General features: G+C 50.7%; 46 protein-coding genes and 4 pseudogenes (1 of these 50 running past the window's edge). 26 read left to right on the top strand and 24 right to left on the bottom strand.

Features of this window, described 5'->3' with window-relative positions; translation table 11 throughout:
* The 9 genes and pseudogenes from AC1VYI_RS01170 to AC1VYI_RS01210 form a co-directional block, all read right to left on the bottom strand.
* Positions 1-69: pseudogene (locus tag AC1VYI_RS01170) on the bottom strand (hypothetical protein); the annotation flags it as partial.
* Positions 70-346: 277 nt separating this feature from the next.
* A complete protein-coding gene (locus AC1VYI_RS01175) occupies positions 347-1,351 on the bottom strand; it encodes an IS110-like element IS5075 family transposase (RefSeq protein WP_094309343.1) in 1,005 nt (334 codons plus the stop codon).
* Positions 1,352-1,429: 78 nt separating this feature from the next.
* On the bottom strand, positions 1,430-1,987 hold the full coding sequence (locus AC1VYI_RS01180; RefSeq protein ID WP_003100847.1) for a recombinase family protein: 558 nt from the start codon (positions 1,985-1,987) through the stop codon (positions 1,430-1,432).
* On the bottom strand, positions 1,981-2,352 hold the full coding sequence (locus AC1VYI_RS01185; RefSeq protein WP_003100853.1) for a hypothetical protein: 372 nt from the start codon (positions 2,350-2,352) through the stop codon (positions 1,981-1,983). Before AC1VYI_RS01185 ends, AC1VYI_RS01180 begins: the two co-directional genes overlap by 7 nt.
* A complete protein-coding gene (locus tag AC1VYI_RS01190) occupies positions 2,349-2,849 on the bottom strand; it encodes a hypothetical protein (protein ID WP_003100856.1) in 501 nt (166 codons plus the stop codon). The genes AC1VYI_RS01185 and AC1VYI_RS01190 overlap by 4 nt, the downstream gene beginning before the upstream one ends.
* A complete protein-coding gene (locus tag AC1VYI_RS01195; RefSeq protein ID WP_003100858.1) occupies positions 2,846-3,172 on the bottom strand; it encodes a hypothetical protein in 327 nt (108 codons plus the stop codon). Before AC1VYI_RS01195 ends, AC1VYI_RS01190 begins: the two co-directional genes overlap by 4 nt.
* Before the next feature lie 254 nt (positions 3,173-3,426).
* Positions 3,427-3,783 (bottom strand): cupin domain-containing protein, encoded by a 357-nt coding sequence (locus AC1VYI_RS01200; RefSeq protein WP_003465043.1) that lies wholly within the window; start codon positions 3,781-3,783, stop codon positions 3,427-3,429.
* Positions 3,784-4,019: 236 nt separating this feature from the next.
* Positions 4,020-4,406: a HepT-like ribonuclease domain-containing protein gene (locus tag AC1VYI_RS01205; protein WP_003100872.1), complete on the bottom strand. Its 387-nt coding sequence runs from the start codon at positions 4,404-4,406 to the stop codon at positions 4,020-4,022.
* The gene (locus tag AC1VYI_RS01210) at positions 4,403-4,693 is read right to left on the bottom strand and encodes a nucleotidyltransferase family protein (protein WP_482876205.1); all 291 of its coding nucleotides are present in this window, start codon (positions 4,691-4,693) and stop codon (positions 4,403-4,405) included. The genes AC1VYI_RS01205 and AC1VYI_RS01210 overlap by 4 nt, the downstream gene beginning before the upstream one ends.
* A gap of 158 nt (positions 4,694-4,851) precedes the next feature.
* Here AC1VYI_RS01210 and AC1VYI_RS01215 point away from each other — a divergent pair, with 158 nt between their 5' ends.
* Both AC1VYI_RS01215 and AC1VYI_RS01220 read left to right on the top strand, forming a co-directional pair.
* Positions 4,852-7,818, top strand: a complete 2,967-nt coding sequence (locus AC1VYI_RS01215; RefSeq protein ID WP_003100881.1) for a Tn3-like element ISPa38 family transposase — start codon at positions 4,852-4,854, stop codon at positions 7,816-7,818.
* A 78-nt stretch (positions 7,819-7,896) separates the two neighbouring features.
* Positions 7,897-8,901, top strand: a complete 1,005-nt coding sequence (locus AC1VYI_RS01220; protein ID WP_094309343.1) for an IS110-like element IS5075 family transposase — start codon at positions 7,897-7,899, stop codon at positions 8,899-8,901.
* A gap of 321 nt (positions 8,902-9,222) precedes the next feature.
* Here AC1VYI_RS01220 and AC1VYI_RS01225 read toward each other — a convergent pair whose 3' ends face one another.
* The 4 genes from AC1VYI_RS01225 to AC1VYI_RS01240 all read right to left on the bottom strand — a co-directional run bounded on the left by AC1VYI_RS01225 (position 9,223) and on the right by AC1VYI_RS01240 (position 12,330).
* Positions 9,223-10,080 (bottom strand): IS5 family transposase, encoded by an 858-nt coding sequence (locus tag AC1VYI_RS01225; RefSeq protein WP_218969170.1) that lies wholly within the window; start codon positions 10,078-10,080, stop codon positions 9,223-9,225.
* 167 nt (positions 10,081-10,247) lie between these two features.
* The gene (locus tag AC1VYI_RS01230; RefSeq protein ID WP_022652313.1) at positions 10,248-10,778 is read right to left on the bottom strand and encodes a GNAT family N-acetyltransferase; all 531 of its coding nucleotides are present in this window, start codon (positions 10,776-10,778) and stop codon (positions 10,248-10,250) included.
* Between the two features lie 3 nt (positions 10,779-10,781).
* Positions 10,782-11,051 carry a type II toxin-antitoxin system TacA family antitoxin gene (locus AC1VYI_RS01235; RefSeq protein ID WP_022652312.1) on the bottom strand — a complete coding sequence of 90 codons (270 nt, stop codon included), beginning with the start codon at positions 11,049-11,051 and terminating at the stop codon, positions 10,782-10,784.
* A gap of 158 nt (positions 11,052-11,209) precedes the next feature.
* Positions 11,210-12,330, bottom strand: a protein-coding gene (locus tag AC1VYI_RS01240; RefSeq protein ID WP_087451024.1) for an IS3-like element ISSen4 family transposase whose coding sequence is annotated in 2 segments (ribosomal slippage) — positions 11,210-12,072 and positions 12,072-12,330 — 1,122 coding nt in all. Because the reading frame shifts where the segments join, the coding sequence is not laid out codon by codon here.
* An 801-nt stretch (positions 12,331-13,131) separates the two neighbouring features.
* On the opposite strand from AC1VYI_RS01240, the gene AC1VYI_RS01245 reads away from it, so the two are divergent.
* Positions 13,132-14,121, top strand: a complete 990-nt coding sequence (locus AC1VYI_RS01245) for a RepB family plasmid replication initiator protein (RefSeq protein ID WP_022652311.1) — start codon at positions 13,132-13,134, stop codon at positions 14,119-14,121.
* A 325-nt stretch (positions 14,122-14,446) separates the two neighbouring features.
* Here AC1VYI_RS01245 and AC1VYI_RS01250 read toward each other — a convergent pair whose 3' ends face one another.
* Complete coding sequence (locus tag AC1VYI_RS01250) at positions 14,447-15,142, bottom strand: tyrosine-type recombinase/integrase (RefSeq protein WP_224773779.1); 696 nt, start codon at positions 15,140-15,142, stop codon at positions 14,447-14,449.
* On the opposite strand from AC1VYI_RS01250, the gene AC1VYI_RS01255 reads away from it, so the two are divergent.
* The 4 genes and pseudogenes from AC1VYI_RS01255 (at position 15,087) to AC1VYI_RS01270 (ending at position 18,890) form a co-directional block, all read left to right on the top strand.
* The gene (locus AC1VYI_RS01255) at positions 15,087-15,263 is read left to right on the top strand and encodes a hypothetical protein (RefSeq protein ID WP_224773780.1); all 177 of its coding nucleotides are present in this window, start codon (positions 15,087-15,089) and stop codon (positions 15,261-15,263) included. The genes AC1VYI_RS01250 and AC1VYI_RS01255 overlap by 56 nt on opposite strands.
* A 400-nt stretch (positions 15,264-15,663) precedes the next feature.
* Positions 15,664-15,936, top strand: a pseudogene (locus AC1VYI_RS01260) (IS1-like element transposase); the annotation flags it as partial.
* 490 nt (positions 15,937-16,426) lie between these two features.
* The gene (locus AC1VYI_RS01265; RefSeq protein WP_181221968.1) at positions 16,427-17,869 is read left to right on the top strand and encodes a SulP family inorganic anion transporter; all 1,443 of its coding nucleotides are present in this window, start codon (positions 16,427-16,429) and stop codon (positions 17,867-17,869) included.
* Between the two features lie 40 nt (positions 17,870-17,909).
* A complete protein-coding gene (locus AC1VYI_RS01270) occupies positions 17,910-18,890 on the top strand; it encodes an IS5-like element ISKpn26 family transposase (RefSeq protein ID WP_000019450.1) in 981 nt (326 codons plus the stop codon).
* 316 nt (positions 18,891-19,206) lie between these two features.
* Here AC1VYI_RS01270 and AC1VYI_RS01275 read toward each other — a convergent pair whose 3' ends face one another.
* A complete protein-coding gene (locus tag AC1VYI_RS01275) occupies positions 19,207-19,707 on the bottom strand; it encodes a non-heme ferritin-like protein (protein ID WP_001752509.1) in 501 nt (166 codons plus the stop codon).
* Positions 19,708-20,007: 300 nt separating this feature from the next.
* On the opposite strand from AC1VYI_RS01275, the gene AC1VYI_RS01280 reads away from it, so the two are divergent.
* A protein-coding gene (locus tag AC1VYI_RS01280; RefSeq protein ID WP_223433957.1) for an IS1 family transposase occupies positions 20,008-20,705 on the top strand; the annotation gives its coding sequence in 2 pieces (ribosomal slippage) (positions 20,008-20,257 and positions 20,257-20,705; 699 coding nt in all).
* A 276-nt stretch (positions 20,706-20,981) separates the two neighbouring features.
* Here the strand turns inward: AC1VYI_RS01280 and AC1VYI_RS01285 are convergent.
* From AC1VYI_RS01285 to AC1VYI_RS01300, 4 genes are read right to left on the bottom strand one after another with little or no spacing between them, the layout of a single operon-like run.
* On the bottom strand, positions 20,982-21,206 hold the full coding sequence (locus AC1VYI_RS01285; RefSeq protein ID WP_239519051.1) for a hypothetical protein: 225 nt from the start codon (positions 21,204-21,206) through the stop codon (positions 20,982-20,984).
* Positions 21,206-24,442 (bottom strand): MobF family relaxase, encoded by a 3,237-nt coding sequence (gene mobF / locus AC1VYI_RS01290; protein WP_163321518.1) that lies wholly within the window; start codon positions 24,440-24,442, stop codon positions 21,206-21,208. Before mobF ends, AC1VYI_RS01285 begins: the two co-directional genes overlap by 1 nt.
* The gene (locus AC1VYI_RS01295; protein ID WP_163321519.1) at positions 24,442-25,971 is read right to left on the bottom strand and encodes a type IV secretion system DNA-binding domain-containing protein; all 1,530 of its coding nucleotides are present in this window, start codon (positions 25,969-25,971) and stop codon (positions 24,442-24,444) included. The genes mobF and AC1VYI_RS01295 overlap by 1 nt, the downstream gene beginning before the upstream one ends.
* Before the next feature lies 1 nt (position 25,972).
* Positions 25,973-26,389, bottom strand: coding sequence for a hypothetical protein (locus AC1VYI_RS01300; RefSeq protein ID WP_001749975.1), 417 nt, complete (start codon positions 26,387-26,389; stop codon positions 25,973-25,975).
* A 567-nt stretch (positions 26,390-26,956) separates the two neighbouring features.
* Between AC1VYI_RS01300 and stbA the strand changes: the two genes are divergently transcribed.
* The 3 genes from stbA (at position 26,957) to AC1VYI_RS01315 (ending at position 28,532) form a co-directional block, all read left to right on the top strand.
* Entirely contained in the window at positions 26,957-27,343 is a 387-nt protein-coding gene (gene stbA, locus AC1VYI_RS01305) for a plasmid stabilization protein StbA (RefSeq protein WP_368778962.1), read from the top strand.
* Positions 27,344-27,351: 8 nt separating this feature from the next.
* Positions 27,352-27,543 carry a hypothetical protein gene (locus AC1VYI_RS01310; protein ID WP_000861580.1) on the top strand — a complete coding sequence of 64 codons (192 nt, stop codon included), beginning with the start codon at positions 27,352-27,354 and terminating at the stop codon, positions 27,541-27,543.
* A gap of 77 nt (positions 27,544-27,620) precedes the next feature.
* Positions 27,621-28,532 (top strand): hypothetical protein, encoded by a 912-nt coding sequence (locus AC1VYI_RS01315; protein ID WP_482876245.1) that lies wholly within the window; start codon positions 27,621-27,623, stop codon positions 28,530-28,532.
* A 38-nt stretch (positions 28,533-28,570) separates the two neighbouring features.
* Here the strand turns inward: AC1VYI_RS01315 and AC1VYI_RS01320 are convergent, their stop codons facing one another.
* Positions 28,571-29,551: an IS5-like element ISKpn26 family transposase gene (locus AC1VYI_RS01320; RefSeq protein WP_000019450.1), complete on the bottom strand. Its 981-nt coding sequence runs from the start codon at positions 29,549-29,551 to the stop codon at positions 28,571-28,573.
* 25 nt (positions 29,552-29,576) lie between these two features.
* On the opposite strand from AC1VYI_RS01320, the gene AC1VYI_RS01325 reads away from it, so the two are divergent.
* From AC1VYI_RS01325 to AC1VYI_RS01335, 3 genes are all read left to right on the top strand, one after another.
* Entirely contained in the window at positions 29,577-29,930 is a 354-nt protein-coding gene (locus AC1VYI_RS01325) for an AAA family ATPase (protein WP_482876251.1), read from the top strand.
* A 68-nt stretch (positions 29,931-29,998) separates the two neighbouring features.
* Positions 29,999-31,119 (top strand): IS3-like element ISSen4 family transposase gene (locus tag AC1VYI_RS01330; RefSeq protein ID WP_087451024.1). Its coding sequence is split into 2 segments (ribosomal slippage): positions 29,999-30,257 and positions 30,257-31,119, totalling 1,122 coding nucleotides; the frame shifts between segments, so codons are not numbered across the junction.
* 165 nt (positions 31,120-31,284) lie between these two features.
* Positions 31,285-40,623 (top strand): autotransporter outer membrane beta-barrel domain-containing protein, encoded by a 9,339-nt coding sequence (locus tag AC1VYI_RS01335; RefSeq protein ID WP_047747539.1) that lies wholly within the window; start codon positions 31,285-31,287, stop codon positions 40,621-40,623.
* 152 nt (positions 40,624-40,775) lie between these two features.
* On the opposite strand, the pseudogene AC1VYI_RS01340 reads toward AC1VYI_RS01335, so the two are convergent.
* Positions 40,776-41,237 (bottom strand): annotated as a pseudogene (locus tag AC1VYI_RS01340) (EAL domain-containing protein); the annotation flags it as partial.
* Between the two features lie 62 nt (positions 41,238-41,299).
* Here AC1VYI_RS01340 and AC1VYI_RS01345 point away from each other — a divergent pair.
* From AC1VYI_RS01345 to arsD (AC1VYI_RS01360), 4 genes are all read left to right on the top strand, one after another.
* A complete protein-coding gene (locus AC1VYI_RS01345; RefSeq protein ID WP_016947617.1) occupies positions 41,300-42,280 on the top strand; it encodes an IS5-like element ISKpn26 family transposase in 981 nt (326 codons plus the stop codon).
* 128 nt (positions 42,281-42,408) lie between these two features.
* Positions 42,409-43,419 (top strand): IS110 family RNA-guided transposase, encoded by a 1,011-nt coding sequence (locus AC1VYI_RS01350; protein ID WP_482876337.1) that lies wholly within the window; start codon positions 42,409-42,411, stop codon positions 43,417-43,419.
* An 882-nt stretch (positions 43,420-44,301) separates the two neighbouring features.
* Positions 44,302-44,655: an As(III)-sensing metalloregulatory transcriptional repressor ArsR gene (arsR, locus tag AC1VYI_RS01355; RefSeq protein WP_001114073.1), complete on the top strand. Its 354-nt coding sequence runs from the start codon at positions 44,302-44,304 to the stop codon at positions 44,653-44,655.
* A 47-nt stretch (positions 44,656-44,702) separates the two neighbouring features.
* Positions 44,703-45,065: an arsenite efflux transporter metallochaperone ArsD gene (arsD, locus tag AC1VYI_RS01360; RefSeq protein ID WP_000783215.1), complete on the top strand. Its 363-nt coding sequence runs from the start codon at positions 44,703-44,705 to the stop codon at positions 45,063-45,065.
* Between the two features lie 110 nt (positions 45,066-45,175).
* Here arsD (AC1VYI_RS01360) and AC1VYI_RS01365 read toward each other — a convergent pair whose 3' ends face one another.
* A complete protein-coding gene (locus AC1VYI_RS01365) occupies positions 45,176-45,880 on the bottom strand; it encodes an IS6-like element IS26 family transposase (protein ID WP_036982846.1) in 705 nt (234 codons plus the stop codon).
* 196 nt (positions 45,881-46,076) lie between these two features.
* Here AC1VYI_RS01365 and AC1VYI_RS01370 point away from each other — a divergent pair.
* The 4 genes and pseudogenes from AC1VYI_RS01370 to AC1VYI_RS01385 all read left to right on the top strand — a co-directional run.
* Positions 46,077-46,304 (top strand): annotated as a pseudogene (locus tag AC1VYI_RS01370) (transposase domain-containing protein); the annotation flags it as partial.
* Positions 46,305-46,437: 133 nt separating this feature from the next.
* Complete coding sequence (locus AC1VYI_RS01375) at positions 46,438-49,842, top strand: autotransporter outer membrane beta-barrel domain-containing protein (RefSeq protein WP_482876272.1); 3,405 nt, start codon at positions 46,438-46,440, stop codon at positions 49,840-49,842.
* A 106-nt stretch (positions 49,843-49,948) separates the two neighbouring features.
* Positions 49,949-50,980 carry an IS630-like element ISEc33 family transposase gene (locus tag AC1VYI_RS01380; protein WP_003033020.1) on the top strand — a complete coding sequence of 344 codons (1,032 nt, stop codon included), beginning with the start codon at positions 49,949-49,951 and terminating at the stop codon, positions 50,978-50,980.
* Positions 50,981-51,104: 124 nt separating this feature from the next.
* The gene (locus AC1VYI_RS01385) at positions 51,105-52,301 is read left to right on the top strand and encodes a glycosyltransferase (protein WP_059387039.1); all 1,197 of its coding nucleotides are present in this window, start codon (positions 51,105-51,107) and stop codon (positions 52,299-52,301) included.
* 102 nt (positions 52,302-52,403) lie between these two features.
* Here the strand turns inward: AC1VYI_RS01385 and AC1VYI_RS01390 are convergent, their stop codons facing one another.
* On the bottom strand, positions 52,404-53,612 hold the full coding sequence (locus AC1VYI_RS01390) for an IS256 family transposase (protein ID WP_032028744.1): 1,209 nt from the start codon (positions 53,610-53,612) through the stop codon (positions 52,404-52,406).
* Positions 53,613-53,749: 137 nt separating this feature from the next.
* Positions 53,750-54,250, bottom strand: a complete 501-nt coding sequence (locus AC1VYI_RS01395; protein ID WP_225710592.1) for a hypothetical protein — start codon at positions 54,248-54,250, stop codon at positions 53,750-53,752.
* A 554-nt stretch (positions 54,251-54,804) separates the two neighbouring features.
* On the opposite strand from AC1VYI_RS01395, the gene arsR (AC1VYI_RS01400) reads away from it, so the two are divergent.
* The 4 genes in view from arsR (AC1VYI_RS01400) to arsB are tightly spaced (at most 47 nt apart) and all read left to right on the top strand, a layout consistent with a single transcriptional unit that may run on beyond the window.
* The gene (gene arsR / locus AC1VYI_RS01400; protein ID WP_001114073.1) at positions 54,805-55,158 is read left to right on the top strand and encodes an As(III)-sensing metalloregulatory transcriptional repressor ArsR; all 354 of its coding nucleotides are present in this window, start codon (positions 54,805-54,807) and stop codon (positions 55,156-55,158) included.
* 47 nt (positions 55,159-55,205) lie between these two features.
* Positions 55,206-55,568 carry an arsenite efflux transporter metallochaperone ArsD gene (arsD, locus tag AC1VYI_RS01405; RefSeq protein ID WP_000783215.1) on the top strand — a complete coding sequence of 121 codons (363 nt, stop codon included), beginning with the start codon at positions 55,206-55,208 and terminating at the stop codon, positions 55,566-55,568.
* Positions 55,569-55,585: 17 nt separating this feature from the next.
* The gene (arsA, locus tag AC1VYI_RS01410; protein WP_001556710.1) at positions 55,586-57,337 is read left to right on the top strand and encodes an arsenite efflux transporter ATPase subunit ArsA; all 1,752 of its coding nucleotides are present in this window, start codon (positions 55,586-55,588) and stop codon (positions 57,335-57,337) included.
* Positions 57,338-57,384: 47 nt separating this feature from the next.
* Positions 57,385-57,671, top strand: partial view of an arsenite efflux transporter membrane subunit ArsB gene (gene arsB, locus AC1VYI_RS01415; protein ID WP_000922630.1) — the 5' portion only. Its footprint extends 1,003 nt past the window's final position; 287 of the gene's 1,290 nt are visible here — the first part of the coding sequence; its start codon is at positions 57,385-57,387; its stop codon lies off the right edge, out of view.

Raw genomic sequence — 57,671 nt, forward strand, 5'->3', positions numbered from 1 at the left:
GCGAAGGCTATGCGACCGTCGCAGATGCTGTATATTCAGGTGGTGTAGCGCTTCACGGCTACGAAAGTAGGGGTCGTCTCAGAAAACGGAATCTATGGTCACTCCCGTTTTTGCAACACCGATTTTGACGACAAGTTGGCTTGCTTGAATCTATCCGGCGTCTGAATGGGATTTTATTCCCGCGCCTCGATGAGTTCCGCGCCTGATGAACCTCCAGAAAATATACGGCTTCAATGAGCCTTTCCGTTTTACAGGTTCCTCAACAGGCCGGTGGGCCGTTAGTATCATCAATATCAGTATTCGCAAAACCAGATGAATGATTGTTTAAACTGGTGTATTTCTGCCTTTATGCTTCGTAAGTTTGCTGTCGCGCCGTCAGTGCCCAGGCTATTCTGGCCAGCTTGTTTGCCAGAGCACAGGTGACGACAAAGTTGCTTTTCCGACACAACAACTCCCTGACCCAGTCGGCCAACTTGCCAGACTGGTGTTCCAGTTTTTGTATGAATACCCTGGCACACTGAACCAACAAAGTTCGGATCTTTTTGTTGCCCCGCTTGCTAATCCCTAACAATGTCGTCCGACCTCCCGTGCTGTACTGTCGGGGTACCAGCCCTGTTGCCGCCGCAAAGTCACGGCTGCTGGCGTACTGCTTCCCGTCGCCAATCTCAGTTGAAATAGTACTGGCAGTCAGCGTTCCAACGCAGGGAATACTCAGCAAGCGCTGTCCAACCTCATCTTCGTCCAACTTTCGTTTCAACTGAGATTCCAGATCTTTAATCTGCTCAACAAGATAGTGATAATGCTGTTGTAATTTCAGCAGTAACTGGCTGAGATAAAGAGGCAAACTACTGTCCTCAAGAAGGGTACTCAGTCGACTAATAACGGCAGCACCTCGCGGAACGCTGATACCAAATTCCAGCAGAAAAGCATGCATCTGATTAGTTGTTTTCACCTTATCCTGAACCAGGGATTCACGGACACGATGCAGAGCTCGCATTGCCTGCTGAGATTCGGTTCTGGGCTGCACGAAACGCATAGATGGACGTGATGCTGCTTCACAGATAGCTTCAGCATCAACGAAGTCATTTTTGTTGCTTTTAACGAATGGGCGGACAAATTGCGGTGATATCAGCTTTGGAAAATGCCCTAACTCTGCCAGCTTGCGTGCCATAAAGTGAGAACCGCCACAGGCTTCCATCGCGATGGTTGTTGCCGGGCATGTCGCCAGAAATTCGATTAGCTTTGGTCGGGTGAATTTTTTACGGTAAACGGCCTTCCCACGATGATCCTGACAATGAATATGGAAAGAGTTCTTACCCAGATCGATACCAATAAGCGCAACGTTTTCCATGATGGTTCTCCGAATGAAAGCCTGTCCTCAGCATAGTACTGGGAAGGAGGGAGTGACCATCTCATTAAATAAAGCACGCTAAGCGTGCGTGGAGGCTGGCACCCAGCGGTACAGCGTCGGAATGGACACGCCGAGGTTCTTGGCCACGTCCTTGGGCGGCACCCCGCTGGCCAGCAGCTTCTTGGCCGACTCGATCTTGCTGTCGGTCATCTTCGGCTTGCGGCCGCCTTTGCGGCCGAGCTGCTTGGCGACTTCCAGCCCGGCGCGGGTGCGCTCGACGGTCAGCTCGCGCTCCATTTCGGCAAGGCTCGCCATGACGTGGAAGAAGAACCGCCCGGATGGTGTGCCGGTGTCGATGGAGTCGGTGAGGCTCCTGAACTGGACACCGTGCTTGTGCAGATCGCCGACCAGATCGACCAGTTGCTTGACCGACCGGCCCAGCCGGTCGAGCTTCCAGACGACCAAAGTATCGCCTTCGCGCAGCATTTCGAGCGTCTTGGCCAAGCCAGGCCGGTCTGCCCGCGTGCCACTCACCTTGTCCTCGAAGACCTTTTTACATCCGGCCTTGCTCAAGGCTTCGCGTTGCAGCTCCAGGTTCTGATCCTGCGTCGAGACGCGCGCATAGCCAATCAACATGGCTTGTCTCGCGCCCGGTCGATGCGTTCCTGCATCGCCTGCATCACTTCTTCGTGGGTGTACGATCTGGCGTTGGCGTCGGTGGCTTGCCGCAGGGCTTCCTCAACCTCGCGCGTCATCCGCTCGTAATCCTCCGGCCACAGCGCTTGCTCCATGCGCAGCGACGCCTGACCCAGCAGGTGCAGCAGGCTGAACAGCCGCATGTCGTTGGTGGCGACGATGCGCTCCCGAATCTGCTCCTGAATAGCTTCGCTAGCCCGATGCGCTTGTGGTGTGGCAGTCCCCTCGTAGTCAGCGGGGAATTCCGCTTCCTCGGCAATCCTTGCCCAGGCGCTGGCCAGCGCCTCGATGGTTGACGTGCTCATTTCCGCCGCTCCTGTGCTCTTTGGCGAATCAACCGGCCAAGGGGCCTCGACGCGAAAACCAGCAGCATCACGCCTATCGGATACCAGGTCGAGAAGACCACCAAGGCATCGAAGGCTGGCCGTCCGGTGTTGGTAGGCAGTACGGCGGTCACAGCCATCAACCCGCCGACCGTCCAGATGATGCGCCACACGTAGGGCATCACGCGGGGCACGTAGCCGTCATCGAAAGCGGTCTGGTAGTAGCGGCGCAGGCCGCGCTCGGCAAGCGCCTGGCGCTGCCGCTCCGACAGCGCATCCGTCCGGCCATACCAGCGCCGGAATGGTGGACAGCGCAGCAGCAAAGGGGTGAAGAGGATCATCACCGCCACGATCGCGACACCCCACGCCATGACGGCGCCGGCATCGGGCCGCTTGGCGTTCTCGATCACGGGCGCGAAGACGCCCGGAGCACCGATCATCCAGAACAGCGCAATGTGCTGATGGAAGGAGAGCTTCATTTGCTCATCCACTTGCGCAGCAGGCGCTTTTTCAGGGAGGCGCGTTCTTGCGGGTTGCGTCCCTTGTGATTGGCGATGCGATCCGCCGTGGCGGCCTGGCGCTTGACGGGCCAGTAGGAGCGGCCATCCTTGCCCATCGACCAGACGCTGCTGGCCTGGTTTTCCAGCAGGGGCAGATGGGCGCTCAGGGCTTCGGGCGACGCGCTGGTCAGCGCCGTGCGCTCACGGGTGCGCCAGCGCTGATGCCAGAGCTTCTTGTCCTCGCGCTCGCTGCCGCAGGTCGTGTGCCCGACGATGGGTGTTTTGCGGCGGCTGCGGCTCATAACGTAGTGGTCTCCAAGAACATTCAGGACTGATCCCAGGCGTCGATGGTCAAGACCTGATCGGCAGGACAGGCGGCTACGCGGTCGGGAACTGGATGGTGTTCAGTCTCATGCCGACCCCATTCGATTGATCGCGTCGCTTGCGGCACGCTGCGACGCAAGGAGGTTTGCGACCTGGTTTAGCAGCCGTGTCCGCTGCATGTCTGTTACCTATCTCCCCGACCGCTCATTGGACCAACTCCAGAGATTGGGCTCTATCGCTCAGCCAATACGAAACCGGCATTGGCTGATGCCACAACCGAGACGAACACAAATGGCTCGGTACCTGTATTTCGCGCCCCGTGCACTTGGCCCGGTCTTGCCACGGCTATCTCACCTTCCCTGAGGGCACGAACAATCCCATTGCCCTGAAAGTAATCAGCCATTCCCGACAAAACAGTCCACGTGTCTTGGCCGTGAGGATGAATGTGAGCCGCAATTTCCTGCCCGGGATGGACATGCCAAACCACGATAATTGAGTCTCGGGTTTCAAGCACAACGGAACGAATAGGCTCGCCTTCGGACGGCTGAACATACTCGGCTACAGAAAATATTCTCGATTCAACAGTCATCGGAGATCCCTCTTTCACAGTGCACCCAGACAGGCTGGATATGAGTTCTAACTCGAATTTGAACGGGAGGCTGGTCGTGCGGTCGTGCAGTTGCCGATGAGCGTGTCGGCTGCTGCCTCCTTGCCCACCAGCGAACTCACGTCCGTTGCGGCCATCCAGAAGGTCTTGCCCGAGCGCGGCTCATAGGTCGCGGGATCGAACACGCCAGAGGGGCCGAACATCGGCGGCTTGATTGGTCATGGCTCCATGCCTTTGTCGTTACGGTCTTCATCGTCGGCATCCTGACGCACGGCGGGCAATTGCTGGAGCAACGCCGGCAGCCATTCCTGTACCGTCTCCCACACCACATCGAGGTTGATGTCGAAATAGCCGTGAGCCATGCGATTACGCATATTGCGCATGCTGCGCCACGGCACGTCGGCATGCGCCTGGGTGAACTCGACGTAGCCATCCATCACCTTTGTGGCCGCCTCGCCGATGACGATCAGGCTCATGATGACGGCCTGCTGGGTGCGCTTGTCGGCCAAGAAGTCGTCCTTGGCCATCCCTTCCACGAAGCTGCGCGCATCGGTTGCGGCCTGCTGAATGTGGTCGAGGTAATCGGGCAGGCGGTTCTCGCTCATATCGGTTGCGCCTCCGCGAGCACCTTGGCCCGGAACTTCGGCGGCAGGTCGCCGGGAGTCAGCAGATCGACGTCAACGCCGAGCAGCGATTTCAGTTCTTCTTCCAAATCGCCCAAGTCCAACAACGTGGCACCGGGCAGCGCATCGACCAACAGGTCGAGGTCGCTGCCATCCCGGTCGGTGCCATGCAGCACCGAGCCGAAGACGCGCGGGTTCGCGGCGCGAAAGTGGCCTACCGCTTCACGCACTGCGCTTCGCTTCATGTCAAGCACAACAGACGGTCGCATGCGCATCCTTTCTTATCGAAACTCGTTGAGATGATATGCAATCAAGAATAGAATTTCAAGAACTATTTTCGAGAATCGCAATGCCTTGATTCCCGTGCCGCGCCGGTTGCCTTGGCGGGCTTGTCACAAACCTACGTTTTCAAGAAGAAGGAAACCGCATGCCCCGCCGTTCGATCCTCTCCGCCGCCGAGCGCGAAAGCCTGCTGGCGTTGCCGGACACCAAGGATGAGTTGATCCGTCACTACACGTTCAGCGAAAGCGACCTCTCCATCATCCGGCAGCGGCGCGGCCCGGCCAATCGGCTGGGCTTCGCGGTGCAGCTCTGCTACCTGCGCTTTCCCGGCGTCATCCTTGGCGCTGATGAGCCACCGTTCCCGCCATTGCTGAGACTGGTCGCCAACCAGCTCAAGGTCGGCATCGAAAGCTGGGACGAGTACGGGCAGCGTGAGCAGACCCGACGCGAGCACCTGGTCGAGCTGCAAACGGTGTTCGGCTTCCAGCCGTTCACGATTGGCCACTACCGGCAGGCTGTCCAGTTGCTGACCGAGCTGGCCATGCAAACCGACAAGGGCATCGTGCTGGCCAGAGCCTTGATCGAGCACCTGCGGCGGCAGTCGGTCATTGTGCCCGCCCTCAACGCCGTCGAGCGGGCGAGCGCCGAAGCGATTACCCGCGCCAACCGGCGTCTCTACGACGCCTTGGCTGAGCCGCTGACGGACGTGCATCGCCGTCGCCTCGACGATCTGCTCAAGCGCCGCGACAACGGCAAGACGACGTGGCTGGCCTGGCTGCGGCAATCCCCGGTCAAACCGAACTCGCGGCACATGCTGGAACACATCGAACGCCTCAAGGCGTGGCAGGCGCTCGACCTGCCCTCCGGCATCGAGCGGCTGGTTCACCAGAACCGGCTGCTCAAGATCGCCCGCGAGGGCGGCCAGATGACGCCCGCCGACCTGGCGAAGTTCGAGCCGCAGCGGCGTTACGCGACCCTGGTGGCGCTCGCCATCGAGGGCATGGCCACCGTCACCGACGAAATCATCGACCTGCATGACCGCATCCTGGGCAAGCTGTTCAATGCCGCCAAGAACAAGCATCAGCAGCAGTTCCAGGCATCCGGCAAGGCGATCAATGCCAAGGTGCGGCTGTTCGGGCGCATCGGCCAGGCGCTGATCGAGGCCAAGCAAGCGGGCCGCGATCCGTTCGCCGCCATCGAGGCCGTCATGTCCTGGGATGCTTTCGCCGAGAGCGTCACCGAAGCGCAGCGGCTCGCGCAACCCGAGGACTTCGATTTCCTGCACCGCATCGGCGAGAGCTACGCCACGCTGCGCCGCTACGCGCCGGAATTTCTCGACGTGCTCAAGTTGCGGGCCGCGCCCGCCGCCAAGGACGTACTCGACGCCATCGAGGTGCTGCGCAGCATGAACAGCGACAACGCCCGCAAGGTGCCCACCGACGCGCCGACCGAGTTCATCAAGCCGCGCTGGCAGAAGCTGGTGATGACCGACACCGGCATCGACCGGCGCTACTACGAACTGTGCGCGCTGTCGGAGCTGAAGAACGCGCTGCGCTCCGGCGACATCTGGGTGCAAGGCTCGCGCCAGTTCAAGGACTTCGAGGACTACCTGGTGCCGCCCGCGAAATTCGCCAGCCTCAAGCAGGCCAGCGAATTGCCGCTGGCCGTGGCCACCGATTGCGACCAGTACCTGCATGACCGGCTGACGCTGCTGGAAACGCAGCTCGCCACCGTCAACCGCATGGCGCTGGCCAACGAGCTGCCGGACGCCATCATCACGGAGTCGGGCCTGAAGATCACGCCGCTCGATGCGGCGGTGCCCGATACCGCACAGGCCCTGATCGACCAGACGGCGATGATCCTACCGCACGTCAAGATCACCGAATTGCTGCTGGAGGTAGACGAATGGACGGGCTTCACCCGGCACTTCGCCCACCTGAAGTCAGGCGACCTGGCCAAGGACAAAAACCTGTTGCTGACCACGATCCTCGCCGACGCGATCAACCTGGGCCTGACCAAGATGGCGGAATCGTGCCCCGGCACGACCTACGCCAAGCTGGCCTGGCTGCAAGCCTGGCACATCCGCGACGAAACCTACGGGGCGGCACTGGCCGAGCTGGTCAACGCGCAGTTCCGACATCCCTTCGCCGAGCATTGGGGCGACGGCACCACGTCATCGTCGGACGGCCAGAACTTCCGCACCGGCAGCAAGGCCGAGAGCACCGGCCACATCAATCCGAAATACGGCAGCAGCCCAGGGCGGACGTTCTACACCCATATCTCCGACCAGTACGCGCCGTTCCACACCAAGGTCGTGAACGTCGGCGTGCGCGACTCGACCTACGTGCTCGACGGCCTGCTGTATCACGAATCCGACCTGCGGATCGAGGAGCACTACACCGACACGGCAGGGTTCACGGACCACGTCTTCGCGTTGATGCACCTGCTGGGCTTCCGCTTCGCCCCGCGCATTCGTGACCTGGGCGACACCAAGCTCTACATCCCGAAGGGCGATGCCACCTACGAGGCGTTGAAACCGATGATCGGCGGCACGCTCAACATCAAGCACGTCCGCGCCCATTGGGATGAAATCCTGCGGATGGCCACCTCGATCAAGCAGGGCACGGCGACGGCCTCGCTGATGCTCAGGAAGCTTGGCAGCTACCCGCGCCAGAACGGCCTGGCCGTCGCCCTGCGTGAGCTGGGACGCATCGAGCGCACACTGTTCATCCTGGACTGGCTGCAAAGCGTCGAGCTGCGCCGCCGCGTGCATGCCGGGCTGAACAAAGGCGAGGCGCGCAACGCGCTGGCCCGCGCCGTGTTCTTCAACCGCCTGGGGGAAATCCGCGACCGCAGCTTCGAGCAGCAGCGCTACCGGGCCAGCGGCCTCAACCTGGTGACGGCGGCCATCGTGCTATGGAACACGGTCTATCTGGAGCGGGCCGCGAACGCCTTGCGTGGCCACGGTCAAGCCGTCGATGACGGCCTGTTGCAGTACCTGTCGCCGCTCGGCTGGGAGCACATCAACCTGACCGGCGATTACCTCTGGCGCAGCAGCGCCAAGATCGGCGCGGGCAAGTTCAGGCCGCTACGGCCGCTGCAACCGGCTTAGCGTGCTTTATTTAATGAGATGGTCACTCCCTCCTTCCCAGTACTATGCTGAGGACAGGCTTTCATTCGGAGAACCATCATGGAAAACGTTGCGCTTATTGGTATCGATCTGGGTAAGAACTCTTTCCATATTCATTGTCAGGATCATCGTGGGAAGGCCGTTTACCGTAAAAAATTCACCCGACCAAAGCTAATCGAATTTCTGGCGACATGCCCGGCAACAACCATCGCGATGGAAGCCTGTGGCGGTTCTCACTTTATGGCACGCAAGCTGGCAGAGTTAGGGCATTTTCCAAAGCTGATATCACCGCAATTTGTCCGCCCATTCGTTAAAAGCAACAAAAATGACTTCGTTGATGCTGAAGCTATCTGTGAAGCAGCATCACGTCCATCTATGCGTTTCGTGCAGCCCAGAACCGAATCTCAGCAGGCAATGCGAGCTCTGCATCGTGTCCGTGAATCCCTGGTTCAGGATAAGGTGAAAACAACTAATCAGATGCATGCTTTTCTGCTGGAATTTGGTATCAGCGTTCCGCGAGGTGCTGCCGTTATTAGTCGACTGAGTACCCTTCTTGAGGACAGTAGTTTGCCTCTTTATCTCAGCCAGTTACTGCTGAAATTACAACAGCATTATCACTATCTTGTTGAGCAGATTAAAGATCTGGAATCTCAGTTGAAACGAAAGTTGGACGAAGATGAGGTTGGACAGCGCTTGCTGAGTATTCCCTGCGTTGGAACGCTGACTGCCAGTACTATTTCAACTGAGATTGGCGACGGGAAGCAGTACGCCAGCAGCCGTGACTTTGCGGCGGCAACAGGGCTGGTACCCCGACAGTACAGCACGGGAGGTCGGACGACATTGTTAGGGATTAGCAAGCGGGGCAACAAAAAGATCCGAACTTTGTTGGTTCAGTGTGCCAGGGTATTCATACAAAAACTGGAACACCAGTCTGGCAAGTTGGCCGACTGGGTCAGGGAGTTGTTGTGTCGGAAAAGCAACTTTGTCGTCACCTGTGCTCTGGCAAACAAGCTGGCCAGAATAGCCTGGGCACTGACGGCGCGACAGCAAACTTACGAAGCATAAAGGCAGAAATACACCAGTTTAAACAATCATTCATCTGGTTTTGCGAATACTGATATTGATGATACTAACGGCCCACCGGCCTGTTGAGGAACCTGTAAAACGGAAAGGCTCATTGAAGCCGTATATTTTCTGGAGGTTCATCAGGCGCGGAACTCATCGAGGCGCGGGAATAAAATCCCATTCAGACGCCGGATAGATTCAAGCAAGCCAACTTGTCGTCAAAATCGGTGTTGCAAAAACGGGAGTGACCATAGATTCCGTTTTCTGAGACGACCCCTATTTAGACCGTTTCTTCGCCATTTAAGGCGTTATCCCCAGTTTTTAGTGAGATCTCTCCCACTGACGTATCATTTGGTCCGCCCGAAACAGGTTGGCCAGCGTGAATAACATCGCCAGTTGGTTATCGTTTTTCAGCAACCCCTTGTATCTGGCTTTCACGAAGCCGAACTGTCGCTTGATGATGCGAAATGGGTGCTCCACCTTGGCCCGGATGCTGGCTTTCATGTATTCGATGTTGATGGCCGTTTTGTTCTTGCGTGGATGCTGTTTCAAGGTTCTTACCTTGCCGGGGCGCTCGGCGATCAGCCAGTCCACATCCACCTCGGCCAGCTCCTCGCGCTGTGGCGCCACTTGGTAGCCGGCATCGGCTGAGACAAATTGCTCCTCTCCATGCAGCAGATTACCCAGCTGATTGAGGTCATGCTCGTTGGCCGCGGTAGTGACTAGGCTGTGGGTCAGGCCACTCTTGGCATCGACCAAGGTGCCTTGAGTCATCATGACGCCTGCTTCGGCCAGCAAGCGATTGATGGTCTTGAACAATTGGCGGGCCAGTTGATGCTGCTCCAGCAGGTGGCGGAAATTCATGATGGTGGTGCGGTCCGGCAAGGCGCTATCCAGGGATAACCGGGCAAACAGACGCATGGAGGCGATTTCGTACAGAGCATCTTCCATCGCGCCATCGCTCAGGTTGTACCAATGCTGCATGCAGTGAATGCGTAGCATGGTTTCCAGCGGATAAGGTCGCCGGCCATTACCAGCCTTGGGGTAAAACGGCTCGATGACTTCCACCATGTTTTGCCATGGCAGAATCTGCTCCATGCGGGACAAGAAAATCTCTTTTCTGGTCTGACGGCGCTTACTGCTGAATTCACTGTCGGCGAAGGTAAGTTGATGACTCATAATGAACCCTGTTCCATGGCTCCAGATGACAAACATGATCTCATATCAGGGACTTGTTCGCACCTTCCCTAGATACCGCAGAAGAGCTGTTTCGGCAAAAATACTGTAATAGGACTAGGCCGCTTTACATAAGCGGTACGGCTTTACTGGATCAGTCTAAACCTGTTTTATTCATCATTTACTTCGAACAATTCTTCAATAGATTTTGTCGGGTAAAAGAGCGAGTTACAGTTTTCTTCCTTTAACTGAATGAAACCCAGTCGAAGGTAGAATTTTTTGGCGTTGTCGTTCAGCGCTTCCACGAACATTCCGTGTATACCCACAGCCTGCGAGGCCTGATACACGACTTTCATCGCATGGGTAACAAGTGTTTCTCCATATCCCTGGTGGTGAATGCTTTTATCAATTGCCAGACGGCCCAAAGTCACGCTCGGCACATTCTTGTAGGGTACACGCTTTTGTTGTGTTTTGCTGGGTAGAAGTATTTTCTCAAAGCAACTTCCTGATAGCGTGTAGTACCCCATCACACGCGGTTTATTCTCTCTCGTCACGAGAACATAACCACGTAAGATCTTACTGTTATGCTGCCGTTTCAGATGGTCAGTAAGAAAAGTATTCAGATACTCTTCTCCACAATCGAAGTTGCTTAATTCATATTCAACTTCCTCTGAAAAAATCTCAATCCTTAAACCCTCCATTTATTACTCCAGTTCCCGGAGACGGTTAGCGGCGCGTTTCAGCCGGTCATTCGGTGCTGGCGGATTAATGATTGCATCCATAACCAGGTTCCAAGACTCCTCATTGAGGAGCAGACGACGGTGCTGGTCAATAACTTCTGCAGCGCGTTCTGAGGCGGTACTGACCATGAACTGCGAAATTGACTGGTTAGTCATTGCTGCAGCTTCTTCGATCATGTGTTTGTCGTCTTCATTTAATCTCAGGTCAATGCGCTGCTTTTTCAGTGCTGACATGGTTTCTCTCCCAGGCCACTCTTTAATCTGAGAGAGCGGACAGTTTTGTTGAGTTCGGGACTTAAGGCGATAGCATGTACGGATGTATACCGTACAATTATAATAGAGTTATGGTATGCATGTTTCAACTGACCTGCCCCCACGATTAGATACAACACTCAGTTAGTAACGTCGGAATCTTCATTCTCAGAATGACCCTTTCTCCAGCCCGCTGCAAATTCAGACGGTGTCTGATAATTCAGCGTGGAGTGCGGGCGGCATTCGTTATAATCCTGCCGCCAGTCATTAATAATTTTCCTGGCATGAACGATATCGCTGAACCAGTGCTCATTCAAACATTCATCGCGAAATCGTCCGTTAAAGCTCTCAATAAATCCGTTCTGCGTTGGCTTGCCCGGCTGGATTAAGCGCAACTCAACACCATGCTCAAAGGCCCATTGATCCAGTGCACGGCAAGTGAACTCCGGCCCCTGGTCAGTTCTTATCGTCGCCGGATAGCCTCGAAACAGTGCAATGCTGTCCAGAATACGCGTGACCTGAACGCCTGAAATCCCAAAGGCAACAGTGACCGTCAGGCATTCCTTTGTGAAATCATCGACGCAGGTAAGACACTTGATCCTGCGACCGGTGGAAAGTGCGTCCATGACGAAATCCATCGACCAGGTCAGATTGGGCGCCGCCGGACGGAGCAGCGGCAGACGTTCTGTTGCCAGCCCTTTACGACGTCTTCTGCGTTTTACGCCCAGGCCACTGAGGTGATAAAGCCGGTACACGCGCTTATGATTAACATGAAGCCCTTCACGGCGCAGCAACTGCCAAATACGACGGTAGCCAAAACGCCTGCGCTCCAGTGCCAGCTCAGTGATGCGCCCTGATAAATGCGCATCAGCAGCCGGACGGTGAGCCTCATAGCGGCAAGTCGACAGGGATAAACCTGTAAGCCTGCAGGCACGACGTTGCGACAGACCGGTCGCATCACACATCAACATCACGGCTTCCCGCTTCTGGTCTGTCGTCAGTACTTTCGCCCAAGAGCCACCTGAAGCGCCTCTTTATCCAGCATGGCTTCGGCAAGCAGCTTCTTGAGTCTGGCGTTCTCTTCCTCAAGCGACTTCAGGCGCTTAACTTCAGGCACCTCCATACCGCCATACTTCTTACGCCAGGTGTAAAACGTGGCATCGGAAATGGCATGCTTGCGGCAGAGTTCACGGGCGGGTACCCCAGCTTCGGCTTCGCGGAGAATACTGATGATCTGTTCGTCGGAAAAACGCTTCTTCATGGGGATGTCCTCATGTGGCTTATGAAGACATTACTAACATCGGGGTGTACTAATCAACGGGGGGCAGGTCACAACCACTAGTTGGCTGTGGATCCGGGTACAGCACGTAAAGGTGTAGAGAAAAACTTCTCGATGTTGATCGGTCAGGCTCAAATTACCGTTGCTGTGTCTGATCGGAAGAAACCAGAATCAAACTGTACTATGTAACCTCCGTATCATGGCTCTGAGAGAAGTGCAGTTTTGACATAGTCTGTATTGAGAAATGAATAGATCAGTGCTCGCCGCAGTCCGGTGACCGGGCTTATGCCCGCGAACCGGCGAGGAAGCGCAATAGCACAGATGCTGGCAGGAGCAGGTACGCGTTGTTGCCGGTATGAAAAGGGATCATTAATGAACAGTCTGAATTACCTTGTCGGTCAGCAGGTTATCCACATATACAGTCATTCGATCCAGTAATAAGATCCTTAAAGCGATCCCTGTAAGATCCAAAGAAGATCCCGACACCTCTGAAGGCCGCGTCAGGACTGAGCCTGGAGCATGATCACATAAGCTGTAGCATGTTAATCATAAGCTGTAACTGGTAGACAATAAGCTGTATTATGCAACGGATATGCTGTAATAAGCGATTGATATAAACTACAGTGAGTATGTCACCTGAAAGTTCATCAGGGCTGTGCATAAACTGAAGCCAGTTGTCTGGCGTTTTACAGGCCATAACATGAGAACAGTGGCTGCTTTTATTCTAAAACAATCCACCGATCGGGGGGCTCTCTGGACAAGGACAATCTGGACTTAAAAAAGTTGTTTGAAGAGGTGGATAAATCCTCCGGTGAAGTCGTAAATCTCACTCCTAATGCCAGTAATACAGTGCAGCCAGTGGCACTGATGCGGCTCGGAGTGTTTGTCCCTACTCTCAAATCACTGAAAAACAGTAAAAAGAACACGCTTTCGCGTACTGATGCGACGGAAGAACTGACGCGTCTATCTCTCGCCAGAGCCGAAGGGTTTGATAAGGTGGAGATCACCGGTCCCCGCCTGGATATGGATAATGACTTCAAGACCTGGGTAGGGGTGATCCATTCCTTTGCACGCCATAAGGTTATCGGCGATAAGGTTGAACTGCCGTTTGTTGAGTTCGCCAAACTCTGTGGGATCCCCTCCAGTCAGTCATCACGCAAGCTCCGGGAGCGTATCAGCCCCTCGCTAAAACGTATCGCGGGTACCGTGATCTCGTTTTCCCGCACGACCGAAAGTCACACCAAAGAGTACATCACACACCTGGTGCAGTCGGCCTACTATGATACGGAGAAGGATATCGTCCAGTTGCAGGCCGATCCGCGCCTCTTTGAACTCTACCAGTTTGACCGGAAAGTGTTACTGCAGCTCAAGGCCATCAATGCCCTGAAACGCCGGGAGTCCGCCCAGGCCCTTTATACCTTTATAGAGAGTCTGCCCCGGGATCCGGCACCGATATCTCTGGCGCGTCTGCGGGCCCGCCTGAACCTGAAATCCCCTGTGTTCTCGCAGAACCAGACGGTGAGGCGTGCCATGGAGCAGCTCCGGGAGATTGGCTATCTGGATTACACGGAGATCCAGCGGGGACGCACTAAACTCTTCTGCATTCATTACCGGCGGCCCAAGTTAAAACCACCGCATGATGAGAGTGCTGAGAACCCTCAACTGCCAGCCGCACCGGGTGATGTGAGTCCGGAGATGGCTGAGAAATTGGCGCTTTTAGAGAAACTTGGCATCACGCTCGATGACCTGGAAAAACTCTTCAAATCCCGCTGAACATAAGCTGTAGTGAGTAACACCTCTCTGTTTACTTGCTACAGCTTATATTGCTGCCTCTGGTGAGTGTCCTGCTCACTACAGCTTATATAAGCGGTGATGAGTGCGGCTCATGTCTGAGGCCCGTGCTTCCTGAGCAACAAACTTCCACCATTGTTTTTCTGCAGTTGCCGCAGCCCTGCGGACTTATTGCATCAGGCTTCCACATATCACAATCTGCTTACTCCAGCTTATGTTGCCTGCTACAGCTTATTTCACTCACTACAGCTTATCTCCGGGAAGATTTACTCACTACAGCTTATATAAACTGTGGCGAGTGACGTTGTCACGTCAGAGGGGGAAGTGTCCGGAGGATCTGCGCGGCATCATGCCCGTCACCGGTGAACGGCACGGCTAGTGTGGCCGCCATATCCAGCGCAAACACTCTGGTATATACCTCCATCGAGCGCGGATCCTTGTGGCCGGCCAGCGCCTGAATCACTTTCCGGGGCTGGCGGTGATAGAGCATATGCATGATATAGCTGTGCCGGAAGGTATGGGGCGTTACCGGAATTGAAAAATGGACCCCGTCAGCTTCGGCCCGCTTAACGGCCTGCTTCAGCCAGTTACGCATGGTTTCATCGGTGACGGCCCACAGCGGTTCACGCCGGCGGGGACGGGTGGTGACCATCCAGCTCGCCATCTGCCTGACATAGCTTATATCGGTCAGCGGGACCAGGCGGACCTCATCTTTCGGTGGGCGCCCGCGTCGGGCCCGTACTTTTTCAGACAGTACCCGCACAAAGGGTCGCAGACCATCGAGATCAAATGACTCCGGGGTCAGCGTCCGGGCTTCTCCGATACGGATACCGGTGTTCCACATGGTGGCGAACAGCATGTGATGGCGCTGGTCGGGCATATACCAGAGGAGGGCACTCACTTCCGGCGCCAGCAGATAAGCCGGGGTGGCACCGGTGGAGGTGGCCATGCGTCGTAATGCCACGGCGGTCGCAAAATCAACGCCCGGGGCGATCGGCAACAACGAAACGCGTTCTGGTGAATTCTGCAGGGGAATGACGTTGTTCATCGGCTATTTTTCACGTAGCGCACGCACTTTTTATGGATACAGGTATTTTGCACCTGACCGGCCGATCCTGCCATGACAATAAATCGCAGCGCGCGGATCCTTTTATTGTCTTATCCCGCATTATTGCGGGTAAAACCAAATGCGTAAAGGATCCTTTTTCAACATAGATCCACGTTAAAGCCAGTCATGACGCGGCCTGAGGGCTGTTTTACGGTTTTTGGGAGAAATGGGGTAATGCCAGGACATACATGATCGGACCATAATGAGAATGGAGCAGAGAAGAAGAGGATGCGCTACGTGAATTCTGACCTGGTACACCCCTGTAACCCTGTCAGTTTTCACGTAGCGCAATGTGGTAACTGACTATTGCCAGTTGATATGACGGCCGGCATTCTGATGCTGACTTAATATACGGATAATAGGTAATGCTGCCAACTTACTGATTTAGTGTATGATGGTGATTTTAAGGTGCTTGCGTGGCTTCCATTTCCATCAGATGTCCTTCCTGCTCCGCTACTGAAGGCGTGGTGCGTAACGGCAAAAGCACTGCCGGACATCAGCGCTATCTCTGCTCTCATTGCCGTAAAACATGGCAACTACAGTTCACTTACACCGCCTCTCAGCCCGGTACGCACCAGAAAATCATTGATATGGCCATGAATGGCGTCGGATGTCGCGCCAGTGCACGCATTATGGGCGTTGGCCTCAACACGGTTTTACGTCACTTAAAAAACTCAGGCCGCAGTCGGTAACCTCGCGCATACAACCGGGCAGTGATGTGATTGGGGTCAGTTTGGATATCGAAAATTATTGTACGTTAAGCTCATTTTTTAATCATTTCTGGTTTTTTTGGAAACGTAATATTCTGGATGTTAAGACGGTCATGCGGGGACATTGAACACAGATAATCATGTCCAGGTACGAACGTCCCATATAGAGTGTGAGCATTGATCGTGCTGTATTTTCGTTTATAGTAGATAGATTCTGTATCATACAGAGCACGTGGTCAGCACTAAAGTACATTACGCTGACTTATTCTGTTCACTGAGGGCTGAGTACCTGCTTTCAAGGATTTATCTGCTGATCATGCGCATTACGCCACCCTGAGTTTTCCCTTCCTCCGCCGTACTGAGCGAGCCTCAGAACGCACGTAATAACATCCCGTCTGCGGATGTGTTTTATCGTATTTGAAACTTATGTCCTCCGGGGCTAACTACATCTAAAAACTGAGAAATTACTATGTTGCTGTCCTCGACGCGTAAGGACTGGCTGGGTAACGTCCGTGGTGACGTGCTGGCTGGTATTGTTGTCGCGCTCGCACTCATTCCAGAAGCGATCGCCTTTTCCATTATTGCCGGTGTTGACCCTCAGGTGGGGCTTTACTCCGCTTTCTGTATCCCGCTGATTATGGCCTTCTTTGGTGGTCGCCCGGCGATGATATCTTCATCAACGGGGGCAATGGCGCTCCTGATGGTGACCCTGGTGAAGGATCATGGACTACAGTACTTACTGGCTGCCTCCGTACTGACCGGCGTATTCCAGCTGATAGCCGGTTATCTTAAACTCGGCGGTCTCATGCGCTACGTCTCACGCTCCGTGGTGACCGGATTCGTTAATGCACTCGCGATCCTGATTTTCATGGCGCAGTTACCTGAGCTCACCAATGTGACCTGGCATGTTTATGCTATGACGGCAGTAGGGCTCGCCATTATCTACCTCTTCCCGTATCTGAATAAAACAATCCCCTCACCCCTTGTCTGTATCGTGGTGCTTACGGCGATTGCCATATGGCTGCATGTGGACGTGCGTACGGTCGGGGATATGGGCAAACTGCCTGACAGTCTGCCGGTCTTCCTGGTGCCGGATATCCCGCTGAATCTTGATACGCTCCTGATTATTCTCCCTTACTCCGCAGGCCTCGCCATTGTAGGGTTACTGGAATCAATGATGACAGCCACGATTGTGGACGATATGACGGATACCCCCAGTGATAAAAACAGGGAATGCAAGGCTCAGGGCATCGCTAATATCTGCACCTCATTTGTCGGGGGAATGGCGGGCTGTGCAATGATTGGTCAGTCTGTTATCAACGTGAAATCCGGCGGTCGGGGCCGTCTGTCCACCCTCACTGCCGGTGTGGTCCTGATGTGTATGGTAGTCTTTCTGAGGGACCTGGTCTCGCAAATCCCTATGGCCGCGCTTGTCGCCGTAATGATCATGGTTTCGATTGGTACCTTTTCATGGCGTTCAGTTACCGACCTTAAAAGCCATCCCATTTCTACCAGCGTGGTGATGCTGGCAACAGTGGTGGTGGTGGTGGCCACTCATAATCTGGCATTCGGGGTACTGACCGGTGTGCTTATCGCTTCCCTGAATTTTGCCACTAAAGTGGCGCGTTTTCTGGCTGTCTCTTCAGAACTCAGGGAAGAGTCCCGGCTCTATAAGGTCACCGGGCAGGTGTTCTTTGCCTCCGCCGACCGCTTTATGGCGTATTTTGATTTTCGCGAAGCTGCAGAGAAAGTTGTCATTGATGTTACGCATGCCCATTTCTGGGATATCACGTCGGTCAGCGCACTGGATAAGGTGGTTATTAAATTCCGCAGAGAAGGAACAGACGTTGAGATCCGCGGGATGAACGAAGCAACCCGTACTATGGAAGGTGCGAACAAGTTCCTGATATGAGATCATCATATTCATCCGGAGCGCATCCCAGAGGGACATCATGAGCCATCAACTCACCTTCGCCGATAGTGAATTCAGCACTAAGCGCCGTCAGACCCGAAAAGAGATTTTCCTCTCCCGCATGGAGCAGATTCTGCCATGGCAGAATATGACCGCTGTCATCGAGCCGTTTTATCCCAAGGCGGGCAATGGCCGACGGCCCTATCCGCTGGAGACCATGCTGCGTATTCACTGCATGCAGCATTGGTACAACCTGAGCGACGGTGCCATGGAAGATGCCCTGTACGAAATCGCCTCCATGCGCCTGTTTGCCCGATTATCCCTGGATAGCGCCCTGCCGGATCGCACCACCATCATGAATTTCCGCCACCTGCTCGAGCAGCATCAACTGGCCCGTCAATTGTTCAAGACCATCAATCGCTGGCTGGCCGAAGCAGGCGTCATGATGACCCAAGGCACTTTGGTGGATGCCACCATCATTGAGGCACCCAGCTCGACCAAGAACAAAGAGCAGCAACGCGATCCGGAGATGCATCAGACCAAGAAAGGCAATCAGTGGCACTTTGGCATGAAGGCCCACATTGGTGTCGATGCCAAGAGTGGCCTGACCCACAGCCTGGTCACCACCGCGGCCAACGAGCATGACCTCAATCAGCTGGGTAATCTGCTTCATGGAGAGGAGCAATTTGTCTCAGCCGATGCCGGCTACCAGGGAGCGCCACAGCGCGAGGAGCTGGCCGAGGTGGATGTGGACTGGCTGATCGCCGAGCGTCCCGGCAGGGTAAAAACCTTGAAGCAGCATCCGCGCAAGAACAAAACGGCCATCAACATCGAATACATGAAAGCCAGCATCCGTGCCAGGGTGGAGCACCCGTTTCGCATCATCAAGCGGCAGTTCGGCTTCGTGAAAGCCAGATACAAGGGGCTGCTGAAAAACGATAACCAACTGGCGATGTTATTCACCCTGGCCAACCTGTTTCGGGTGGACCAAATGATACGTCAGTGGGAGAGATCTCAGTAAAAACCGGAAATAACGCCAGAAATGGTGGAAAAAATAGCCTAAATAGGCTGATTCGATGTGTTTGCGGGAAAAAAATCGGCCCAGATCCGCGAAATTTTAATCAGCGAGTCAGCTTGGGAAGAAATGACCTGCTTATTCGCACCTTCCTTAATATAAAGACACAAGCAGAGACATTTTTGGCACGATATAAAAACGCTAAGTTAAAAAATCACTATGACGTGTTGGGTATCAAATGTTCACTGGCATAAACCTCTGTTTCTGATGTAAAACAGATTTTCTGAGGAGGCGTAAAACCTCCTCGTACTGCGAAATTGATTTAGTGATAGCGATCGATCACGCCAACCAGATAGTGGTCGGTTTGCTGCATGTTGATGCCCGCTTTTTTAGCGCTGCGGACTTCATCCAGAATGATTTGCAACAGCGTCCCGTCCACGATTTCCTCTTTTCTGTATCGCTTCAGGAAGTTAATCGCTGACTTATCGTTTGCTGCCTGGGCGTCTTCCGTCAAAGAGGTCAGCGCATTAATGCGCTTCTGGTAATCGCTTACCGTCTGCTCAAACAGATCTTCCAGCGTGGAAAATTCACCGCACCGGGCGTGTTGCTCCTGTAACACCGGCGTGGCGCCGCTCTGTTTGATGTATTCGTACATGCGCATCATTTGCGTCACCGTATTTTGCGCCTGATGACGCAAAAATAGTGCGGTGCCATTAAGGCTATTCTCGCTGCACCTCTGGCTGAGCTGAAGATACAAATTTGAGGTATAAAACTCCTGATTCATTTGCGCATTCAGTTTTTGAACTATTCCGCTAGCGATCATAGGACTTCCTTATTTCTTGTCATCTCAGAAAACGGTCACTCTTCGAAAAAACAACCAGAATAAAAGCGATTCTTTCGCTTTTTTTATTGCGCCTGGTTACGCAGTCATATTCATTTTAAGTCGGGATGCTCCTTATTTAAATATCCAACCCTACTATCGCATTTCTATCTGGCATTATTCTGTGATGGTGTTTCGATATTCACACTCCCTGTGCCAATCCTTTCTTATCGACAGTAGGAAACTTCGGTAATGGTGCCAACTTACTGATTTAGTGTATGATGGTGTTTTTGAGGTGCTCCAGTGGCTTCTGTTTCTATCAGCTGTCCCTCCTGTTCAGCTACTGAAGGCGTGGTGCGTAACGGTAAAAGTACTGCCGGACATCAGCGCTATCTCTGCTCTCACTGCCGTAAAACATGGCAGCTACAGTTCACTTACACCGCTTCTCAACCCGGTACGCATCAGAAAATCATTGATATGGCCATGAATGGCGTCGGATGTCGCGCCAGTGCACGCATTATGGGCGTTGGCCTCAACACGATTTTACGTCACTTAAAAAACTCAGACCGCAGTCGGTAACCTCACGCATACAACCGGGCAGTGACGTCATTGTTTGCGCGGAAATGGACGAACAGTGGGGTTATGTCGGCGCTAAATCACGCCAGCGCTGGTTGTTTTACGCGTATGACAGGATACGGAGGACGGTTGTGGCGCACGTATTCGGTGAACGCACGTTGTCCACGCTGGAGCGTCTTCTGGGCCTGCTGTCGGCCTTTGAGGTCGTGGTATGGATGACGGATGGCTGGCCGCTTTATGAATCACGCCTGAAGGGAGAACTGCACGTTATCAGCAAGCGATATACGCAGCGCATTGAGCGGCATAACCTGAATCTGAGGCAACATCTGGCAAGGCTGGGCAGGAAGTCACTGTCGTTCTCAAAATCGGTGGAGCTGCATGACAAAGTCATCGGGCATTATCTGAACATAAAACACTATCAGTAAGTTGGAATCATTACCGGCTTACCGTACAATAATTCTCTATATCCAAACTGACCCCTATCTGGCTATTGTACAGGATATACGTATCCGCTTAACGAACAAGAACCTCACGCGCGTCTTTCATCAGGGTCCGAATCGATGACGATTCATCATGGCCGTTTATAGTCCGCAGTCTCTCCCCTTATTTTTACTGAAGAGCAGACAGAAACCATAAACACCGGCGTTGACACGCCGGGGAAGCCCTTATAGTACAATAATTTTCGATATCCAAACTGACCCCTAATCCATCGCCCAGATGATTTTTGTGAAGAAGAACTCGCGCTCGTTCATGTCCGGGCGCGCGTCCTGGCCCTCCGTGCCAACGGCCAGCAAGTAATCGGCCTGAATTGGCAGTATCAGCGCGCGTAGTAAGTCATGGATCGCCGGATGCGGCAGTCTGCGCGCCAGATTAATTACCCGGTCGAACTTCAGTTTATCCTGCTTGCGCTTGTCGGTCTGCTCCATCAGATTTCATGGCCCCCTTCTTCATGCTCATGCTCATGGGTGTGTTCTTTTCCGGTATGGCTCTGTTCCGCCTGAGACGTCTGCGGCATGGCGTAATCGTCGTAAATGCTGCTGTCAAAGTCGTAGTCTGATGCATCGGCATAATGCTCGTAATCGGCATACTCCTGCGCGCTCCACTGCTGATCGTCGGCAGCAGCATAATCATGGGCCAGCTCTGCATCATTTTGCTGTGCTTCATGACGCCGCAGGCCAACGGAATCATCCATAGGGTTCTGCTTAAGATGAAAGGCGTCCTCTGCGTTGCTCACCGGCTGATAATCAGTGCCGGTTGTCATGTTATGTTCATCGGGTTTCTGGTTAAACGCCATGCTTTCCCCCGTGGCTTCTGGCAGACCTTTTTCAGCTGATCGGGTTTCTAAACTGGTATCGCGGCCAATATCCTTAAACCTGGCCTCAAGCCCAAAGAAACGGTCAATTTCTGCGGCCGTGGTTTTCGGGCTGTCGCGGCTCACGCTCGATGCCAAAGATTTTTTATCGTCGGTAAAAATTTCCACCTCATGACGCGCACGCGAAATACCAACATAAAAAACGTCCTTAGAAGTGGTAAGCGATTTGGTATCTATGTTGAACAACACGCGATCACAGGTAAGCCCCTGGGATTTGTGGACGGTGGTTGCATAAGCATAGGAAAGATAAGAAGCCTGTTTTTTGTCCAGCTCAACCGTGCGCCCTTTTTTGTCCTCAAGCGTCAGTTTTTCACCCTCCACGGTTTTCACCGTGAAGCGGTCGCCGTTGGCAACGTCCAGCGTTTTATCGTTACGCGTTACCATAACCTTATCGCCCGGCGCCAGTTCGGCGCTGACTGCCTGGTATACAGACAGCTTGGTGTGTGTACGCGGGCTGAAAGCGATCTGCTCACCGCTGCTGCTTTCAACCGTCAATTTGTTGCCCGGCCCGGTATCAAGAACCTGGTAAGACTCGCCACGCTTCATACCATTTTTGTAATCCTGTTCGGGGATAATGATTTGCCCTTTACTGAAATAACGGCTGTCGCGGCGTTCCGCCTGTGTCGAATCCACGCGGTCAAGTAGCGTGAACGTTTCGCCGGTTCCGGCAAGCCCCAGATTGCCCCGGATGTAGTCATTGAGGGTTTTGCGTGAGGCGTTCGTACCAGAGATTATCAGGGTGGCATCCTGTTGTTCTGAGGACAGAGACAGGTAGCGATCGGCAAGTTGAGCGAGTCGGGGCGCTTCTTCCTTCAGTTCGTTCACGCCGGTGATATTTTTCAGGGCGCGCGCGGCATTACCTTCAGCGGCATACTTAACCGCCTCAAGCAAAACTTCATTCTTCTGTCGCTGAATGTCTTTCATGTAGCTGGTCTGCATACCTGCTTTAATCAGCTGCTCAAAAGGCTTACCGGCTTCTACCGCTTTCGTCTGTGACGTATCCCCCAGGAATACCGCGCGAGCGTTATGCTTCTCGATCACCTCCATCAGCTGTTTCATCTGTCGGGCGGGTATAACCCCGGCTTCATCAATGAATACGACTGATTTTTCATCCAGCTTTTTATCCTTCGCTTTGAGGAAAGCGGCAACGGTGCGGGCCGGTAATCCATCATCTTCAAGCGCTTTTTTCTGTGTCCCATAGGGGGCCAGCGCCGTGACCTTCAGCCCTTGTGACTCCAGCAGCTCTTTAGCGGCCATCGTCATATAGCTTTTACCGGTACCGGCGTAACCATGTGCGGCCACAAACCGATCTTTGCTCGTCACAATTTCTGTAACCGCGCGCATCTGCTCCTTCTTGAGGGTTTTCCCGGCAAGCAGCTGGCCTGCAATCTCTGCGGTCAGCTGTCGCGGCATCTGCCCCCGGCCGCGTGATTCGATAGTCAGAATGGAACGCTCAAGGCGAATACCCTCCACGGTAGTGACGCGGTGGCTGGTCTTTTTAAGCCTGCCGTTTTTAATACCATCATCTACCGCAAAACGGGCTTTATCCGCACGCATCCCGCTATTCGTCAGCGAGTCGATCCACTCTTTGCGCGTCAGAGTTTCGGCCATAACTGAAGCACCGACCTTCAGAGTTGATTGATACCGGGCTTCGCCCTCGATGATGGCGCCCTTTTGTACCGCCTTCAGGTACGCTTTTTCAACATCGGCTATTGTGGCATGGCCCAGCACCTGCTTATTAGCGATTTGAATCAGCTTCTGGCGTTCAAAGCTGGCATCGCGCTCTGACAGCGACTTAACTGCAAACTGGATAGCCCGGTCAGCTTTAACCTCCGGGCTGGTAAAATCCGGGGCCATGTTGCGCGCTATATCAGCCTCCAGAGGTTTACCGTGTCCCTGCCATTCACGGTTATCAAAATCAATGCCGAGCGTTTTGGCGCGGCTGGCCCATTCCTGGTGAATTTCTTCACGGGAATGCTCTGTTTTCTTTTCACGCGTAGCCATCGAGACGCGGCTTTTCGTCTGAGCATCGGCGGTTTCCCGCGTCAGACCCATTGCAGCGAGTCCCTTTTCAATTTGCTCCGACCGGCGGGAAAAAGCGCGAATCTGTTCATCTGAAAAATGGGCCATATCGAACGTGTTATTTTTGCTGTTGTAACGCAGCTCATAACCGGCTTTGGTCAACTCCAACGCCAGCTCCTGTTTGTAAACATCGCCCAGGTGCATTTTGTTACGCATCAGCTCATCATTTTTGAGCGCGCGCCACTGGCCGTCCTCGCGCTGGGTCATGTTCATGACAAAAGCGTGTGTGTGCAAATCAGGATCTAGCGCCCTGGAAGTTTCGTGGCGGAAAGTAGCGACGACAAGGTTATTGGTATTCTGGGTTACTGATTTCCCCTGGCGAGTCGTCCGGGCCTGCGCGAGTTTTTCAGCTTCACGCACAGCAGCGGCAACAGCTTTTTCATGAGCCTCGATAATGGTTTTATCGCCGTGTATCAGCGCCTGCATGGATACCCCTTTAGGCGCTGAAAACGTCAGGTCGTAGCCCAGACGCTCTTTTTTGGCATCACCCACGTGTCGCTGCATATGCGTGAAGGTATCTATCTCTCCGACAAGCAGCTCTTTAAACCGGGCTGATTCAACGTCCCCGGATAAGCCGAGGGCTTCAGCTCCGGTTCCCTGCCAGGACGTGAATGATGAATCCTTACTGTAGTAATCATCCTTTGCATCAGAGTAGTAGCCCACAACGCTAGTGACGTTCTGGCGGGTAATCGTGGTTATATCAAGCATCAGATCTCCCTCAGTTCAATGCCAGGAACAGGGTTTTTGCGATGGTATTTAACGTGTTTAGCCTTGAACTTAGCGACGGGCATATCACCAGGCAACGCCAGATAGCCGGTGAGGTTTGGCAACATTGATATTTCGGTAGGCGTTACGGCACGAACAACTTTAACGTCGCGGCGTTTACGGACAATCCAGGGCTTCTGAGGATCGGATTCTTTACGCTCAACTTCGCCTTCTATCTCACCGAGTGAGCGCGACATTTGATCCAACGTTTCATCACCGAGACGGCTGCCGCCCAGCACGATGTTAGAACGCATGTTAGCCAGAATTGTCTGAGCCATATCCCGACCATAAACCTTAACCAGCTGAGAATAGGTTTGATAGCCAGCATAAACACACAGACCGCTTTTACGCCCTTTGGTCAGTGCATCGTTGAGGTTTGGCAGAAACTGGAGTGATTCCAGCTCGTCAATAAATACATTAATGCGGCTTTCTTTTTCACCCATACCCAGCACGATAGAAAAAATCGAATCCAGCCAGCAGGAAATTAGCGGATTAAGTGACCTTTTCATTTCTTCCTGCCAGGTGATAAACAGGGTTCCCGGCTTTCCATCATCAAGCCAGTCACGCAGGGAAAAATTACCTTCCGGCATTTTCAAATGTGGGGCAAGATTCTTACTGAGAACAAATCGCGCGCTTCCAACTGCTTTTTCAGACCCGGAAAAAATAGCTTCGGCAGGCGTACCCATTAAAAATTCTTTTAATTTTTTCTGGTCAACGTTACAGGCCCAGTGAATAACTTCTTCCATAGTTACTGTGCTGTATAGGCTGTGAAGTTTTTTCGAAACTTCACTAAAAATAAGACGGCCATAGCCGAACCATTCTTCAGTAGCCATATCAGGGCTTTCCTGAACAATAGAGTTCACTAAGCGCTCGTAATCATATGAACGGCGAATTTCATTGAAAAACACCCAGCCTTCAGTGCGTTTATCATAGGCGTTTAAAATAACATCGCCGGGACGATAGAAATTCTTTAAGAAGCCCCCATTTGGATCTAAAGCAATATTTTTGCCGCCTCTAATGATGCTCTTAAATAACAGTTCATTGAAAATTGTGGTTTTACCAGTACCGGTTGTACCGGCAATCGAAAAATGCAAGTTCTCAGCGTATGTAGGTATGGGGATATTAGCCACGGTTAACTGGTTGACACCTCTTTCGCGTGTTTTATCAGCGAGTGTTCTGGCGCGAACAAGCTCTGTACCACGATAAATCTTTTTGAATCTTTCGCCTTTAAACACGCGTGATTTATCATAAATGATAAAAGCGATCAGACCGCCAACACCAATAAACCAGCCAGCAATTAAAGCTGACCATAAAGGCCATAGCGAAAAAGTATTCTTAACCAGATACGGAATCAGGTATTTAGCCGTGGATGCATCAATACCGTAGGTAAATTTTGCAACTAGAAACCATACCATCACTGGAGGCAAAGTAATTGCAAATAAAAATGCTAAGCCTCTTTCTCTATCGTCCATTTCAGCGCTCCTTTTTTGGTTCCCAGACTTTGTAGCCGTTACGTTCAACCTCTGCTTTTGCCGCTTTGGTTTTGCCCGGTTCTGCTATCGAGCGCAGGAGGATTAGCGTTTCAATAGCGAGTGATTCATGCAACATCATCTGTCCTGCCGGTGGGAATTTTACGCCAGATAGCGTTTCGGTTATTGCCTTCAGCTCATCGCGCAGTGGGCCAAAATCCGCATCTGAAGCACGGTCAAAAAGATAATCCAGTTTGCGATTTACGTCGCTCAGCCGGTCGGCAACTATTTTCAACCCGGACTCCCGATCACCTGGGCCAGCTTCAATGCAGCGCCGCAGATAATCTGACCGATTACCTCCTGAAACCAGGTCTATATAGGCCAAAAGTTCATCTGATACTTTTGCGGTTATTATTGGCATTCAGTCCTCACATTGTGCATTTCTTAAACAAAAAATTGAGATCTAACAAGCTGAAATCTTAGTATTACCAAAGTAATAATGCAAACTCATTATAAAACAATAGGTTATTTGGTGTTTTTAATACCTAATTATTACCTAATATTGACGCTATTTATTTTTTTATCTTTTAAATCAGTATGATAGCGTGATTTATCGCGCTGCGTTAGGTGTATAGCAGGTTAAGGGATAAAAAATCATCTTTTTTTGGTAGGGCGATCTCCGTAGGTTAAGGGTCATTTGGCTAAAAAGCGTCCTATTCTTTGATGGTCATGCTTGCATGACCATCTGAGCAACCAAAAACTACATATAAACTACAGATAAACTACAGATAAACTACAAAAAACGTTTTGCATTAGTGTTGGAAGACTACAAACAGACTACAATAAAACTACAAAGAAACTACAAAAAACGTGACAGACTACAAATAGACTACAAATAGACTACAAGAATACTACAGATAAACTACAAAACTCGATTGACCCCTTCTTACGAGTGTTGTAGAGTCATTTTCATACAACGGAGGGGGTTATGAATAAACCAGCAGATCTGAAACCCCGCAACTTATCGGCTGCTGTCAGATTGCGCCTAAATGAAATCGAGAACTGGCTGGACAGAGGGCTAACGCGGCATGAAATTGCTGAAATCCTCGACAGCGAATACAGCTTTTCGGTAACAGCCAAAGGGCTTGAGATGGCACTGTATAGAACGCGGCAAAACCGAAAAAATGTATTGCACAATACACATGATAAGAGTAACGCGAAGGGTGCAGCGGAAAGTGTATTGCACAATACACAACCGTCTGAGCCTGAAGCGCAGGAAAGTGAAAAAGCAGAGAGTCCCGGCATTATTGATAAAGAATTCTTCAATAAAATCGGTGAGAATTTCGACCCTAAGAAGTTCAACAAAAAATTCTGAGGTGATTTATGAAAGTAGCGGTAATTAATTACAGTGGCAGTGTTCGTAAAACCTTAATTTCATCTTACCTGTTAGCTCCGCGCCTGACTGGTGCAAAGTTCTATGCGGTAGAGACTATCAACCAGTCTGCTTCCGATCTGGGTATTGAAAATGTGACCAGTTTTAAAGGTGACGACTTCTCACGTTTGATTGAGGGGTAATGACTCCAACTTACTGGTAGTGTTTTAGCGAAGTTAAGTGACACAATAGTTTAATCTGGAGGAATTAATGAAGAGTTATGAGTAATTTTAATTTTCTAACAGACATCAGCCCTGAACTCGCTCAATTTGGTAAAAGTGCCGAGCTGTATTGCCATGATGATAAGCAGGTAGCACTAGTGAAACTTAGGTGTTTTACTGAAGTAGTCGTTGGGGAAATTTATTCACGTTTATCGCTAACCCCACCTGTTCGTGATGATTTATATAATCGACTGCGCAGCTACGAATTCAAGGACGTTGTCAGTGATAAGGGAATCTGGGCCAAATTAGATGTATTGCGACATAAAGGTAACAAAGCCGCCCACTCTAGCAATGGTTCAGACGAGATTTCCCTCAATGAAACACTCTGGTTAATCAAAGAAGCTTATTTAGTCGCCCGTTGGTATGCTCAAGCTATTCTCAATAAGCCTATCACTCCGCCAGAGTTTGTTGATCCGGTAAAACCTATCGATCATACATCTCGCTTAGAAGCAGAGTTAGAACGGCAACGTCAAGAACTCAATAAACGAGAGTCTGAATTAAAGACCCAGCTTGCTGATAATAGTGATAAATATCAACAACAGACGAGTGAGCTAATAGCTCAACTAGACGAAAAAAACGACACACTTTCCAATGTAAAAAAAGAGCAAGCACTATTACAGATTGAACTTGAACAAAAACAAAAAGATCTAGTCGCTTCACAACAAGCCTTCTTTGATTACAGGACGCGTGAAGAGTTTAAACAAGCTAGTATTTCATCAGCTTCAAGCTTTGATCTTGATATGGAAGTGACGCGCCGAAATATTGATATATTTGATTGCTTTGAAGGAGTAAGTTTAACTAAGGAAGGTGCGAATAAGCAGGTCATTTCTTCCCAAGCTGACTCGCTGATTAAAATTTCGCGGATCTGGGCCGATTTTTTTCCCGCAAACACATCGAATCAGCCTATTTAGGCTATTTTTTCCACCATTTCTGGCGTTATTTCCGGTTTTTACTGAGATCTCTCCCACTGACGTATCATTTGGTCCACCCGAAACAGGTTGGCCAGGGTGAATAACATCGCCAGTTGGTTATCGTTTTTCAGCAGCCCCTTGTATCTGGCTTTCACGAAGCCGAACTGCCGCTTGATGATGCGAAACGGGTGCTCCACCCTGGCACGGATGCTGGCTTTCATGTATTCGATGTTGATGGCCGTTTTGTTCTTGCGCGGATGCTGCTTCAAGGTTTTTACCCTGCCGGGACGCTCGGCGATCAGCCAGTCCACATCCACCTCGGCCAGCTCCTCGCGCTGTGGCGCTCCTTGGTAGCCGGCATCGGCTGAGACAAATTGCTCCTCTCCATGAAGCAGATTACCCAGCTGATTGAGGTCATGCTCGTTGGCCGCGGTGGTGACCAGGCTGTGGGTCAGGCCACTCTTGGCATCGACACCAATGTGGGCCTTCATGCCAAAGTGCCACTGATTGCCTTTCTTGGTCTGATGCATCTCCGGATCGCGTTGCTGCTCTTTGTTCTTGGTCGAGCTGGGTGCCTCAATGATGGTGGCATCCACCAAAGTGCCTTGGGTCATCATGACGCCTGCTTCGGCCAGCCAGCGATTGATGGTCTTGAACAATTGACGGGCCAGTTGATGCTGCTCGAGCAGGTGGCGGAAATTCATGATGGTGGTGCGATCCGGCAGGGCGCTATCCAGGGATAATCGGGCAAACAGGCGCATGGAGGCGATTTCGTACAGGGCATCTTCCATGGCACCGTCGCTCAGGTTGTACCAATGCTGCATGCAGTGAATACGCAGCATGGTCTCCAGCGGATAGGGCCGTCGGCCATTGCCCGCCTTGGGATAAAACGGCTCGATGACAGCGGTCATATTCTGCCATGGCAGAATCTGCTCCATGCGGGAGAGGAAAATCTCTTTTCGGGTCTGACGGCGCTTAGTGCTGAATTCACTATCGGCGAAGGTGAGTTGATGGCTCATGATGTCCCTCTGGGATGCGCTCCGGATGAATATGATGATCTCATATCAGGAACTTGTTCGCACCTTCCCTAAAGGTCAAAACCAAATAGTTAAGCAAATAAATGAGTTTCTAACCGATACCAAACAAAACGTATTTTTACTTAATGGTTATGCAGGTACAGGTAAAACATTTATAACTAAAGGAATTACTCAGTACCTAGAAAGAATTGGTCGTGAATTCGCTATTATGGCCCCGACGGGGAAAGCCGCGAAAGTGATATCAGACAAAACAATGCAACCTGCCAGCACTATTCACCGCGTGATATACAATTACGACAACGTGAAAGAGTACAAAGTTGACGGTGTGGAAGGGTCTGAAACTTATCGTTGCTATGCTTGACCTGCTCCCCGTTGATTAGTACACCCCGATGTTAGTAATGTCTTCATAAGCCACATGAGGACATCCCCATGAAGAAGCGTTTTTCCGACGAACAGATCATCAGTATTCTCCGCGAAGCCGAAGCTGGGGTACCCGCCCGTGAACTCTGCCGCAAGCATGCCATTTCCGATGCCACGTTTTACACCTGGCGTAAGAAGTATGGCGGTATGGAGGTGCCTGAAGTTAAGCGCCTGAAGTCGCTTGAGGAAGAGAACGCCAGACTCAAGAAGCTGCTTGCCGAAGCCATGCTGGATAAAGAGGCGCTTCAGGTGGCTCTTGGGCGAAAGTACTGACGACAGACCAGAAGCGGGAAGCCGTGATGTTGATGTGTGATGCGACCGGTCTGTCGCAACGTCGTGCCTGCAGGCTTACAGGTTTATCCCTGTCGACCTGCCGCTATGAGGCTCACCGTCCGGCTGCTGATGCGCATTTATCAGGGCGCATCACTGAGCTGGCACTGGAGCGCAGGCGTTTTGGCTACCGTCGTATTTGGCAGTTGCTGCGCCGTGAAGGGCTTCATGTTAATCATAAGCGCGTGTACCGGCTTTATCACCTCAGTGGCCTGGGCGTAAAACGCAGAAGACGTCGTAAAGGGCTGGCAACAGAACGTCTGCCGCTGCTCCGTCCGGCGGCGCCCAATCTGACCTGGTCGATGGATTTCGTCATGGACGCACTTTCCACCGGTCGCAGGATCAAGTGTCTTACCTGCGTCGATGATTTCACAAAGGAATGCCTGACGGTCACTGTTGCCTTTGGGATTTCAGGCGTTCAGGTCACGCGTATTCTGGACAGCATTGCACTGTTTCGAGGCTATCCGGCGACGATAAGAACTGACCAGGGGCCGGAGTTCACTTGCCGTGCACTGGATCAATGGGCTTTTGAGCATGGTGTTGAGTTGCGCTTAATCCAGCCGGGCAAGCCAACGCAGAACGGATTTATTGAGAGCTTTAACGGACGATTTCGCGATGAATGTTTGAATGAGCACTGGTTCAGCGATATCGTTCATGCCAGGAAAATTATTAATGACTGGCGGCAGGATTATAACGAATGCCGCCCGCACTCCACGCTGAATTATCAGACACCGTCTGAATTTGCAGCGGGCTGGAGAAAGGGTCATTCTGAGAATGAAGATTCCGACGTTACTAACTGAGTGTTGTATCTAATCGTGGGGGCAGGTCAATTCGATGTGTTTGCGGGAAAAAAATCGGCCCAGATCCGCGAAATTTTAATCAGCGAGTCAGCTTGGGAAGAAATGACCTGCTTATTCGCACCTTCCTTAACACATACATAACAGGAATGTAGACAAGGGGTATATATGAACAAAGTTTACAGCATTATTTGGAACGCGGCGCTCGGTATCTGGGTGGTCGTTTCTGAATTAACGAAAGGAAAGAAAAAAAGCAGTTCGCGTAAAACTGTCGCCGTACTGGCAGCTGGCGCATTAAGCGGTGCTTCATTGCTGGCTTCTGCAGCCCAGATTACCGCAACGGGTGAACACGATATTCATGAAGACTTCAAGACAGGTATTTCCGCTGGGGTTTATGAGGGTATCCACGACTACGGCTTCTTATATGAAGATAACACAACTGGTCAGGCACTGAATATCAGTGGTGCAATCCCAACATTTAGCCCGGGTCAAAGCGGCGTTGTTGAATCAACCACTATCCGGGAACTGCTGGAAAGCGGCAAAATCACCCTGCTGGCGACCAGCCCTGACCAGAGCGTAAAAACCATTACCAACTCTGAAGAACTGGCGGAATACCTGACTTACAACCAGTCGTCAACGCCTTCGCAGAGCACAGAATTTGATATCAACGATCCGGCGTTTCCCGGCGAAAAAACGACCATCAAAGTCTTTGATACCAATGAGTTAAATGGTTTTCTTACCGAAGCGCAAGTCGGCGATGCGGTATTAAACACCTTTGATGCTCAGAAATCAGAAATCTATAAGCAATTTGGTATCGCACTGGCGACAAATGGCTCCATTGCCAATCTGAATATTGGCAACGACACCCTCAATGTGCGTGACAAAGCCAATACCATTGAAATGCTGGCAAAAGATTCCTCGCTGCTGGAAGCACAAGGTACTGCAAGCCAGGTGAACTGGCAGTCAGATAACTATATAAAATTTAACGCAGCCCCGGTGATCCCTGAAAAAACGTTCACCGGTTCAGCGCAAACCTCCGTGTTTGGCGATGATGTGACGCTGATGACCTATGGCTATGACGAGGATGGTCAGGTCGTCAAAACCGGGGAGCGCACATTTACCATTACCAACACACAAGAACTGGCCGAATTCAATGACTGGCTGTTGGGCAAAAGCGACGACGCGGCACTCAACCCTGATGGTGAAAAAGTCAGCCAAATCCAGCTGTGGATAGATGCGGAGGAAGTCACAACCGTCACCGCAGCACAAACAAAGTACGCCGGGCTGATTGAAAATCTGCTCACCTCCGGTAAGCCAGCTGACATACTCAGCTGGGATTACGACGTCTGGACCGACGGTTTGTCACATACCAACAACGCGACCGCTGGCCGTGGTGAGTTACATGCCATCTACGCCAACGGCGCAGGCACCTCAGGCACCTTGAACAAAGACGCGATTATTGCCGTTGACGGCAGTATTAATGGCGTGATGAAAGCCATTAATGGTGGGGTTATCACTAACCTTGGTGAGCTGAACGCATTACGCACGTCTACCGGGCAAAGCCTGGCGATTGGCATGCTGGCAAAAGACGCGACGGCAACCAACAACGGGATCATCAACTCCGGGCTGTTTATTGATAAAGACGGCAACCAAAACGTCAACAGCTATGGCGCATTTGGTATGCAGGGGCAAGGCGCCAGTCAAATCACCAACGAAGGCACCATCAACCAGGCGATCACCACCGATAACTTCGGTACCGCTTCTGCCGCCGATCCCTGGAGTAAGGACAAACCCGCTGGCGAGCTGACGCTGGCCATTGGTATGCAACTGTCTGACAATGCTCAAGGGGTCAACAACGGCGATATCAACGTCGTGGACGGGCGCAAAAACGGTGCATCCTACGGCAGCGGCATCGCCTATGGCGTAGAAGTCGCCGACAACGCCACCTTTACCAACAGCGCAGGTGCCTCTATTTATCTTGGCCGTAACGCAAGTGATCCGTCTAAAGATGTCACCATGTCAGGCGGTTCAAGTCTGAGCGCCGGGATCATGACCAAGAGCGCCAAAGAGGTGATTAACAACGGCCTTATCACGCTGGGAACCGGCGTACGTAACGCCGCGGGTATGCTGATTGGTAACGCGACCGGCAACGTCATCAATACCGGTAATATCGTGATCAATGGCGATTCCAGCGCGGGGAGTAGCAGGAACTACGGTATCACCGTGCGTGACAGCGGCGCGGAAAATAATCAGGAAATTCGCAACGACGGCAAGATTAACGTCAACGGCACCAACAACGTCGGCATCCACGTCAGCGCAACTAACAAAAATGCCGAAGCCACGACCAGCGCTTCAGGCTCTATCGTAGTTGATGGTGAAGGTAGTGTCGGTAACCGTAACTATGCCGTCTGGGCTGAAGGTGGCAAAGATGGAAAGGCAGTGGTCAACGTCTATTCCAACATCACGCTAAACAAAGCCGGGAACATCGGCGTACACGTGCGTGATAACGCCGTCGCTAACGTCGACAGCCTGAGTAGCCCGGCATTCAACAGCACCGATCAGATTGGCTATTACCTGTATGGTAAAGGCGCAACTGCGAATATTGGTCAGGCGGTAATGAATGACAACGGGCAGGATCGCACCACCATTTTCCGTATTGCCAACGGCGCAATGCTGGCCGGTAACACCACCACTCCTGACGGTCAGCCCAGCTCAAACCTTGACCTGACCTTAAGCGGCGAACAGTCCGTTGGCGTATTAGCGACGGGCACAGGCAGTAGTGTGGATACCGGCGAAGCCACGTTCACCGTGCAGGGCACCGACTCCGCCGCGCTGCTGATTGAAGGCGGTGCCACAGGTAACATCAGCGATAAAACCACCATCAATTTAACCGGTGAAAGAACCATTGCCGGGGTAGTGGACGGTCAGGCTCACCAGTTGAATGGCAACGCAGAGGGTAGCGCCACTCCGACCATCCTCACTTCAAACGCAAAAATCACTTCAGAAGCCAGCGGCAACAAGGTTATTGCCTATGTGGCAAGGAACCAGGGCAGCCTGATCCTCGATACCCAGGCAATTATCGATCTTGCCAGCACCGACAGCATTGGTGTTAACGTGCAACAAGGCGGGAGTTTAACCAATAACGCGACCGCTGCCTTACATGTGAGTAACGGCATTGGCGTACAAGCTTCTGGTTCGAACGCACAGATTAAAAAATTGGGTCAGATTCAAGTTGATGATGGAACCGCAGGGGTTCTGCTGACCAACGGTGCCAGCCTGAATATTACTGGTAATACTGGCGATGCCATCACCACCAATGGCACTGCTGACGGTATTCGCCTGGACACCGGAGCCGGTAAGCTGGCTGCCAAAGGGGTGATTATTAGCGCCGAAGGTACTGGCGCGGGCATTCAAAACGATGCCAACAATACCGATATCACACTCAATGATGTCACCATCAATGCCAACGACGGTCCGGGGATCCGTACCAGCGTCGCGTTAAACATGAAAGATGGCCTGAATAACATTCTGAACGTTAACGGTAAAGGTACCGGCTTCGCCTTTGAGCAGCGCAATGGTGACGCAGTGACAGGCAATCTGACCATCGGTAAAGGCTATACCGTTGAGGTGCATAACAGCGAAGGCAGCGGTATCCGCGCCAATACGGACGGTAAGGTCACCACCAATGCCAATATCAACGTCTACGACAGCGCAGGTGGTTCTGCAATCATCGCTAAAAATGTTAGCGCAATAGCCAATAGCGGAAAAATTACCTCTGCCAGCACCACCGCACCCGTTATTGATGCCAGCGGTGACAGCAATAAAAAAATCACCAATACCGGTACCCTTCAGGCTATCAACGATACGGCAGTGGCGATTCAATCTGGCAAGGGCAATGACACCATTGATATCAGCCAGGGTATCACCAGTGGCGTGATCAACACTGGAGAAGGCAAGGACACCTTTAACTGGCAAAGCGGAACCTTTGCGGGCGAGGTGAATTTCGCCGGAACCGGCGGCAACAATAAAGCCAACATCGGCAATGTGACGCTGGATAAAACGCGCCATATCACTACCGAAGCCGGCAGTGGCAACGCCCTCACCTTCACCAATACACACGGTAACAGTGCGAAAATTGGCAGTCTGAGCAGCGATAACCTGACCACCGGTACCAACATCGGCACGGGTTGGGACTCACTGACCATTAGCGGTTCAAGTGCAGATATGCGCATCGTCGATCGTCTGCAACTGGCAAGTAAAACCATTGCGGTTACCAATGGCGCAACGCTGCGTACCGGCGATCACGGCGAGTCCACCAGCACTGCCGCGACCATCGCTGACTACAATGTGACGACTCAGGGTACAGGCAGCCGGGTCATCTTTGACACGCAGGGCGACACGACGGCTGCGCAGATCTATAACGGCGTCATCAGCGGTGATGGGAAGTTTGAACGCGCGGCAGGCGGCACCACTGTCTTTACCGCCAACAACACCTATACCGGCTCCACCACTATTGATCAAACCGGTACGCTGCAGTTGGGTGACGGCGGAAATACAGGCGGAGTCAACGCCGTGTCTGACATCATCGACAATGGCGTGCTGGCGATTAATCGGGCCAATGATGTGCTGCTTGGCGGCGTAATCTCCGGGATCGGTGCGTTACAGCAGATTGGTAACGGTATTACTCGCCTGACGGGCAATAACACCTATACCGGCGACACGACCGTCACCAGCGGTACGCTACTGGTGAAAGGGAATCAGAGTGCCGCGACGGGTGTGACCAAAGTAAGCGGTACGGCGACGCTGGGGGGTAACGGGGTGATCGGCGGCGACGTGCTGATGAACGATGCCTCTACCCTCAGCGCCGGTGACGGCGGTGCGGGTACGTTATCCATTAACGGTAATCTGCAGCTTGGCAGCAAAACGACCTCCGCTTTCGAACTGGGTCAAGCCTATACGCCAGGCGGCGCGCTAAACGATCTGATTAACGTCGCAGGCGATCTGCAACTGGACGGGACTCTGGACGTCACCACTTCACAGGGTGGTAACTTCGGACCGGGCGTGTACCGTATCTATAACTACGGTGGCACGCTGGATAACCAGACGCTGGAATTAGGCGCGATACCGAATAGCCAGGATAAGAGCAATATTTTTGTTCAAACCTCCATCGACAAACAGGTCAACCTGGTGAATGCCAACGGCGTTACCCTGCAGTTCTGGGACGGCGCAACCGTTAATCAGAGCCACGGCGCGTCGGGCATTGAAGGCGACAGCAAAATTGACGGTGGCGATGGCAAATGGATGGCAATCGGCAGTCAGGGTGATAACAACTGGACCACCGCAACCGGTGAGGGTAACGCCCCTTGGGCACAGAAGTCCTTCGCCGTCTTCACCACCAAAGGCGGTACCGTTACCGTGGATAACGCCGCGGGAGAAGTTAACTTCTCCGGAGCACAGTTTGATGCCGATGGCTATGTCGTTAAAGGCGATGCGCTTAACGCGTATGCCACCACGGAAAACGCGACCCACGCAGGCCAGACGCCGGGGACTGGCGAACTGCTGGTGCGCGTTGGCGCTGGTGGCGCGGGGCAAAACTATACCGCGACCATTGAGTCCGTTATCCGCGAGGCCAGTACTGCTGACAAGCTGACGCTGGTGAAAACCGACCTTGGCCGTCTGATCCTCAGCGGTGACAACGAATATCGCGGCGGCACGCGCATTGATGGCGGCACGTTGCAGATCTCCTCCGACAGCAATCTCGGCCAGAGCGGAACTGACCTGGCCATCAATAACGGTTCAACGCTGCAACTGGGCGCGGACCTGACCAGCAATCGCACCATTGAGCTGGGAGCGAATGAGAATGCTGCGGTGTTTGACCTTAATTCGCACCACTTCACGCCAACCGGTGAGATTACCGGCGAGGGTAAACTGAAAGTTACCAGCAGCTCTAGTGATGCGGGCAGCACCTTGTCGCTCGACCGCGCAAACAGCTACAAAGGCGACACCGAAATTGCCGGTACCGGAAACGCCAACAATGTGACGGTCAACGTCAGCAAAACCGGAGCCTTTGGCAGTAATGAAAGCAGCACCGTGAACGTCAATAAGGGTGCGACGCTCAATGTCAGCGGGACAGATACCAGCCTGAAATCCCTGACTATGAACATCGCCGACAGCCTGTTAACGCTGGCGGATAACGTCACCGCCGCAAGCGCAATGCTGAACCTGACGGGCACGGCGAAAGCGGTGTTAACCAACAACGCCAGCGCGGGCAACGCGACGGTTAACGTGTCAAAAGACAGTACCCTGGCGCTGGAAGAAAATGCCAGCGGGGGCAATGCCACCGTGAATAACAGCGGACTGATGACCTTTGCTGACTATGCGATGGCAGAGAACACCGTCGTTAAAAACCTGGTTGGCGGTAAGGTCGATATCAGCGCAGTCGACAGCGCAACGTCTATCGGCTCGTTGTCCGGCGCGGGTAATGTCGAACTGGGCAATAAAGAACTGTCGCTGGGTAATCTGCATCTTGATGACACCATCAGCGGTATTATCAGCGGCAACGACGGCAGCCTGGTGAAAATCGGTGACGGTACGTTGACGCTGACCGGCGATAACACTTACACCGGCACCACAGACGTCAATGAAGGCGTGCTGCTGGTCAACGGTAATCAGTCTGCGGCTACCGGCCAGGTGACGGTGAAATCCGGGGCAACGCTCGGCGGTAACGGTATTATCGGCGGCGCGGTTGATGTGCTGGACGACGCGCATATTACCGCAGGTGCAGCTATCAACAGTGTGGGTAAACTGACTACCGGTTCTCTGACGCTCAGTGATAACGCCCAACTGGATTATCAGTTTGGTCAGGCTTATACCCCGGGCGGTGCCTTCAACGACTTGATTGACGTAAATGGCGATCTGACGCTCGACGGTAAGCTCAACATTGAAACCTCACCAGGCGGAAGCTTTGATGTGGGCGTTTACCGCGTCATCAACTACACCGGCACATTGACCAACAATGTGATGGATATTGCTAACGCACCGGAAGCAGCTGACAGCCTGTACGTGCAGACATCGGTGAAAAATCAGGTCAACCTGGTCAACCACGCCGGACTGACGCTGCGCTTCTGGGACGGCACCGGCGGTGAGAATGGCGAGCTGAAAAATAACGGCGTCATTAACGGCGGCGACGGTATCTGGCAATCCAGCCAGGGTAACGACAACTGGACCACCGATGAATCGACGCCAGAAGGCGCGTTGAACGCACCGTTTACCGATGCCGCATTCGCCGTCTTCCAGGGTGAAGCGGGCAACGTAACCGTCGATAACAGCAAAGGCGATGTCATCATCAGCGGCGCGCAGTTCGCCACCGATGGTTATCGTGTGGGCGGAGAAGCCATTACCACCGACACGGCAAACACCCTGATTCGTGTCGGCGATGGCACAGTAGACGGCGCCAGTTACACCGCCACTATCGACAGCGTTATCCGAGGTACCGGCGGCCTGAATAAAGGCGATCTCGGTACGCTGATTCTCACCGGCGACAATACTTACAGCGGTGGCACCACCATCACCTCAGGGACGCTGCAGGTGGCGGGTGATACCAACCTGGGTGCGGCAGATACGGGAATTACCTTTAATGGCGGTACGCTGAAGTATGGCGAAGCGTTTGATACTGCCCGTCAGGTGACGCTGGAATCCGGCGGCGGGACATTCGACACCAACGGGCATGACGTTTCTCTGCTGACGGAAGTCGAAGGTAACGGTCAACTGACCAAAACCGGTAAAGGCTCCCTCACCCTGACGCTGGATAACACCTACACCGGTGGCACCACCATCGAACAAGGTGTTTTACAACTGGGTAACGGCGGTGATATTGGCAGCATTCAGGGGGATGTCGTTGATAACGGCGTACTCAACGTCAATCGTGGCGATACCCTGGCGCTGACCGGCAATATCAGTGGTAAAGGCCAGTTGCATCAGACCGGTAGCGGCATTACCGAGCTGCAAGGTGAAAACAGCTACAGCGGCGCTACGTTGATCGCCAACGGCGTGCTGCAAGCGGGTAATACCAACACCCTGAGTAGCGCATCACACCACTATGTAGTCGCAGACACCACGTTGAACACGCAGGGCTATAACCAGACGGTAGCGGGCCTGAGCAACGGTGGCGATGTCTCGCTCATCGGTCAGCAGACTGGCACAACCTTAACCGTCAAAGGGGATTACACCGGCGAAAAAGGGACTATCAACATGGCAGCTATCCAGAATGGTAGCGGAGCAGGCATTGCCGACCGTCTGATTATCGATGGCGGTAAAGCCAGCGGTAGCACACTGCTGGATGTCGATGGTTCTGGTCTTGGCGCGCCGACCATTGGGGATGGTATCGAAGTGGTGACTGCGCTCAATGGCGCAACCACAACCGCGCAAACGTCGCGGGATGCCTTCCATCTTGCCGCCGATCGTATGGCTGCAGGTGCGTTTGAGTACCAACTACATGCGGGTAATGCTCAGGGCCAGGGTGAAAACTGGTATCTGAGAAGTGAATACCGTCCAGAAACCATGCTGTATTCTGGCCTCGCCAGCGTAGTACGTCAGGGTGATATTAGCCTGTTAGGTAACATGCACCAACGTATGGGGGACGAGGTTAAACCGGGCATTGATGAAGACAATCGCGCCTGGGCAAGAATGATTGGCTACTCCGGTAAAACCAAACTGGATGATGCTGCCGGTACGCAAACCAGCTCCCATACCATGGGTATCCAGGTCGGCGTTGATATGTATGCTAACGAAAGCTGGAAAGCCGGGATGTATACCAGCATCCTTGATATCGACAGCAACGTGAAAGGCACGAAGACAGGCAGCGATGGCAAAGGCGGTAACATCGACGACAACGCATTTTACGTCGGTGGCTATGCGACCTGGTTCTCGGGTGACGGTATGTATGTTGATAACGTCCTGCAGTACGGTAACCATAAATCCCGCCTGGCGGCGACCGGTAACAATGGCTCGTATACCGTCAGAGGCAACACGCTGACGGCGTCGACAGAGGTGGGTAAATCGTTCCGTTTAGGCGCCAGCGCATGGAGTCTGGAGCCTCAGGCTCAGTTGATCTACCAGTACAGCGACTTTGATAACAGCACGCTGGATGGTGTGACCCCAACGAAAGTGAAAATGGATACCGCAGACTCCTTTACCGCGCGTCTGGGCGTGCGTCTGGTCGCTGACTATGACACCAACCATGGCAAATTCCAGCCGTACGGCAGGGTTAACGTCTGGCAGGGTCTGGGTTCAAAAGACAAAACGCACTTTAGCAATGCGGTAGCCACCACTACGCTGGAATCTTCACAGCAGTACTCCAGCACTGAAGTTGCAGCCGGCCTGTCATGGTCTATCGACAGAAACCTGCAGGTCTACGGTGAGCTGGGTACGCAATTCAGCAACGGCGGCAGTAAGTCGCAGATCGAAGCGCCGGTCAATGCCTCTATCGGCTTTAAGAAATCGTTCTAAGCTGACATAAACTCGCCAGCCTCCTGCTTAGCAGGGGGCTTTTTTTTGCTTATAGTATTACAGGGGTGGCTGATGCGCGACGCGTATCAGGCCTACAGACTTACCAGCAACGTGGAACAATCAAGGGATTGGGAAACGTAAATACGGAAGGATTAACGATTATATTGCGCTAAGAGTGAAGGGATCTCTTGTGCCTGCACCGGGGGAGAAATGAAAAAGCCTTGAATTTTGTCACAACCAATCTGCATCAACCGGTCCAGTTGGGACTGGGTTTCCACCCCTTCGGCAAGAACTTCGATACCAAAATTATGCGCCAGTGAAATAATACCCTCAACAATCTTTGTCGATCGGGTGTCGGGCTCAATAGCGGTGACAAATTCCTTATCAATTTTTAAGGTATCAAAAGGATATTTCAACAGGTAATTAAGATTAGCATGACCGGTTCCAAAATCATCAAGCGCAAGCTTGACCCCTATCGCCTTTAATTCCGTCATATTTTTAGCCGCAATCTGACTGTCGTACAGCGGTGACGTTTCGGTGACCTCTATTTGGCATCGATGGACCGGCAATCCGGAGGTGGCAAGATTTTGTCTGACGCGTTGGGGTAAGGAAGGTGCGAACAAGTTCCTGATATGAGATCATCATATTCATCCGGAGCGCATCCCAGAGGGACATCATGAGCCATCAACTCACCTTCGCCGATAGTGAATTCAGCACTAAGCGCCGTCAGACCCGAAAAGAGATTTTCCTCTCCCGCATGGAGCAGATTCTGCCATGGCAGAATATGACCGCTGTCATCGAGCCGTTTTATCCCAAGGCGGGCAATGGCCGACGGCCCTATCCGCTGGAGACCATGCTGCGTATTCACTGCATGCAGCATTGGTACAACCTGAGCGACGGTGCCATGGAAGATGCCCTGTACGAAATCGCCTCCATGCGCCTGTTTGCCCGATTATCCCTGGATAGCGCCCTGCCGGATCGCACCACCATCATGAATTTCCGCCACCTGCTCGAGCAGCATCAACTGGCCCGTCAATTGTTCAAGACCATCAATCGCTGGCTGGCCGAAGCAGGCGTCATGATGACCCAAGGCACTTTGGTGGATGCCACCATCATTGAGGCACCCAGCTCTACCAAGAACAATGAGCAGCAACGCGATCCGGAGATGCATCAGACCAAGAAAGGCAATCAGTGGCACTTTGGCATGAAGGCCCACATTGGTGTCGATGCCAAGAGTGGCCTGACCCACAGCCTGGTCACCACCGCGGCCAACGAGCATGACCTCAATCAGCTGGGTAATCTGCTTCATGGAGAGGAGCAATTTGTCTCAGCCGATGCCGGCTACCAGGGAGCGCCACAGCGCGAGGAGCTGGCCGAGGTGGATGTGGACTGGCTGATCGCCGAGCGTCCCGGCAGGGTAAAAACCTTGAAGCAGCATCCGCGCAAGAACAAAACGGCCATCAACATCGAATACATGAAAGCCAGCATCCGTGCCAGGGTGGAGCACCCGTTTCGCATCATCAAGCGGCAGTTCGGCTTCGTGAAAGCCAGATACAAGGGGCTGCTGAAAAACGATAACCAACTGGCGATGTTATTCACCCTGGCCAACCTGTTTCGGGTGGACCAAATGATACGTCAGTGGGAGAGATCTCAGTAAAAACCGGAAATAACGCCAGAAATGGTGGAAAAAATAGCCTAAATAGGCTGATTCGATGTGTTTGCGGGAAAAAAATCGGCCCAGATCCGCGAAATTTTAATCAGCGAGTCAGCTTGGGAAGAAATGACCTGCTTATTCGCACCTTCCCTAAAAATGTGTTCGCTGTTCATTGCGTTGACCAGAATGGCAAAACCGTTCTGGTTAAATCCAGAGTAACCCGCGCAGCTCTTCCCGGGCTGATTGCTGGTTTGCCGCCCTGTGTTATCGGGATGGAGGCGTGCTCCGGGGCTCATTACTGGGCAAGACTGTTTCGGCAGTATGGTCATGAGCCGCGTCTGATGGCCGCTAAATTTGTATCGCCTTACCGCATCGCTGGTAAATCAGGGAAAAATGATGCAGCTGATGCTCAGGCTATCTGCGAGGCGGTTCGTCGCCCACATATGCGGTTTGTGCCGGTTAAGGATGAGAGCCAGCAGGCAATGCAGTGTCTGCATCGTACCCGACAGGGTTTTATCGAAGAGAAAACAGCAACATATAATCGTCTCCGGGGGTTGATATCTGAATTCGGCGTTATCGCCCCACAAAGTACAGATGCCCTGCGCCACATAGTTTTTGAGCAGAAGAATTCTTTACCACTTCAGGTTCAGCAATGTGTTGATGATTTGCTGGAGCACGTTGCTCGCATTGAAGATAACATCGCTGAATATGACCGAATTTTGTCCCGCATGGCCAAAACAGATCATCGCAGTCAGCGGCTGATGGAATTGAAGGGCGTTGGCCCCACAACGGCCTGTGCGCTGGTCGCCAGTATCGGTAATGCACATGATTTTAAGAATGGGCGCCAGCTGGCAGCCTGGCTGGGACTGACACCATCGCAGTACAGCAGCGGCGGAAAGTCGAAGCTTGGCAGGATAACGAAAGCTGGCGATTCGTATCTGAGAACACTTCTGGTTCAGGGTGCCCGCTCGGTACTGATCGGGGCGGAGAAAAGGACTGATTTATTCAGTCGTTGGGTCTGCTCACTGGTCGAACGCAGAGGATACTGGCGCGCTGTTGTTGCCATCGCTGCCAAAAATGCAAGACTGTGCTGGGCATCATTGCATTACGGTGATGATTTCAGGTTGTACTCAGCCAGCTAAAGTACAAAGCTGTATGACCATCTGATCTGCAACTCGTTGATGATAAAGGGTTAGACCCCGTGAGGTATATCTACTTATTGTACAGGGCAAGTGTACCCGACTAACGAACTAGAGCCTCACGAGCGTCTTTCATCAGGGTCCGAATCGATGACGATTCATCATGACCGTTTATAGTACCGCAGTCTCTCCCCTTTATTTTTTTACTATAGTGCAGACAGAAACCGTAAACACCGGCGTTGACATGCCGGGGAAGCCCTTATAGTACAATAATTTTCGATATCCAAACTGACCCCCTTCAGAAAAGCATAAATGCTACGGCTTCTGACCGTGGTATCAAAAACAGGCAGCGCGCTCTGCTCCTCAGGAACCACAAGACCATATTCAGGTTTTCCCTTCATGCTTATGCAGCAGCGCCAGGGGAACCCATCCGGTCTGCCCGTCAGAAAGCCGTTCACACCACATCCAGCCATTCAGCGATCTCAGCCCGTCGTAGCCGGAAATGCAGCTTCAATATTCGGCTTAAGAATGCCGAGCAGCGCGCAGGCATTCCAGGAATGCGCCAAAGGCGCATAGAGGCGCCCTCAGAAGTTGACCAGAACACAGGAGTGGGGTCTGAGGGCCAATGGAACGAAAACGTACGCTAAGGAAATAACCAATTGTTATAATTGATATTATTCATTCTTCTCTATGAACTGAAAGCCCGCACTAAGCAATGTTTTAGCCTCAAATGACTTTTTTACCTACCCAACTAACGTAACGATCGCACATCAGGTCGTTTTTCAACCGCATAGTGACACCTGCACTCACATGCGAGAAAACACATATGATTTTGACTTCTTGTTTTGGTGGAGAGACAATACCCATTCATAGCAGGAGTACATAATGCCAGAAATTGCATCCCTACAACTTTTCAAAATACTATCTGATGAAACCCGCCTGGGTATCGTGCTACTGCTCAGGGAGATGGGGGAGCTGTGCGTATGCGATCTCTGCACAGCGCTGGAACAATCACAACCCAAGACCTCCCGCCATCTGGCGATGCTTCGGGAAAGTGGCCTGTTGCTGGATCGCAAGCAGGGGAAATGGGTTCATTATCGCTTATCCCCGCATATTCCTTCCTGGGCTGCCCTGGTGATTGAGCAGGCCTGGTTAAGTCAACAGGACGACGTACAGGCCATCGCCCGTAAGCTGGCATCGGCCAACTGCTCTGGCAGCGGTAAGGCTGTTTGTATCTAAAAATTTTGCCTGTACATATATGTTTTTACGAATATGAGGTGTTAAAGATGAAAATGTTAACGGTGTTTGATCCGGCGATGTGCTGCAGTACCGGCGTTTGTGGTTCAGATGTCGATCAGGTTTTGGTCAATTTTTCTGCTGATGTGCAATGGCTGAAAGGGCGTGGGGTTCAGATCGAACGTTATAACCTGGCGCAGCAGCCTATGAGCTTCGTTGAGAACGAAAAAGCGAAAGCATTCCTTGAGGCTTCTGGAGCTGAAGGGCTTCCGCTGCTGTTGCTTGATGGTGAAACGGTGATGGCCGGGCGATACCCAAAACGCGCTGAACTGGCTCGCTGGTTTGGTATACCGCTGGAAAAGGTGGGTTTAGCTTCCACCAGTTGCTGTGGTGGTAAAACTTCCTGTTGTTGAGTATGTCAGGAGGACATATGAAATTCTTAGAGAATATCCCGTCTTACCTGTTTTTCACGGCACTGTTGCAAAGTTAGCGATGAGGCAGCCTTTTGTCTTATTCAAAGGCCTTACATTTCAAAAACTCTGCTTACCAGGCGCATTTCGCCCAGGGGATCACTATAATAAAATGCTGAGGCCTGGCCTTTGCGTAGTGCACGCATCACCTCAATACCTTTGATGGTGGCGTAAGCCGTCTTCATGGATTTAAATCCCAGCGTGGCGCCGATTATCCGTTTCAGTTTGCCATGATCGCATTCAATCACGTTGTTCCGGTACTTAATCTGTCGGTGTTCAACGTCAGACGGGCACCGGCCTTCGCGTTTGAGCAGAGCAAGCGCGCGACCATAGGCGGGCGCTTTATCCGTGTTGATGAATCGCGGGATCTGCCACTTCTTCACGTTGTTGAGGATTTTACCCAGAAACCGGTATGCAGCTTTGCTGTTACGACGGGAGGAGAGATAAAAATCGACAGTGCGGCCCCGGCTGTCGACGGCCCGGTACAGATACGCCCAGCGGCCATTGACCTTCACGTAGGTTTCATCCATGTGCCACGGGCAAAGATCGGAAGGGTTACGCCAGTACCAGCGCAGCCGTTTTTCCATTTCAGGCGCATAACGCTGAACCCAGCGGTAAATCGTGGAGTGATCGACATTCACTCCGCGTTCAGCCAGCATCTCCTGCAGCTCACGGTAACTGATGCCGTATTTGCAGTACCAGCGTACGGCCCACAGAATGATGTCACGCTGAAAATGCCGGCCTTTGAATGGGTTCATGTGCAGCTCCATCAGCAAAAGGGGATGATAAGTTTATCACCACCGACTATTTGCAACAGTGCCCGTTTTCGTTACCGGAAGATATTCTGAAGGGCGAGTTAAGACCATTAAATTTCAATACAAACAATGAATTAACCTCTTAGCGTGGTTTTTTACATCATTGGACCTTGAACCCCGTAACTGCGTCTGACTACCCGACAATCAGATGCGTCCCTGGGCGTTGGGGCGCAAGAACTGGCTGTTTGCAGGTTCGCTGCGCAGTGGTCAGCGAGCGGCAAACATCATGACGTTAATCCAGTCAGCAAAGCTGAATGGCTTGGATCCGTATGCCTATTTAAGTGATGTGCTGAAAAGGCTGCCGACACACAAAGTGACCCAAATTGAAGAATTGCTGCCACACTGCTGGAAACCTGAACCGAATTAAAAAATAGGCATGGGGTTCAGCGGACGCTTACCTTTTAGGGTTATGTGTAGTACATTAATCGTACTATTTTTGCATTTTTAATATATAATTTTGTGACTTGTGTATTATTTTTTTACAATAGAGTGAGGTTAGTATGAATAAAATCTTTAAATTAATATGGAATAATTCATTGGGCCAATGGATTGTATGTTCAGAGCTTGGGCGAAAAGGGAAATCATCATCGAAAACGGCTTTATTGATTGGTGGTGTTCTGATTTCATCTTCGAGTTTAGCCGTAGAGTGTACTCAAGGATCAAATGGCTCAGTTACAGTGAATAATGCAAATAATACTGGAGCAAATATTAACTGTGAAGTATCCAGCATTTTACCTGAAATAGGAAATACAAGTATTTGGAATACTGGGTTTTTAGTTTATAGCCAAAATGCCAACAGAAGCATAACGCTGACCAATGATTTAACCACAACACTTAAGGGATCGGGGGGGATTTCAGTCTATGGTACTGCACCTAACTTTACATCTTCTTTTAATGCCGTTGGAAAAACACTCAATCTTACAATTGCAAATTTAGATGCGAATAGTAGCAATCCAAACGGAGATAGTATTGCAAAAGTAGGATTGGGAGTATCGCATGGAGGTACATCAACCATTGGTACGTTGAATCTCACTATGTTAGACCTACCTAGGGGATCAACATCTGGTGAACGATTTGAACATTATGGTGTAGTTGCTGGTTCAAGTGTTAATTCAGCAGAAACAGCTGCTTTTAATGGGATGAGGTCCAAAGCTATATTTGATAATTTAAATATTAAAATGAGTGCAAATAATAACCCATCCTTTTTGTTATCAGATTATCCGTTAGTTGTCGGTATTCGTGCAATTCAAGGAGCACCACAATCTTCTGGTAATGGTAGTGCTGGTTATGTAGAGGTGAATAAAGATTTAAACATTGATATTAAAAATCAAAAAAATGATGCAATAGGAATTTATATTTCGGGTTCGGAGCAAGGTGGTGTAGTACCAGAAGTTCATTTAAACAACAGTAATATCAGTATTGAGAGCACATCTACTCGTGCAAATGCCATTCGTCTAGGGAAAACAGCATCAGTTGGTACAGGCGAGGGTCGTTTGTATTCTAAAGGAAAAATGGTAATTGATACGACAAAAGCAGTTAATGATTCAGCAATTGATATTATTTGGCAGGGCGCTTTATTAGATGCTAACTCGGAGACTTCTAGTACCGAAATCAAAGCAGGCAAAGAGGCTATTAGTATTAGTGGTAATTCAAGTCAGGCCACAGATCAGACGACAACAACATTTAATAATTTAGTCATCAATAAAACAGCCACAAATACGGCAAGTTTAATTACTGTAGGAACAAACCAGAAAAACTATATTTTCTCTGCTAGAGGTGATAACACTTCACTGATCTCTAATACAGGAAATAATGCATATTTGATTAATGTTCAAGGAGCAAGTACAACGCCAAGCCAAGTCAATTATAATTTTGAAAACGGATATATGCAGGGACTTGTAAATAAAACAGACAGCTCTACTTTAAACCTTAATTTAAAAAATAATGCTACATGGCAATTAGAAGCGAATGGAAATAGTACTCAAGCAAACTTTACAACACTAAATTTAATAAATTCACAACTAGTTGCTCATGATGTGAATCGCAGTAATTTACTTATAAATACACAATCTGCTTTTAACTTAAAAGGAAACGTTGTTGCATCCAACTCTCAAATTGATCTGGCTAATGGTGTGGCTGGAGATAAATTAACCATTACTGGCGACTATACAACTGGAAATAATACTTGGCTAATGGACTCTTATTTAACGGGTCTTGGACAGAGTGGTGATTTAGGTGTAGACGGTAAATCATATACAGATAATGTCAAAATTACGGGCAATGTGATCGATAAAGGTATTGATTGGGTTTGGGTCAATAACTTAAATCTGGTTGATCCAACTGGAAAAGAATCCATTTTGATGTATGACATCGATGGAGCATCCAATGGTAAATTTCTTTTACAACGTCGTGTTGTTAAAGGTGGTTACGAATATCTTTTAAATAAACATGCAGATGGTGACTGGTATCTTGAAAGTTTCAATATGAAAGGTGAAACGGGTGATACTGGCGCAACAGGTCCTACAGGAGCGACTGGTTCTACGGGTGCAACGGGTGATACTGGCGCAACAGGTCCTACAGGAGCGACTGGTTCTACGGGTGCAACAGGTCCTACAGGAGCGACTGGTTCTACGGGTGCAACGGGTGATACTGGCGCAACAGGTCCTACAGGAGCGACTGGTTCTACAGGAGCGACTGGTTCTACGGGTGCAACAGGTCCTACAGGAGCGACTGGTTCTACGGGTGCAACGGGTGATACTGGCGCAACAGGTCCTACAGGAGCGACTGGTTCTACGGGTGCAACGGGTGATACTGGCGCAACAGGTCCTACAGGAGCGACTGGTTCTACGGGTGCAACGGGTGATACTGGCGCAACAGGTCCTACAGGAGCGACTGGTCCTACAGGAGCGACTGGTTCTACGGGTGCAACAGGTCCTACAGGTCCATATCAACCAGTCATTCGCCCAGAGGTTGGTAGTTATACTTTTAATGCCAATATTGCTAATAACTTATTTGTCCATCGTTTAGAAGATCGTATTGGTGCAAGTGAATACACCAATATGAATAAAGATGATGTTGGTCAACTTTGGTTAAGAGCTGTAGGGGGCTATAATGAATTTGAAGATAAATCTGGACAGATTGATACCGATGGTCATCATTATCTTTTACATGTAGGTTTAGGTTTGGCAAAATTTGGCGAAAAAGATGAATATAATGTCGGATTAATGGCTGCTTATGGTAATGCACGGAGTGATTCCAAATCATCTATTACAAATTATAAATCATCTTCAAAAATAGATGGTTATGGCTTTGGTTTGTATGGAACCTGGTTTGAAAATCCGACTGAAAAAACTGGTGCATATCTAGATACATGGGCAATGTGGAGTAAGTTTAAAAATGAAGTATCTGGACAAGATTTTGGAACAGAAAAATATGACTCTTCAGGGATTACTGCCTCAATAGAAGCTGGTTCTAGTTATAAATTTGGACAAAGTGAAGGCGTTAGTTATTGGATTCAACCGCAAGGTCAATTTATTTACCAAGATGTTCAATTAAATTCATTTAAAGAGAAATCTACAGGTACGCTAATTGATAAAGGCAAGGGCAATATTCAAACTCGTCTTGGTGCAAAAGCCTTTCTTGTGGTCCCTACAGATATTGCAGCGAGCTCAAACTATCGCCCATACGTCGCATTAAATTGGATTTATAATTCTGAAGACAAACTTGTGAAGTTAGATAATAGTTACTATGGTATTTCTGGTAACTCAAATTTGGGTGAAATTAAATTTGGTGTTGAAGGACAAACAAGCAAAAACAGTTATGCATTGTTTAATCTTTCATATCAGATGGGTAGTAATAACTATAGCGATTTCATTGGAAATATTGGTTGGAAAGTGAATTTCTAATTCTAAATAGCTGCGCGGAATAGTAGATCACTGAAAGGGAACTCAGCCCGGATTGCGCGATCTGATCATTCGCCAAACCAACCAAAACCACCAACCGGACTGAGCGATGCCGATCATAGCACCAATACCCCGTGGCGAACGACGCCTGATGCAGAAAGCTATTCATAAAACGCGCGATAAAAATCATGCCCGCAGACTCACGGCCATGCTGATGCTTCATCGGGGTGAACGGGTCAGCGATGTTGCCAGAACTCTCTGTTGTGCCCGTTCATCCGTTGGTCGCTGGATTAACTGGTTTACGCACTCAGGTATTGAAGGCCTGAAATCCTTACCCGCAGGGCGCTCCCGACGCTGGCCTTTTGAACATATCTGCACCCTGTTACGTGAGCTGATAAAGCATTCTCCCGGCGATTTTGGTTATCAACGTTCACGCTGGAGCACCGAATTACTGGCAATAAAAATCAATGAGATAACCGGTTGCCAGTTACATGCAGGAACCGTTCGCCGCTGGTTGCCATCTGCGGGGCTTGTATGGCGCAGGGCCGCGCCAACTCTGCGCATCCGTGACCCACATAAAGATGAAAAGATGGCGGTAATCCACAAAGCGCTGGATGAATGCAACGCAGAGCATCCGGTATTTTATGAAGATGAAGTGGATATTCACCTTAATCCTAAAATCGGTGCGGACTGGCAGTTGCGCGGACAGCAGAAACGGGTAGTGACGCCGGGGCAGAACGAAAAATACTATCTGGCCGGCGCACTGCACAGTGGCACGGGTAAAGTCAGCTACGTGGGCGGCAACAGCAAAAGTTCAGCGCTGTTTATCGCTCTGCTGAAGCACCTGAAAGCCACTTACCGGCGGGCGAAAACAATCACGCTGATCGTTGATAACTACATTATCCATAAAAGCCGCGAAACACAGCGCTGGTTGAAAGCAAATCCCAAGTTCAGGGTAATTTACCAGCCGGTTTACTCGCCGTGGGTGAATCATGTGGAACGGCTATGGCAGGCACTTCATGACACGATAACCCGTAATCATCAGTGCCGCTCAATGTGGCAGTTACTGAAAAAGGTCCGCCATTTTATGGAAACCGCCAGCCCATTCCCCGGAGGAAAACATGGTCAGGCAAAAGTGTAGCGGTATTAGGCGCAGCTATTTAGTATTTAAGTATTCTTATTCTTAAAAGAAATCCTTCAAGAAGCCTTGCAATGCAAGGTTTCTTTCATATAGAAGTATGTAAATAGAATCAAAGAGAAAAAATATGACACTTTGCTTAAATATGATTGTAAAAGATGAAAGTCATATCATTGAACAAACATTAGAAAATATATGTCAACATTTTAAGTTGGATTACTGGGTAATCTCAGATACTGGATCTAGTGATCGTACACCAGAGATTATCGAAAACTTTTTTAAAGCGAAAAATATTCAAGGTGAGATAATTTATGAAGCTTGGCAAAATTTTAGTTATAACCGTAATATTGCTTTAAAAGCTTGTCTTGGAAAAAGTGATTACATTCTTATTTTTGATGCAGATGATTCTTTAATAGGTGAGTTAAGTCTACCGGCTTTACAGAAAGATGCTTATTATTTTCAACTTTCCAATGAAGATCTCTCTGTAAAATATTTAAGAAAACTCATTATTAAAAATAATGATCAGTATCATTGGCGTGGTGTTTTACATGAATATTTAGAAAATAAAAATGAACAAGAGGTAGGGGAAGTTCAAGGCGATTATGTCGTTATCTCAGGTCGAAAGGGTAACCGGAGTTTAGATAAAGACAAATACTTAAAAGATGCCAAAATCCTTGAAATAGCTTATATCGCTGGTGATGATCCAGATTTATTGCCACGTTATGCATTCTATTGTGCACAATCATATAAAGATGCTGGACAGATTAATAAAGCAATTGAATGGTATCTAAAGCGGGCTGAATTAGATACGGGTTGGTATGATGAGAAATACTGTAGTTTTGAACAATTAGGCTTACTTTATGAAAGTGAAAAAAATTATAAAGACGCACTATCGTATTGGCAGATGGGGATAGCTTATGACCCACAAAGGGCAGAGTGTTGGTATCATTCGGCTAGACGACATAGTTGGGATCATCATCCTGAATTGGCTTACTGTTTTGCCAAACAAGCTAGTGAAATAAAAATGCCAGAAGGTAATCGTTTATTTTTAAAAAAAGATATTTATAAATTTTGGTCACTATATGAATGGTGCTTAAATGCATACAAACTTGGAAAATTTGAAGAGTCTTATCTAGCCTTTAAAAAATTAGTCGAACACTGTCCAGAAGACCTTGTAAATCGTTTAACGCATCAAATGAATGAGTATCGTTGTCTTATTATGCAAGACTCTTTTTATGATGTACAAATTTTAGCAGTCAATTTAAATAAAATTGGCAAAAGATATTTACTAGAAAATATTTTAAAAGATTTTAGTAAATCTTGATTTTAAGAGCCTCTAAATATTATTGCAGTCATTAAAAAACGGCTTTTTTGCATAAATATTTTGGAGCCTGTAAATAATTTTGTGTAATTGCTTTTCATCAATTTAAAGGTGATTGCTTAAGCGGTCACCGAATTCAATAATAAAGCGGCTCATGGCTAAACGCCAGTCGCGAATCGGCATATTCCACTTTTTAGATGCTGCATCAATGGCCAGGTAAATCACTTTACGTACAGAATCATCCGTTGGAAAGACTTTACGCTTTTTGATCGCCTGACGTATTACGCTGTTTAATGATTCGATCGCATTGGTGGTATAGATGGCTTTGCGTATCTCGGCTGGATAAGCAAAGAAGGTATTTAGATTCTCCCAGTGTGTACGCCAGCTTTTGCTGATCTGTGGGTACTTGTCATCCCATGTTTGGGCGAATTGATCCAAGGCCATCAAGGCTGCCTCTTCAGTAGGTGACTGATAAACGGCTTTTAAATCCTGAGTGACCGCCTTGTAATCTTTCCATGATACGTATTTCAAGCTGTTACGCAGCATATGGATAATGCACAGCTGGATATGGGTTTGCGGGTATACGCTGTTAATGGCATCAGGAAAGCCTTTTAGTCCATCCACACAGGCGATCAGAATATCCTGCAACCCTCGGTTTTTAAGCTCAGTCAGGACATTCAGCCAGAACTTTGCACCTTCATTCTCAGCCATCCACATGCCGAGCAGTTCTTTCTGTCCATCAAGATTAATGCCTAAGGCAAGGAATACAGCCTTGTTGATAACACTGCCATTATGACGGACTTTAACTACAATACAGTCCATATAGACGATGGGATAGAGTGCATCCAGCGGACGGTTTTGCCATTCAGCGACTTGCTCCTTAACAGCATCAGTCACCTTGGAAATAAGCGTTGGCGATACATCAGCATCGTACATTTCTTTGAAAGTAGCCACGATTTCACGGGTAGTCATGCCTTTGGCATAAAGGGATAGAATTTGGCTATCCATTTGCGTGATACGAGTCTGATTCTTTTTAATTAGCTGTGGCTCAAATGTGCCATCACGATCTCGTGGTGTGGTGATCTCAATCTCACCATCATCGCTCAGCACGGTCTTACTGGAATAACCGTTACGAGCATTTGAACCGTTCTTACGAGCATTCTTTTCATGTCCGAGATGTTCGGTAAGTTCGGCATTGAGAGCCGTTTCAACAGTGAGTTTAGTCAACAATCGGGTGAATTGATTGAGATCGTCTTCTGTTTTGATTCCTTTAGCAAATTCTGCTGCAAGGTCTTTTAGTTTTTGTTCGTTCATCATGTTGCCTGACTCCGTTGTGAATATGAACATAGCAAATTCAGGCAATTACACAATTTAATTTACAGTCTCTAAAAAACAGGCGGGAAATAGCCCGCCTGTCTCCCCTCCCCTGTGCGGTTTCGTGCGCACGAAATTTATCGTTCTTCCTGATCGTTATCTCTATCTCTGCCAGTTGAATTTTGCTTTTTTCCGGGCTGCTGGCTTGCTAGTTTCTGACTAACTGCTTTGGCCATTTCATGTCGTTCCGTAGCCATAGGAGGCATGGTATTAACAAAATTCACAACATCAGCGGCAAGCTTTTTATCGCCCGGCTCTGAACTCTGGTTAAGTTCCTGCGCCGCCGATAGCCACCCTTTTCTAACTTCCTGCTGCCTTGTCTGTATTTTCTTTTCCCACGGTTTCGCTTTTGCAGGCTTTCCGGCCCTCGTATCTTTAAACTCTTCTACGATCTCTTTGATTTTGGCTTTATCGACTTCCGGGGTTAATCCACGCTTGCGAATATGAAGAATCGCCTGATCAATACCTTTTTTAACTACGCCACGTGTAGCGCGTGGTGTTGCTTCAGCTTCAACTCCCCTAGCGCGAAGTTCTTTAGCAAAACCTTCACGCCATATTTGAGGATCGCCTTTTTTCACATGTAAGCGCCTGCCATCGAAACCCAAGGTTTTTATACTGATAGGGGTCCGCTTGGAAAAGGGAAAATAACCTACGCTAAGACTACTTTTTAACCAATCGGCTATTGGATATCACTCGGTTCGCGGGGCTACAGCGTTTCTGTGTCCGAAACCGAACGATTGCGTACACCATGCCAATAACATGTACGAAAGTAAGCAAAACTGTTAACGGACAGTCAGATCGTTCCGTACATCCCTTACGGTCAGGGGTTCGCGCTCAATGGAACGAAATCACTCGTTGGGGTCTGAGGGCCAATGGAACGAAAACGTACGCTAAGGAAATAACCAATTGTTATAATTGATATTATTCATTCTTCTCTATGAACTGAAAGCCCGCACTAAGCAATGTTTTAGCCTCAAATGACTTTTTTACCTACCCAACTAACGTAACGATCGCACATCAGGTCGTTTTTCAACCGCATAGTGACACCTGCACTCACATGCGAGAAAACACATATGATTTTGACTTCTTGTTTTGGTGGAGAGACAATACCCATTCATAGCAGGAGTACATAATGCCAGAAATTGCATCCCTACAACTTTTCAAAATACTATCTGATGAAACCCGCCTGGGTATCGTGCTACTGCTCAGGGAGATGGGGGAGCTGTGCGTATGCGATCTCTGCACAGCGCTGGAACAATCACAACCCAAGACCTCCCGCCATCTGGCGATGCTTCGGGAAAGTGGCCTGTTGCTGGATCGCAAGCAGGGGAAATGGGTTCATTATCGCTTATCCCCGCATATTCCTTCCTGGGCTGCCCTGGTGATTGAGCAGGCCTGGTTAAGTCAACAGGACGACGTACAGGCCATCGCCCGTAAGCTGGCATCGGCCAACTGCTCTGGCAGCGGTAAGGCTGTTTGTATCTAAAAATTTTGCCTGTACATATATGTTTTTACGAATATGAGGTGTTAAAGATGAAAATGTTAACGGTGTTTGATCCGGCGATGTGCTGCAGTACCGGCGTTTGTGGTTCAGATGTCGATCAGGTTTTGGTCAATTTTTCTGCTGATGTGCAATGGCTGAAAGGGCGTGGGGTTCAGATCGAACGTTATAACCTGGCGCAGCAGCCTATGAGCTTCGTTGAGAACGAAAAAGCGAAAGCATTCCTTGAGGCTTCTGGAGCTGAAGGGCTTCCGCTGCTGTTGCTTGATGGTGAAACGGTGATGGCCGGGCGATACCCAAAACGCGCTGAACTGGCTCGCTGGTTTGGTATACCGCTGGAAAAGGTGGGTTTAGCTTCCACCAGTTGCTGTGGTGGTAAAACTTCCTGTTGTTGAGTATGTCAGGAGGACATATGAAATTCTTAGAGAATATCCCGTCTTACCTGTTTTTCACCGGTAAGGGAGGTGTAGGCAAAACTTCGATTTCCTGCGCAACGGCTATACGTCTGGCTGAACTGGGAAAGCGTGTTCTGCTTGTCAGTACCGACCCGGCTTCCAATGTCGGTCAGGTATTCGATCAGACTATCGGTAACACTATCCAGCCCGTGACTGCTGTGTCTGGTCTTTCGGCTCTGGAGATTGACCCGCAGGACGCCGCCCAGCAATACCGCGCCAGAATCGTTGACCCTATTAAAGGTCTTTTGCCTGATGACGTTGTTAACAGCATCAGTGAACAGCTTTCAGGAGCTTGTACGACAGAGATCGCTGCATTCGACGAGTTTACTGGCTTACTGACTGACGCTTCTCTGCTGACCCGCTTTGATCACATCATTTTTGATACTGCCCCAACTGGCCACACTATTCGCCTTCTTCAGCTTCCCGGAGCCTGGAGCAGCTTCATCGAAAGTAACCCGGATGGTGCTTCCTGTCTTGGTCCAATGGCTGGGCTGGAAAAACAACGCGAGCAATATGCTCATGCGGTTGAGGCATTATCCGATCCTGAACGAACTCGCCTTGTGCTGGTCGCGCGATTGCAAAAATCAACACTGCAGGAAGTCGCTCGTACTCATGACGAATTATCAGCTATTGGCCTTAAAAATCAGTATTTAGTCATTAACGGTGTCCTGCCTGCGAGCGAAGCAGAACGTGATGCACTGGCCGCTGCAATATGGCAACGGGAGCAAGAGGCGCTGGCAAATCTTCCTGCCGGGTTATCTGATTTGCCGACAGACAACTTATACCTGCAGCCGCTGAACATGGTTGGTGTATCCGCATTGAAAGGCCTGCTCAACGAACACGCTGAGATAACATCGCTTCCTGAACAAAGCCCACAGAACAAGCCAGAGAATATGTCGTTGTCTGTCCTGGTTGATGATATCGCCCGCAGTGAACACGGTTTGATTATGCTGATGGGCAAAGGTGGTGTGGGCAAAACCACAATGGCTGCGGCTATCGCCGTCAGTCTGGCGGATAAGGGTTTTGATGTGCATCTCACCACCTCAGATCCTGCTGCACATCTCAGTACAACGCTCAATGGCAGCCTCAAAAATCTGCAGGTCAGCCGAATCAACCCTCACGATGAAACTGAACGCTATCGTCAGCATGTTCTTGAGACGAAAGGCAGGGATCTGGATGAGGCTGGGAAACGGCTGCTCGAAGAGGATTTACGTTCTCCTTGCACAGAAGAGATTGCGGTGTTCCAGGCGTTTTCACGCGTAATTCGTGAAGCTGGCAAACGGTTTGTGGTCATGGATACGGCACCTACCGGGCATACGCTATTACTGCTTGATGCTACCGGGGCTTATCACCGTGAGATTGCCAGGAAGATGGGGGATAAAGGTCATTTTACCACTCCGATGATGCAGCTTCAGGACCAGGAACGTACCAAAGTTTTGCTGGTCACTCTGCCTGAAACCACACCTGTACTGGAAGCGGCAAACCTGCAGTCCGATCTTGAACGTGCGGGGATTCATCCCTGGGGCTGGATTATCAATAACAGCCTTTCGATTGCACAGACGCAATCGCCGCTGCTTTGCCAGCGCGCCCTACAAGAGCGTCCTCAAATCGAGGTTGTGAAAAACCAGCATGCAAGCCGCATAGCGTTAGTACCGGTAATGGCTGCAGAGCCCACTGGCATCGAGAAACTCAGAGAGCTGGTTGTTTAATTTTTTTGTATATACAGGGCGGCAAAGCCGTCCTGTCTGGAGGATTTATGTTACTGGCAGGCGCTATTTTTGTCCTGACCATCGTTTTGGTTATCTGGCAACCGAAGGGATTAGGGATCGGCTGGAGTGCGACGCTGGGCGCGGTACTGGCGCTGATCTCTGGCGTAGTCCATTTTGGTGATATCCCTGTAGTGTGGAATATTGTCTGGAATGCGACGGCGACCTTTATTGCCGTGATTATTATCAGCCTTCTGCTCGATGAATCGGGCTTTTTCGAATGGGCGGCGCTGCACGTTTCACGTTGGGGTAACGGTCGCGGGCGTTTGCTGTTTAC

It is taken from the genome of Enterobacter sp. QK-SA4 (assembly GCF_056856775.1).

What these genes read in the sequence shown, in the direction of transcription:
- AC1VYI_RS01180 (WP_003100847.1), bottom strand. Translation starts at nt 1,987, where the DNA reads ATGTTGATTGGCTATGCGCGCGTCTCGACGCAGGATCAGAACCTGGAG.
- AC1VYI_RS01230 (WP_022652313.1), bottom strand. Translation starts at nt 10,778, where the DNA reads ATGGAGGGTTTAAGGATTGAGATTTTTTCAGAGGAAGTTGAATATGAA.
- AC1VYI_RS01235 (WP_022652312.1), bottom strand. Translation starts at nt 11,051, where the DNA reads ATGTCAGCACTGAAAAAGCAGCGCATTGACCTGAGATTAAATGAAGAC.
- AC1VYI_RS01205 (WP_003100872.1), bottom strand. Translation starts at nt 4,406, where the DNA reads ATGAGCGAGAACCGCCTGCCCGATTACCTCGACCACATTCAGCAGGCC.
- AC1VYI_RS01195 (WP_003100858.1), bottom strand. Translation starts at nt 3,172, where the DNA reads ATGAGCCGCAGCCGCCGCAAAACACCCATCGTCGGGCACACGACCTGC.
- arsR (WP_001114073.1), top strand. Translation starts at nt 44,302, where the DNA reads ATGCCAGAAATTGCATCCCTACAACTTTTCAAAATACTATCTGATGAA.
- AC1VYI_RS01315 (WP_482876245.1), top strand. Translation starts at nt 27,621, where the DNA reads ATGAGTAATTTTAATTTTCTAACAGACATCAGCCCTGAACTCGCTCAA.
- AC1VYI_RS01310 (WP_000861580.1), top strand. Translation starts at nt 27,352, where the DNA reads ATGAAAGTAGCGGTAATTAATTACAGTGGCAGTGTTCGTAAAACCTTA.
- AC1VYI_RS01335 (WP_047747539.1), top strand. Translation starts at nt 31,285, where the DNA reads ATGAACAAAGTTTACAGCATTATTTGGAACGCGGCGCTCGGTATCTGG.
- AC1VYI_RS01385 (WP_059387039.1), top strand. Translation starts at nt 51,105, where the DNA reads ATGACACTTTGCTTAAATATGATTGTAAAAGATGAAAGTCATATCATT.
- AC1VYI_RS01365 (WP_036982846.1), bottom strand. Translation starts at nt 45,880, where the DNA reads ATGAACCCATTCAAAGGCCGGCATTTTCAGCGTGACATCATTCTGTGG.
- arsR (WP_001114073.1), top strand. Translation starts at nt 54,805, where the DNA reads ATGCCAGAAATTGCATCCCTACAACTTTTCAAAATACTATCTGATGAA.
- AC1VYI_RS01325 (WP_482876251.1), top strand. Translation starts at nt 29,577, where the DNA reads ATGAATATGATGATCTCATATCAGGAACTTGTTCGCACCTTCCCTAAA.
- AC1VYI_RS01185 (WP_003100853.1), bottom strand. Translation starts at nt 2,352, where the DNA reads ATGAGCACGTCAACCATCGAGGCGCTGGCCAGCGCCTGGGCAAGGATT.
- AC1VYI_RS01200 (WP_003465043.1), bottom strand. Translation starts at nt 3,783, where the DNA reads ATGACTGTTGAATCGAGAATATTTTCTGTAGCCGAGTATGTTCAGCCG.
- arsD (WP_000783215.1), top strand. Translation starts at nt 44,703, where the DNA reads ATGAAAATGTTAACGGTGTTTGATCCGGCGATGTGCTGCAGTACCGGC.
- mobF (WP_163321518.1), bottom strand. Translation starts at nt 24,442, where the DNA reads ATGCTTGATATAACCACGATTACCCGCCAGAACGTCACTAGCGTTGTG.
- AC1VYI_RS01295 (WP_163321519.1), bottom strand. Translation starts at nt 25,971, where the DNA reads ATGGACGATAGAGAAAGAGGCTTAGCATTTTTATTTGCAATTACTTTG.
- AC1VYI_RS01270 (WP_000019450.1), top strand. Translation starts at nt 17,910, where the DNA reads ATGAGCCATCAACTCACCTTCGCCGATAGTGAATTCAGCACTAAGCGC.
- AC1VYI_RS01285 (WP_239519051.1), bottom strand. Translation starts at nt 21,206, where the DNA reads ATGGAGCAGACCGACAAGCGCAAGCAGGATAAACTGAAGTTCGACCGG.
- arsA (WP_001556710.1), top strand. Translation starts at nt 55,586, where the DNA reads ATGAAATTCTTAGAGAATATCCCGTCTTACCTGTTTTTCACCGGTAAG.
- AC1VYI_RS01390 (WP_032028744.1), bottom strand. Translation starts at nt 53,612, where the DNA reads ATGAACGAACAAAAACTAAAAGACCTTGCAGCAGAATTTGCTAAAGGA.
- AC1VYI_RS01300 (WP_001749975.1), bottom strand. Translation starts at nt 26,389, where the DNA reads ATGCCAATAATAACCGCAAAAGTATCAGATGAACTTTTGGCCTATATA.
- AC1VYI_RS01320 (WP_000019450.1), bottom strand. Translation starts at nt 29,551, where the DNA reads ATGAGCCATCAACTCACCTTCGCCGATAGTGAATTCAGCACTAAGCGC.
- AC1VYI_RS01225 (WP_218969170.1), bottom strand. Translation starts at nt 10,080, where the DNA reads ATGAGTCATCAACTTACCTTCGCCGACAGTGAATTCAGCAGTAAGCGC.
- AC1VYI_RS01380 (WP_003033020.1), top strand. Translation starts at nt 49,949, where the DNA reads ATGCCGATCATAGCACCAATACCCCGTGGCGAACGACGCCTGATGCAG.
- AC1VYI_RS01375 (WP_482876272.1), top strand. Translation starts at nt 46,438, where the DNA reads ATGAATAAAATCTTTAAATTAATATGGAATAATTCATTGGGCCAATGG.
- AC1VYI_RS01190 (WP_003100856.1), bottom strand. Translation starts at nt 2,849, where the DNA reads ATGAAGCTCTCCTTCCATCAGCACATTGCGCTGTTCTGGATGATCGGT.
- arsD (WP_000783215.1), top strand. Translation starts at nt 55,206, where the DNA reads ATGAAAATGTTAACGGTGTTTGATCCGGCGATGTGCTGCAGTACCGGC.
- AC1VYI_RS01215 (WP_003100881.1), top strand. Translation starts at nt 4,852, where the DNA reads ATGCCCCGCCGTTCGATCCTCTCCGCCGCCGAGCGCGAAAGCCTGCTG.
- AC1VYI_RS01265 (WP_181221968.1), top strand. Translation starts at nt 16,427, where the DNA reads ATGTTGCTGTCCTCGACGCGTAAGGACTGGCTGGGTAACGTCCGTGGT.
- AC1VYI_RS01175 (WP_094309343.1), bottom strand. Translation starts at nt 1,351, where the DNA reads ATGGAAAACGTTGCGCTTATTGGTATCGATCTGGGTAAGAACTCTTTC.
- AC1VYI_RS01255 (WP_224773780.1), top strand. Translation starts at nt 15,087, where the DNA reads ATGCGTCGTAATGCCACGGCGGTCGCAAAATCAACGCCCGGGGCGATC.
- AC1VYI_RS01220 (WP_094309343.1), top strand. Translation starts at nt 7,897, where the DNA reads ATGGAAAACGTTGCGCTTATTGGTATCGATCTGGGTAAGAACTCTTTC.
- AC1VYI_RS01275 (WP_001752509.1), bottom strand. Translation starts at nt 19,707, where the DNA reads ATGATCGCTAGCGGAATAGTTCAAAAACTGAATGCGCAAATGAATCAG.
- AC1VYI_RS01345 (WP_016947617.1), top strand. Translation starts at nt 41,300, where the DNA reads ATGAGCCATCAACTCACCTTCGCCGATAGTGAATTCAGCACTAAGCGC.
- stbA (WP_368778962.1), top strand. Translation starts at nt 26,957, where the DNA reads ATGAATAAACCAGCAGATCTGAAACCCCGCAACTTATCGGCTGCTGTC.
- AC1VYI_RS01210 (WP_482876205.1), bottom strand. Translation starts at nt 4,693, where the DNA reads ATGCGACCGTCTGTTGTGCTTGACATGAAGCGAAGCGCAGTGCGTGAA.